Consider the following 44,020-nt stretch of genomic DNA (forward strand, 5'->3'; position numbering starts at 1 on the left):
GCCTCGAGGCGATCGGCGACCGCGACATCACCATCTCGACGCTCGGCATGTTCGGCAACCCGCTGGAAGAGGACGCAATCGACCTCGAAACGCTGCAGGGCTGGAAGGATTGCATCGATAATGCCCATCACTTCGGCGCCACCTGCGTCGCCGGCTTCACCGGCCGCGTCCGAGGCAAGCCACTGACCGACAGCCTGCCGCGCTATAAGCAGATCTGGAGCGAGCTCGCCAAACGGGCCGCCGACAAGGGCGTCAAGATCGCCTTCGAGAACTGCGCCATGGACGGCAATTGGGCGAGCGGCGACTGGAACATCGCTCACAACCCGGATGCCTGGGAATTGATCTTCAACGAGACGCCGGATGACCATATCGGGTTGGAATGGGAACCCTGCCATCAGATGGTCTATCTGATCGACCCCATGCCGCAGATCCGCAAATGGGCGCACAAGATCTTCCACGTCCACGGCAAGGACGCGACCATCCGCTGGGAGGTCATCAAGGAACACGGCATCTTCGGCAAGGAGAAATTCATCTTCATGCGCACGCCGGGCTTCGGCGACAGCAACTGGACCGACATCATTTCCGAACTGCGCCTTGCCGGCTGGTCGGGCTCGATCGACATCGAAGGCTGGCACGATCCGGTCTATCGCGACGAACTCGAAATGACTGGTCAGATTCACGGGCTCAACTATCTGAAGCAATGCCGGGGCGGAGATTTCGTTGTTGATCCCTGATCGACGCCTAAGGTGGGGCGCCGCCGGCTGGGAGGCCTGGCGGGGCACCACGACTGACTAACCTGGTCTTTTCGCGGCGCAGCCGCTTTTTTGGGAGGAAAGCATGAAAAGAATTGCAAGACTTGCGCTAGCACTCGGCACGGCGATGCTGATGACATCGATCGGCCATGCCGAACAGAAGACCTTCAAGATCTGGTGGTTCGAGGAGCCGACCACGGCTCAGGGCATTGTCTGGAAGAAAGCGCTCGAGGAGTTCAAGACGAAACATCCGGACATCACCGTCAGCTTCGAGCAGAAGACCTTTCAGCAGTTGCAGGCCTCAGGCGGCATGATCCTCAATTCCGATCAGGCCCCCGACGTGCTCGAGTACAACAAGGGCAATGCGACCGCTGGCCTGGTTGCAAGCCAGGGATTGCTGACCAATCTGGATGCCTATGTGAAGAAGGAAGGTTGGGACAAGATCCTTAACGAAGGCGATTTTGTCCTAAGCCGTTACGACGAAAAGGGCATCTATGGCTCCGGCCCTGTTTGGGGCGTCTCGGTCTTCGGCGAATATGTTTCGTGCTTCTACAATATCGACATGTTCGAAAAGGCAGGCCTTAAGCCACCGACGACGCTCGAAGAGTGGGTCGCTGCCTTGGAAGCCTTCAAGCAGAAGGGTCTCACACCTCTCGCGCTCGGCGCCATCGACACCAGTGGCCAGCACTTGCTTGCCTCTCTCGCCTACACCAAGGCCGATGACGCCTGGGTCCAGAATTATCAGGGTTTGAAGGCCCCCCTCGATGGCGCGCCCTACCTCTATGCGGCGCAGACATTGGTCGATTGGGTCGGCAAGGGCTACATCAACAAGGACTCTACGGGCATGAAGGACCCGGACGCGGCTCTACTCTTTACCTCCGGCAAAGCGCCGATGTATGTCTCGGGCACGTGGAATCTCGGCACCTTCGCCTCGACCATCAAGGACTTCAAGTGGGGTCAGTTCGTCATTCCGACGCCGAAATATTCGGTCGGCTCGACAGGCAATCTCTGGGTCGTTCCCAAGGCTAGCCAGAATCCCGATCTCGCCGCCGAATGGATCAGCCTGACCTTGTCGCCGAAGTACCAAGCTGAACTCGGCAATGCCGGCGGCGTGCCGATCGCCGCTGATCTTTCCGCCATCACCAACCCCATCGGCAAGAACGCCGCAGCGGTTTTCAAGCAGATCTCTGACAAAAACGGCCTCGGTTTCTATCCTGACTGGCCAGTCCCCGGCTACTACGACGTGCTCAATCAGAAAGACACCGGTCTCTTCCAGGGCAGTCTGACCGCGGAGCAGTTCGTCGAACAGATCAAGCAGGTTTACGACGACGCGCAGGAAAATCAGTAGCGCGACCTTGAACGCTGGGCTGCGCCTCCGGCGCAGCCCTTTATGGGCGGCTGAAGGAAGAATGATATGGCCATATCCAGCCAGCGATCGAGCGACGGTTCACCAAGCTATAGCCTCTACCTCATCCCGGGGGCGATCGGCTTCATCCTGATCGTGCTCATACCGCAGCTTGCTAATCTCGGGCTGAGCTTCACGGCATGGAAGGGCGTTGGCACGCCGCGACCGGTCGGCCTGCAGAACTATCATCGCCTGCTTACGGACGATCAATTCTGGGGATCGATGTATCACACGCTGCTGTTCATCATCTCGATGACCGTGATACCGGTGTGCATCGGCCTGGTGCTGGCCGCTTTGCTGTTCGACTATGTCAGGGATCAATTCGGGGAATGGGTCTCGAGCTTCTTCAGGGCCGGCTTTTACTTACCGCAGATTCTGCCCGTAACGGTCGCCGGCGTGCTCTGGGGCTGGATTCTCAATCCGGTCGGTGTCATCAACATCACGCTAAAGGCTGTCGGCCTCGACAATCTCGCCCAGAACTGGATCGGCGATGCGACATACGCGCTTGCTGCCGTCTCGCTCGTTATCGTCTGGATACAGGTCGGCTATTGTCTGGTGGTTTTCATGGCCGGTCTTTCGCGCATCGACCCTTCTCTCTACGAAGCCGCCGAGCTCGATGGGGCAAACTGGTGGAACCGGCTGGTGACGATCACCATTCCGCTTCTGGCGCCGGAGATTTTCGTCGTTGTGCTGACCACGCTGATCGCAGCGCTTAAAGTCTTTGCGCCGATCTTTGTCATCACCGCCGGCGGCCCCGACAATTCCACCCTCGTGCCATCCTATCTGACTTACTACCACTTCTTCACAACACAACGCGTCGGCTATGCCGCAGCCATCGCGGTCGTGCAAACGACTCTGACGATCGCTTTGGCTGTGATTTTCCTACGCTTCCAAAGCCGGCAGGAGTCGAAGGAGTAGATCATGGCTTACTCAGTTCTCAGCGACGGTACGACCAAGGCAAAGGCGACGGCGACAGCCGATCGCGCGCGACGCGATCCCATGCGGTGGGTGGTGCTGGCCATCCTTATTCTCCTCCTCGCCTTTACGCTCTTTCCGTTTTTCCTTGCTCTTCTCAACGCCGTCAAGGCGAGCGCCGAATACGCAGTCGGCGGACCGCTTTCGATTCCTCGGTCGATCGATCTCACGGCGCTCGAGAAATTCTGGACGGTGTCTGATTTCGGCCGCAAGCTCCTCAACAGCGTGGTGATCAGTCTCGCTGTGTCTATGTTGGGGGTACTGATAAGCCTGTTCAACGCCTATGCGATTGGGGTCGGCAGGGTGCCGGGTTCGCGCGTGATTTTGGTGGTTTTTCTTCTCGGCATCATGGTGCCGCAGGAGTCCATCATTTACCCGCTTTACTATATGGCGAAAGCGAGCGGCCTCTATGATACGCAGCTTTCCGTGATCATCATTTTCGCGGTCCTGCAAAGCGCTTTCGGGACTTACCTGCTCTCGACCGTGCTGCGTACCTTTCCCAAGGAAATCCTCGAAGCGGCGGAGATGGATGGCTCGACCCACTGGAAAACGCTGTGGTTCGTCGTCGTCCCGATGCTGAGGCCGACGCTCATGGTCCTGGGAACCTTCTTTTTCATCTGGACTTGGAACGAATTCTTGATCCCGCTCGTCATGCTGGTGTCCAACAACAACCAGACGGTCTCGGTCGCCATGGGCCTCACCCGCGGTCAGAACATGTCGGACCCGGTGCTGCAGGCCTCGGCGGCTTTCCTGGGTATCATACCGACCGTGATCTTCTTCTTGATCTTCCAGCGCACGCTAACGCGCGGCATCGCCGCTGGAGCAGTCAAATGATGACGTTTTTCACCCTTGACCATCCCATCGGTCCCGGTTGGGGACCAGCAAGGTTTTCAGTATGAGCCAGGACATCCAAATCGAACTCTTGGGCGTCGAGAAGCATTATGGCGCCTTTCACGCGCTTAAGAATGTCAACCTTTCAATTCCCAAGGGCACGTTCGTGGCACTGGTCGGTCCGTCCGGATGCGGCAAGTCCACGTTGCTCCGTTCGCTTGCCGGGCTGGAAAAAATTACCGGCGGCACGCTGAAGATTGCCGGCGAGGTGATGAACGACGTACCGCCGCGGGCACGCGATATCGCTATGGTTTTTCAGAGTTACGCCCTCTATCCACATATGACGGTGGAACAGAATCTGACCTATTCGCTGAAAATGCACGGCGTCCCCAAGGCTGAGGCAAAGCAGAAAGCCGAGGAAGTCGCTGTCATCACCGGTCTTTCCCGGTTGCTCGACCGCTATCCCCGCCAGCTTTCCGGGGGCCAACGGCAGCGCGTCGCCATGGGCCGCGCCATTATCCGCAACCCGCAGGCCTTCCTGTTCGACGAGCCGCTTTCCAACCTTGATGCCGCGCTGCGTGTCTCGATGCGCAAGGAAATCCGCGCCCTGCACGACCGGCTGGGCGCCACTTTCGTCTACGTCACCCACGACCAGGTCGAGGCGATGACGATGGCCGATCATGTGGTTGTCATGCGCGACGGCATCATTGAGCAGCAGGGCGCGCCGCTGGACCTTTACGACCGGCCGGCCAACCGCTTCGTCGCCGGTTTCATCGGCTCGCCGGCGATGAATTTCATTCCGGCGATCGCCGCCGAAGACGGCAAGAGCCTGGTCCTGGATTTTGGGGCGGTGAAGCAGCGGCTTGCAATCGCACGCGCCGTCGAAGCGGGGCGCCAACTCGTGGCCGGCATTCGGCCGGAGCACATCGAGGTGGTCGCGCCCGGGCAGGGCAGCTTCGATGTGCCGATCGCCTTCGTCGAATCGACGGGCTCCTCGACTTTCATCGTCGCGGCGACCCAGCCGGAACTGACGATCGTCGAGACCCGGCGCGACAAGGTCAGGCCGGGGGAGATGATCGGGCTTTCGGTCGATCCGGCCCAGGTCCATCTCTTTGACGCATCGACCGAGCGCCTGATATAATATCGGTTATTCAAGGGCGGGCAGCTTCATAAAATCATCATCGGTCTCTGCGAAGGGAGTGGCTCCGCACGATTCACTTCGTCATATCTGCAGCATCCGGATTTTCCACATGACATCCTCCCCGATATCAGCGCGCCTTTCCCCGAACGCGTCATCCCGTCTCATCGTTCTTGCCGAAACGGTGTTGAAGGCGGGTGAAACCGCCCGTAGCTCCCTGCGGCGGCGGACATCCGGGGAAATGCTTGCCAAGGCGCCGCGCGATTACCAGACCGAGATCGATGTCGCCGTCGAGCGGATTATCGTCGATGAGATGGTCAAGGCCTTCCCGGATTATGCCATCCAGGGCGAGGAAGCCGTCGGCAACCGCACGGCCGGGCCGGAAACGCCGATCATCTACATCGACCCGATCGACGGCACGACCAACTACGCCTGGGGCCTCCCGCATTTCGGCATGACGATCGCGATCGCCGAAGGCGGCAGGCTGGTCGCCGGCGTCGTCTATGACGCCATGCTGGACGAGTTGTTCAGCGCCGAACTCGGCGGCGGGGCTTATCTCAATGGCGAACGTATCCGCTGCGCCGATGTCGCCGAGATCGAAAACGTGCTGATCGGCGCCGGTCTGCCGATCCCGGGCCAGGTCAAGGCGGTTTCGGAAGGGACCTATTTCGATGCCATCAAACGCTTGATGGCCAATACGGCGGGCGTGCGCCGCCTGGGCTCGGCGGCACTGTCGATCGCCTATGTCGCCTGCGGCCGGCTGGACGGCTTCTTCGAGGACGGGCTGTCGATCCACGATTTCGGCGCTTCGGCGCTGATGGTCGAAGAGGCCGGCGGCATCGTCACCCGGTTTTCCGGTGCTGATGTCGACGGGCGCGGCGATATCCTTGCAGCCAGCAAGGCGCTGCATCCCTGGCTCAGGGAAGGCTTTCTCGTCAACGCGTGAACCGGCACAGTCGCCGGGCTCCACCTTATGGAAATCTGCGGCGCGAGACACTATCTCTCGGCAAACAAGGAGATATCCAATGACCGAAGAACGTGCAGTGCTCGCCGGTGGCTGCTTCTGGGGCATGCAGGACCTCATCCGCCGGTACAATGGCGTGATTTCCACCCGCGTCGGCTATACCGGCGGGGATGTGGCGAATGCGACCTACCGCAACCACGGAGCCCATGCCGAGGCGATCGAGATCCTCTTCGATCCCGCCAGGATCAGCTACCGCGAAATTCTCGAATTCTTCTTCCAGATCCATGACCCGAGCACGCGAAACCGCCAGGGCAACGACGTCGGCACGAGCTACCGCTCGGCGATCTTCACCGTCAGTCCCGAGCAGGAGCGCGTCGCCCGCGATACGATCGCCGATGTCGACGCCTCCGGCCTGTGGCCCGGCAAGGTCGTCACCGAAGTCGTGCCGGTCAGCGATTTCTGGGAGGCCGAGCCCGAGCACCAGGACTATCTCGAGCGGATTCCGAACGGCTATACCTGCCACTTCGTCCGGCCCGGCTGGAAACTGCCGGCCCGCCAGAAGATCGCCTGACGCAATCGCGCATGCATGCCGGAAACAAGGCCGGCGTGCATGGCGCGTACACCGCTCAGCAGGCGGGTCAGAACCCCGTGCGATCGGCGATGACGCGCACCATTTCGTCGATGTCCCGATCGTGAATTTCGTGCCCGCCGCCAACGATCCGGTGCAGTTGGGCGGTCGGCGCGACACGGATGAAGGCTTCTCCGTGTTCGATCGGGAATAGCGGGTCCGACGTGCCGTGAATGACGAGAACCGGGACTTCGATGCGGGACGCATGCAGCGTTTCCGCCTTGTCCTCGCTCAAAAGCATGAAATGGTTGGTCGCGCTGACAAAGGACGCGGCCCGGTCCATGTCGCGTGCGATGAGGGCACCCGCCGCCTCGGCATCGTGCGGATGCCTGGTGCCGGCCAGCATGGCTGAATCGCGACGCAGGAAATCGGCGATGGCCCCAAGATCCGACCAGTCGATGTTTTCGGCAGCAGCGGAATGTTCCTTGTAAGCTTTGGTCGAAGAAGGCAGCCCGTCGACTCCCAGCGGCGACGAGCTGATCACGGTGAGTGTCCGCACGCGCTTGGGCTGGCGCAATGCGGCCTCTTGCGCCAGGAAACCGCCCATCGACATGCCCACCAGATGCGCGGCTTCAATGCCATAACCGTCGAGAACGGCGATGGCGTCGTCGGCCAGATCGCCAAACGAATAGCCCGGCTCGCCCGGCGGGTAACACGTGGAAAGACCGGTGTCGCGCTGGTCGTAGCGGATGACGTAGCGTCCTTGGGCGGCGAGTTCCTCACAGAACCTTTCCGGCCACCACAGCATCGAAGACATCACCCCCATGATCAACAACACGGGCGGGTGGGCCGGATCGCCGAAGGCCTGGGTGTGCAGTTGGGTATATTCGAATGCGACGATCTTTTCTGCGACGAGAGTTGCTCCGGTCATTTCCATACCTCAATCTTTCCGATTGTAGTTGGCAATCAGTCTCCATCTTGCATAACTGATCCTAATATGCAATCAGTGTTGAGAGGCTTGGCATGCGAAACCCCTCCACGCGTCAGACTGAGGATTGATCCTCGAACAAGGCAGAGTGAGTGTCATGGCGTTGGATCGTGCCGACTTTTACGATGCGGAATTGGCGAGACACAATCGGCACCTCAGTGTTGCTGCCGGCGTTGCCCCCGGTGACCGGGTGCTCGATATCGGCTGCGGCGCGGGGCAGACGACGCGCGAGGCCGCGCGTGCCGCGACGCAAGGAGCAGTGGTCGGAGTGGATACATCAGCCGAGATGCTCGAAGTCGCAAGGCAACGGAGTGCTGGCGAGGGTTTGCGAAATGTGGTGTTCGAGCAGGCAGACGCGCAATTCCACGCCTTTCCGGCTGCCAGTTTCGATCTCTGCATCAGCCGGTTCGGCGTCATGTTTTTCGCCGATCCGGCGGCGGCCTTTGCCAATATCGGCCGGGCGATGCGTCCGGGCGCGCGCCTTGTGTGGATGGTATGGCAAAGCCGGGAGCGCAACGATTGGTCTGGCGCCATACGACAGGCGCTGGCGCCCGGAACTGCGGCTTCGGCAGGTGGTCCCAATCCGTTTTCGCTGGGCGATCCTCCCATTGCGAGGGACCTTTTGAGCGGCGCAGGTTTTACGTCGATCGACTTTGCCGAGGTGCGAGAGCCGGTCTTCTATGGAGCGGACGTCGATGCGGCGTCGGATGCGCTCGCCGGCCTTTATCTTGTGAAGGACGCGCTCGCGCGCACCGACGAACCGCCCGGCAAACCGCTGCGGCGTCTGCGTGATCTGCTGGCGGCGCATATGACGCCGGAGGGGGTGTTTTTCGACTCCCGCGCCTGGATCATCACTGCTCGCCGCGCGGCGGGATAACGCGCTGGCCGGCAGCCAAATTCATCCGATGGTCGGCGCCGCCTCTCAATAGCGCGGTGCGTAATCTAGGCCGCCGTCGATGCGGGCCGGGCGCCCATCCAGGAAAAGCTCGCCGATGCGCGGCGCCGAGCGGGCGACGACCCTGCCGCGGCGGATCACCGCCAGCCGGTTCGGCTTCAGCCGCAGCGCCTCCAACGGGTCGCGCGCCTGGAGGATGACGAGATCGGCATTACATCCTTTTTCGAGACCGTAACCTTCAAGGCCCATCGTCTTCGCCGAGTTGACGGTCAGGGCATCGAAGATCTTCTTCTTGTCTTCGATGCCGGCCATCTGCGCGACATGGATCGCCATATGGCCGACCTCCAGCATGTCGCCCGATCCCATCGAATACCACGGATCCATGACGCAATCGTGCCCGAAGGAAACGTTGAGCCCGGCATCCATCAACTCGCGCACACGGGTCATGCCGCGCCGCTTCGGATAGGTATCGTGCCGGCCCTGCAGCATGATATTGATCAGCGGATTGGGAATGACGTTGATCTCGGCTTCCGCCATCAGCGGAATGAGTTTCGAGACATAATAATTGTCCATCGAATGCATCGAGGTCAGATGCGAGCCGGCGACACGTCCCTGCAGGCCGAAGCGGATGGTCTCAGCCGCCAGCGTCTCGATATGGCGCGACAGCGGGTCGTCGGTTTCGTCGCAATGCATGTCGACCGGCAGGCCGCGATCGGCAGCGATGCGGCAGAGCGCCTCGACCGAGGCCGTGCCTTCGCCCATCGTCCGTTCGAAGTGCGGAATGCCGCCGACGATGTCGACGCCCATGTCGAGGGCGCGGTTGAGTGCGTCGATCGCGCCCGGCGAGCGGTAATAACCGTCTTGCGGGAAGGCGACTAGTTGCAGATCGATATAGGGCGCCACCTTCTCGCGGACCTCGATCATCGCCTCGACCGTCACCAGCCTGGGATCGCTGGTATCGACATGGCTGCGGATGAAGAGCAGGCCTTGCGTCACCGCCAGATCGCAATAGCGCAGCGCACGGTCGACCAGCTCTTCCCGCGTCACGATCGGGCGCAGCTCCCCCCAAAGCGCGATGCCTTCGAGCAGGGTGCCGGAGACGTTCATGCGCGGCAGGCCGAGCGACAGGGTGGCGTCCATATGAAAATGCGGATCGACGAAAGGCGGACTGACCAGCCTGCCGGTGGCGTCGATTTCTTCCCCGGCCTGCGCCTGCAGATTGCCCTCGACGGCGATGATCCGATCGCCCTCGATGCCGATATCGATGCCGGTGCGGCCATCGGGGAGATTTGCGTTTCTGACGATCAGATCGAACATCGGAGCCTCGTTGGATGTGGACGGTCTCAGCGCTCGCCGCGGCGATAGGGCTGCATCAGCGCCTGCGGGACGCGGGCACGGCGAGCCATGACGGCAAGCGCGGCGATGGAGAGAATATAGGGCGTCATCAGGAAGAGCTGATAGGGCACCAGCCCGCTCAGCACGGTTTGCAGCCGAAGCTGAAAGGCATCGAAGAAGGCGAAGAGCAGGGCGCCGAACAGCGCGCGGCCCGGACGCCAGGAGGCGAAGACGACGAGCGCGATGCAGATCCAGCCCCGCCCCTGCACCATGGTTGGAAAGAAGCTGTTGAACGCCGACAAGGTCAGGAAGGCGCCGCCCATTCCCATCAGCGCGCTGCCGGCGATGACCGCGCCGTAACGCACCTTCATCGGATTGACGCCCTGGGCTTCCGCCGCATGCGGGTTCTCGCCGGTCATGCGGATCGCAAGCCCCACCGGCGTGCGGAAGATGATGTAGGCCATCAACAGGGCGATCAGGATCGCAAGATAGGTCGGCGCGGTCTGCGTGAAGAAGGCCGGGCCGATGAAAGGCAGCGTCGAGAGGCCGGGAATGGCGATCGGCTGGAACGGCACGATGGTGGGCGGCGTATTGGCAAGCGGCACGATCAGCCGGAAGACATAGTAGCTGAAGCTCGACGCAAAGAGCGTGACGCCGAGACCGGCGACATGCTGCGAGAGGCCGAGCGTCACCGTCAGTCCCGCATGCAGCAGGCCGAAGACGCCGCCGGCCACTGCGGCAATCAGCAGGCCGATCCACAGATCGGCGCCGTGATAGACGGAAAGCCAGCCGATCATCGCTCCGAAGGTCATGATGCCTTCGATGCCGAGATTGAGCACGCCGGCCCGTTCGCAGAGCAGGGCACCGAGCGTGCCGAAGATCAGCGGTGTGGCGATCCGCAGGATTGCCGCCCAGAGCCCGGCGGAGGCGATGATATCGAACAGCTGCATCATCGCCGGATCCTGTATTGGGTGAAGAACAACGCGATCAGCATCGTCAGCAGCGACAGCGCCACGGTGACATCGGCGATATAGGTCGGGACGCCGAGGCCGCGGCTCATGCCGCCGGCCCCCACGAACATGGTGGCGGTGAAAATGGCGGCGAAGACGACGCCGAGCGGATTGAGGTTGGCGAGCATGGCGACGACGATGCCGGCATAGCCGAAACCGGGCGATAGGTCGGTCGTCACATAGCCCTTGACGCCCATCACCTCGATCGCGCCGGCGAGCCCCGCAAGCCCGCCCGAGAGGCAGGCGACTTTCACCAGCGTTCCACCGAGCGGCACTCCTGCGAAGACCGCACCGGCGGGATTGAGGCCCGCGGCGCGGGACTGCATGCCGAACACCGTGCGGGACTGAACGAAATGGGTGATGACGGCAAGAGCGATCGCGATCGCAAAGCCGATATGCAGGCGCGAGCGGGCGATCAGCTTCGGCAGCATGGCGTGATCGCTGACGGATTGCGACTGCGGCCAGCCGAAAGCGAGCGGATCCTTGAGAACCCCATCGATCAGCATCGAGACGAAAAGCACGGCGATGAAGTTCAGGAGCAGGCTGGTGACGACCTCGTCGACGGAAAAGCGCAGCCTGAGCCACAGCGGAACCAGGATCAGCACCATGCCGGCGATGGCGCCGATCAGCAGCAGGAGCGGGATGAGGATCGGCGCGGGAAGATTGCCCAGCAATTTCGAACTTGCCGCCGCAACGGCGATGGCGCCGAGATAGAACTGGCCCTCGGCACCGATATTCCAAAGCCGCGCCCGAAAGGCGACGGCAGCGGCAAGCCCCGTCAGCATCAGCGGCGTCGCCCGCGTCAGCGTTTCGGTCGCCGACAGCCGCGAGCCGAAGGCGCCGGTCAGGATGCGCCAATAGGCATCGAGAACAGGCGCGCCGGCGATCGAGATCAGGATGCCCGCCAGAGCCAGCGCCGCGATGACGGCGACGATAGGCGTAAGTATCAACAGGGAAAGCGGGCGATGCTCGCGGCGCTCAAATCGCATGGCCGGCCTCTGGGGTTTCCTGCCATTCGCCGGCCATCATCAGCCCCAGCCTGCGGGCGTCGGCGCCGTCGGCCTCGACGGGCGGCGACAGGCGACCGCCGACAATTGCCTGTATGCGATCGGCAAGCGCGATCACCTCGTCGAGATCCTCCGAGATCAGCAGCACGGCGGTCCCCTGCCGGCGGGCTTCGAGCAGGCGAGCGTGCACGGCGGCAACCGCACCTTCATCGAGGCCCCGGGCGGGCTGTGCGGCAATCAGGATGCGCGGCCGCCGATAGAGGCTGCGCCCGAGGATCAGCTTCTGCATATTGCCCCCGGAAAGCAGCCGGGTGCGAATGGCCGGGCCGCCGCCGCGAACATCGAACCCGTCGATGATCTCCCTCGCGAAGGCTATGCCGGCCTTGCGGTTGACGAGACCACGGCGAGAGAAGGCCGGCGAGGCAATACGTTCCAGTACGGCGTTTTCCCAGATCGCCATTTCCCCGATCACCCCTTCATGGTTGCGATCCTCGGGAATACGGCCGATGCCGGCTTCGACGACATCGGCGACGCTGAGATGGCCGACCGCTTCCCCGAACAGCTTGAGGTCGCCGCCGCTGCGGGCCAGCGTACCGGAAAGAAGATGCGCCAGCGCCGCCTGGCCATTGCCCGAAACGCCGATGATGCCGAGGATCTCTCCCTGATGCAGCCGGAAGCTGATCGATTTCAGCCGGTCGACGCCGCCGGTGCGCACCGTCACATCGTCCGCTTCGAGGGCGACGGCCCCGGGGGCCGACGGCTCGCGCACGGGCCGTGTCACGCGCCGCCCGACCATCAGTTCGGCGAGTTCCGCCTTGCTGGTGTCCGATGCCCTGCGCTCGGCGACCATCTTGCCGCCGCGCAACACGACGATGCGGTCGGCCGCCGCCATCACCTCGTCGAGCTTGTGCGAGATGAAGATCAGTGACAGGCCCTGACGGGCCATTTCTTTCAGTGTCGTGAACAACCGCTCGGCCTCGATATTGGTGAGCACCGCCGTCGGCTCGTCGAGGATCAGGATGCGGGCGTCGTTATAAAGCGCCTTGAGGATTTCCACCCGCTGCTGCTCGCCGACCGACAGATCGCCAAGCCGGGCATCCGGATCGACCGTGAGGCCGAAGCGCTCGGAAATGGCCAGGAGCTTCTTGCGCGCCGCCGATGTTGCCGAGCGCCAGGACCATAGTTTTTCGGTGCCGGTCATGACATTTTCAAGCACCGTCAGATTGGGCGCCAGCGAGAAATGCTGATGCACCATGCCGACGCCGGCGCGGATCGCCGCACGCGGTTTTCCCGGCGGCACCTCGGCGCCCTCGATCAGAATTCGGCCGGCATCCGGCATGTAGTGGCCGAAAAGAATGCTCATCAGCGTGGTCTTGCCGGCACCGTTCTCGCCGAGCAGGGCCACGATCTCGCCTCTGGCGAGCATCATGGAAATATCATCATTGGCGAGATTGGCGCCGAAGCGTTTGCTGACACCGATAATTTCCAGAACAGGCCCGGTCATGACGGCAATCCCGCCACCGGAAACCGGTGCTGCCATCGCCCCTCGGCCTCCAGGCGAGCGGCAAGCGACAGAAGGCGTGGCTCGCGGCCCATCGGTGCCAGGAGCTGCACCGGCAGCGGCATGGCCTGTTGATCCTGTCCGAAAGGGAGCGTCAAAGCAGGAAAACCCGAAATATTGGCCAGGCAGGCAAGCGGCGCGAATGCCGCCATTCGCTCGAGATGCAGATCCGTGTCGGCATGATCGGACGGAAAGGAGCCGATCGCAAGGGGCGCATAGGCAAGCATCGGCATCAGGATGCAATCGATCCTGTCGAACAGCGACCAGAGACGATGGCTGACCAGGACGGCATCGTTGAGCGTGCTCCAGAGCTTGGCGGCCGAAAGCGCCCCTCCTCGCGCCGCGAAAGCCTGCGTGAGAGGCTCGGCGCCGATCTTATCGAGAGCCGCTGCCTTGATGAGCGTTGCGAGGTTGACGGAGACGATATCGGCAAAGACACGCCCGCTCGCGGCAACGCTCCATTCGAACTCGGCCCAGGCCAGTGGAACGATCTCGTGTCCGTCACTCTCGAGCGCACGCGCCGCATCCTCGACGACGGCAAGCCGATCGCTCTCGGTCGGATAGGTCGGCCCGGTATCGGTCAACAGGCCGATCCGCAAGCGGCCGTTGTCGATATCGATGGGGGAGGGATCCGCAACAGGGCCGCGCGCATGACCGCTCAGCCGGCTGAAAATCAGGGCCGTATCCCGCACCGACCGGCACACCGCCAGTTCGCTTGCGATGCCGGCAAGGTGATTGCCGAAGGATGGCCCGCCGGGCATGGTGCCGCGCGTCGGCTTCAGTCCGACGAGGCCGCAACAGGCGGCCGGCACACGGATCGAACCGCCGGCGTCGGTGGCATGGGCGATCGCAACGATCCCGGCCGCAACCGCCGCCGCCGCACCGCCGGAGGAGCCGCCGGCGGTGCGGGCCGGATCGAGCGGATTGCGGCAGATGGGGCCGGTGGCCGGTTCGCTGGCAAGCGACAGGCCGAATTCCGGGCTCGTCGTCAGGCCGAACAGGCAGAAGCCGGCATCGCGGAACCGGGAAGCGAGATCGGAATCGGCTTCGCCGCCCTTTCTTTCGAAAAGGCGAGAACCAGCCGTGACCGGCAGCCCGGCAAAGGGACCGCCAAGATCTTTCGCCAAGGTCGGCACGCCGGCAAAGGGCCGGGCGACAAAATCGCCGGGCGCGCTCTGCCGTTCCCGGTCGCGGTCGTGTGCAGCGGCGAGGCCCATGGCGGCATCGAGATAGGCGATCGCGCCGAGCGACTCATGCCGTGCAGCTCTCTTGAGAGAGATCTGCATCGCTTCTGCAGCGCTCAGGCTGCCATGCCTGATCGCTGCCGCCAGTTCCGTCGCGTCGCCCTGCATGAGCCGAACTACTTCGGCTCGTCCATCATCTTCGGAACTTCGAAGGTGCCGGCCTTGATCTCGGCGCGCTTGGCTTCCATCGCGGCCTCCGCTTCGGCGGGCGCGACACCCTTGACGAAGACGATATCGCTGCCGCCTTCCTTCATCAGGCCGTAAGACGTGTAGTTCCGGCCGACCGGTTTTCCGGCGGCGACATCGGCGATCGCGGCATTCAGAATCGGGCGGAAATACCACATGGCGTTGGCGAACACCGTATCCGGATAACGCGGCGTGTAATCGATCAGCGAGCCGACCGATCTGATGCCGCGCTCCTTGGCGGCATCGGCCGTGCCGATGCGTTCGCCGAACAGGATGTCGGCGCCGGCGTCGATCTGGGCAAGACCGGCTTCACGGGCCTTCGGCGGATCGAAGAAGGTTCCGATGAACGAGACGAGATGTTTGGCATCCGGGTTGACCGCCTTGACGCCCGCGGCAAAGGCGTTGATCAGCATATTGACCTCGGGGATCGGAATGGCGCCGACCGAACCGACGACGTTCGACTTGGTCATCTTGCCCGCCAGCATGCCGGCAAGATAAGCGCCGTCGTGGTTCCAGGTGCCGAAGACGCCGAAATTGTCGCCGGCCTGCTCGCCGCTCGAACCCAACACGAAAGCGGTATCGGGATAGTCGGCCGCGACCTGCCGGGCCTCCTTCTCCACCGCATAGGCCTCGCCGATGATCAGCTTGTTGCCCTGTTCGGCATATTCGCGCATGGCGCGGGGATAATCGGTGCCGGAGACCCCTTCGGAGAACACATATTCGATGACGCCGTCCTTGGCCGCGTCCTGAAGGGCCTTGTGAAGACAGGAGTTCCAGGCATTTTCAACCGGCGACGCATGAATGCCGGCAACCTTCAGCGGCGCAGCCGCCCTTGCGAGCGGGGCGAAGCTGCTGACGCCAAACGCGATGCCCGACGCGATCACTGCCCGGCGTGAAATCAGGATGTCTTTGGTCATGACTGCTCCCTTTTTTTACCATCTGGTTCAAAAATCATAGTAGCGCCTAAAAATGTGTCAAGCAGCGAACAGGCTTAAAAATCAGGCTAATCGGCCGCCGCAACCTGGCTGAAAGAACGAGACGCCGCAGGTCTGCACGCCCAGTGCCGCCGTGCTTCTCAGGCCGGATCTGCGGGGCTTGGCGCGACGACTCCGGCAGGTTATGCATAGAACTATTGGGTTGGGGAAATTGAAATGGGTGAAGAAGAAGACGCCTCGCGGCGGCCGATCGCGAGCCGGTCGTCGTCCTGGGCGATCGCGCTCATCCGTCGCCTTCTCGTGCTGTTCGTCCGGATCATGGTCGGCGCCCGAAGCGAGTGGCGAGGCTGTACGCCCGACCCTCGCCGCCGCATCTATTTCGCCAATCACAACAGCCATGTCGATACCGTTGCCGTCATGGCTGCCCTGCCGTGGCCGGTGCGGCGGCTGACCCACCCGGTCGCGGCGCGCGATTACTGGGGAACGAGCGCTTTTCGGCGTTTCATTGCCGAAAAAGGCCTGCGCGCCGTCCTGATAGATCGCAAGCCTCTGCCCGACAGCAATCCGCTGGAGCCGGTCGAGCGTCTGCTCGAGGAGGGGCGCTCGGTCCTGATCTTTCCGGAAGGCACGAGAAGCGCCAGCGAGGAGATCGCCCCTTTCCGCAGCGGCATCTATCGCCTTGCCTGCCGTTTCCCCGATGTCGATCTCGTGCCGATCCATCTCGACAATCTTCAGCGCATCCTGCCGAAGGGAAGCATATTGATCGTGCCGATCACCTGTACGGCACGCTTCGGCAAGCCGCTGCGCGTCGAACCGGGCGAAGGAAAGGACGCATTCCTGGCGCGCGCCCGTGCAGCAGTCATCGAGTTAGCGGACGGAAAGCACAGCGCATGACCAGCTTTTTCTCCATCGTGCTTGCCGCAATCCTCGGCCTGCTGGCGGTCGCCTCGGCCATCGGCTTCATCCTTCAGCAGCGCGCGACAGAGCCCGGCTCCGTTGCCACCGTCCACAATCTCAATGCCCGAATCCGCTCCTGGTGGATTATGGTCGCGATATTCGGCGGCGCGATCCTGCTCGGCGATACCGCGGTGGTCGCCCTGTTCGCATTCCTGTCCTTCATGGCGCTTCGCGAATTCTGGACGCTGACGCCGTCGCGGCGCGGCGATCACCTAGCGCTGTTCCTGTCCTTCTTCGTCGTCCTGCCGGTGCACTATGTGCTGCTCGGGACACTCTGGTACGGCCTCTTCGCGATCTTCATCCCGGTCTATGCCTTCCTGATCCTGCCGGCGGTGGCGACCTTGACGGGCGACGTCAACGAATTCCTGGCGCGCACCGCCAGGGTGCAATGGGGGTTGATGCTGACGGTCTATTCGATCAGCCATGCTCCCGCACTTCTGATGCTGCAGACCGGCACACCCTCGGCCCTTCTCCTCGTCTATCTCGTCATCGTCGTGCAGCTTAGCGATGTCTTCCAGTATGTCTGGGGCAAGCTCTTTGGAAAGCACCGCTTCTCGCCCAACATCAGCCCGTCGAAGACGCTCGAAGGCCTCTTTGGCGGCGGCGCCTCCGCCATCCTGGTGGGCACGCTGCTCTATCGCCTGACGCCGTTCTCACCCCTGCAGGCGGCGGCCGTCAGCACGGTCATCGTCGTCGCGGGCTTCTTCGGCGGCTTCGTGCTGTCGGCCATCAAGCGCGACCTCAACGCCAAGGACTGGGGCTATGTCATCGAGGGTCACGGCGGCGTGCTCGACCGCCTGGATTCCATCACCTTCGCCGCGCCGCTGTTCTTCCACATCGTCCGCTACTGGTACACCGTCTGAGAATTTATCCGCGAAAGACTATCTCGCAGTCTCCACGGACGAGGCATGGGCCCTCGCCATGGCCTCCTGAAGGTCGTCGATAGGCGTCGCATTCACCATCTTCCTGCCCTCGAGCTCCTTCGGCATTTTCCAGCCGGGATCGATGCCTTCCATGTTCGGCAGCTCATGGGCGATACCCTTGTGGCAGTCGATGCAGGTCGCCTGACCGGTAAGCAGATATCGGGTGTGGATCTCGGCAGCGCGTTGTGTCTGCTTCTGCAGATCCATCGCCACCGACGAATGACAGTTGCGGCATTCCAGGCTGTCATTGGCCTTCATGCGCGCCCATTCATGCTGGGCAAGCTCCAGCCGCTTTTCCAGAAACTTCGGGCGAGTGTTGATCGTGCCGAATATCTTGCCCCAGACCTCCTTGGAGGCCTGCATCTTGCGGGCGATCTTGTCGGTCCACTGATGCGGCACGTGGCAGTCCGGGCAGGTCGCCCGCACGCCCGATCGGTTGGAAAAATGGATGGTGCGTGAAAGCTCCTGATAGACGTTGTCGTGCATCTCATGACAGGAGGTGCAGAATTTTTCGGTATTGGTCAGTTCCAGTGCGGTATTGAACGCACCCCAAAAGAGGACGCCGCCGACGAAGCCGCCGAGCGTCAGGACGCCGAGCCCGATCGTCGCCGCCGGCGTCGTCAGGATCGACCACGCCCAGAGAACCACTTTCCTGACAAATGCGATCATGACGGTCACTCGCTCCCGGCCGGTCTGAAACCGAGCTCGCTCATATCCTTGAACGCATTGGGGACGAGCGCAGGGGTGTCCGCCTGCGGCACATGGCACGCCGTACAGAAGTAGCGGCGAGGGGAGACGTCGGCGAGCATCTGGCCGTCGCGCGTCATATAGTGGGTGACACTGATCATCGGCGCGCCGCTATCTTGGGTGAATTCCCGCTTGTGGCAGGAAAGGCAGCGGTTGGCGTTGACCGACAGTTCGTAACCTTCGATCGAATGCGGAATGATCGGCGGCTGGTCCGGATAGGCGCGCATCCTGCGCTTGTCGTCGACGATCCACTTCGGCAGCGGCTTGGCATCCCCTGTGTCCATCGAGGGCGTCGGGCCTTCCAACTGGGGGACGGTTTGCTGCACCACCTGGCCGAAGGCGGCCGTCGCCAGGAAAACGACGATGCCGGCTGCGATTGCCTGCCATTCCGGTCGCCTTAAACGGCGGGAAGAATCTTGACCGCGCATTTTTTGAAATCCGTCTGCTTGGAGATGGGATCGGTGGCGTCGAGCGTGACCTTGTTGATCAACTGGCTGGCATCGAACCAGGGGACGAAGATGACGCCTGACGGCATTCGATTCCGGCCCCTGATATCGATACGCGAGCGGATCTCGCCGCGGCGGGAAACGATCCGCACCTCCGCTCCCTGGTTGATGCCACGCTTGCGGGCATCCTCGGCATTCATGAAACATCGCGCCCCGGGAAAGGCCCGGTAAAGCTCCGGAACCCTCATCGTCATCGATCCCGAGTGCCAGTGTTCGAGCACACGGCCGGTCACCAGCCAAAAGTCGAATTCATCGTCGGGAGATTCGGCCGGCGGCTCGTAGGGCACGGCCAGGATGACGGCCCTGCCGTCCTTCTGGCCGTAGAACTTCACGCCCTCACCGGGCTTCACATAGGGGTCGTAGCCTTCCCGGTATCGCCAGCGCGTCTCCTGGCCGTTGACCACCGGCCAGCGCAACCCGCGTACCTCATGATAGAGGTCATAGGGCGCCAGGTCGTGTCCGTGGCCACGCCCGAAGGAGGCATACTCCTCGAACAGGCCCTTCTGGATATAAAATCCGAACGCCTTGGCCTCGGCATTGTCGTATTCGGCGCTGATCTCACCGAGCGGAAATCGATCCACCTCGCCATTGCGGAAGAGCACGTCGAAGAGCGTTTTCCCCCGATACTCCGCATTGGCATCGAGGATGTCCTTCGACCAGACCTCGTCGGTGGTAAACCGCTTGGAGAATTCGACGATCTGCCAGAGGTCGGATCGCGCCTCTCCCTTGGCCTGAACGAGCTGATGCCAGACATGGGTGCGCCGTTCGGCATTTCCATAGGCGCCTTCCTTCTCGACCCACATCGCCGCGGGAAGGATCAGGTCGGCGCTCATCGCCGTTATGGTCGGATAGGCATCCGAAACCACGACGAAATTCTCCGGATTGCGATAACCCTGCCAGGTCTCGTTGCTGGTGTTCGGTCCGGCCTGGACGTTGTTGTTGACCTGCACCCAATAGAAATTCAGCTTGCCGTCCTTCAGCATGCGGTCCTGCTGGACGGCATGATATCCAGGCTGCTCCGGGATGATCCCGTGCGGGACACGCCAGATTTCTTCGGCATGCTTGCGGTGCTCGGGATTCACCACCGTCATGTCGGCGGGAAGACGATGGGCGAAGGTCCCCACTTCACGGGCCGTCCCGCAGGCTGAGGGCTGGCCGGTCAGCGAGAACGGGCTGTTGCCCGGCTCGGAGATCTTGCCCGTCAGCAAATGCAGATTGTAGACCATCTGGTTCGCCCAGACGCCGCGGACATGCTGGTTGAAGCCCATCGTCCAAAGCGACGTGACCTTGCGGCCGGGATCGGCATAGAGTTCGGCAAGCTGCTCCAGGAATTCCGGATCGACGCCGGTGAGTTCGGACGTCTTCTTCAGCGTGTATTCGCTAACGAATTCCTTGAAGGCGTCGAAATCCATCGGCTCGGTTTTGCCGGGATTCTTGGCGTTGGCCGCGGCGACTTCAACCGGATTGTCCGGGCGCAGGCCGTATCCGATATCGGTGACGCCTTTTGCAAACTTCGTGTGGTCGCGGACGAAGTCCTCGTTCACGCGTCCCGTCTGAATGATGTGGTTGGCAATGAAGTTCAGGATCGCCAGATCGGTTCCCGGCTTGAAGACGATGGGAATGTCGGCAAGATCCATGCTCCTGTGGGTAAAAGTCGAAAGCACCGCAACGCGGACATGCGGTTGCCCCAGCCGGCGGTCGGCGACGCGCGTCCACAGGATCGGATGCATCTCCGCCATATTAGAACCCCAGAGCACGAAGGCGTCGGCGTTCTCGAAATCGTCGTAACAGCCCATCGGCTCGTCCATGCCGAAGGTGCGCATGAACCCGTAAGCGGCAGACGCCATGCAATGCCTGGCATTGGGGTCCAGATTGTTGGAACGAAAACCGGCCCGCATCAGCTTTGTGGCGGCATATCCTTCAAAGATCGTCCACTGGCCCGAGCCGAACATGCCGACGGCCGTCGGCCCCTTGTCCTTGAGCACTTTCTTGCATTGCTCGGCCATCACGTCGAAGGCCTCGTCCCAGCTCACCGGTTCGAACTCGCCGTCTTTGGCATAGCGGCCGTCGCGCTTGCGCAGCAGGGGGGTCTGAAGCCTATCCTCGCCATACATGATCTTGGAGAGGAAATAGCCCTTGATACAGTTCAGGCCGCGATTGACCTCCGCCTGCATGTCTCCATGCGTTGCAACGACCTGGCCTTGCTTGACGCCTACCATGACGCCGCAACCGGTGCCGCAGAAGCGGCAGGGAGCCTTCGACCATTTGATCTCCAATGCACCGACGCCGCCGGGCACCGGCTGAGCGGCAGCCGGCATCGCTATTCCGGCAGCGGCCGCGGCGATGGCGGCGGCCTGGGCCTTCAGAATGTCACGCCTGTTCAATTCTCCCGTCATGGCCTTGCATCTCCTCCTCGACATGCTCGAACACCATGTTCGCCGCAATCACCCCATCCAGGAGCGAGATTTGCGACAGACGATCGCCAAGCATGCCCGTGCTCGTTCCCTCAATGACGATGACGATCTTGCCGTTGGCATGACCGTGAACCTCCACATTCCGCATTTCGGCGAGCGCCGCGAGCACAGCCCCGGTGCGGGCCGGCATGGTCGCAACCACGGCGCTCGATATGTGATAGCGCAGAGGCCGCTCAGGCATCGGCCGCCTCCATCCCGTAAGGCTGCAATGTGATGGCGTTAACCGGACAGCCGGCGATGCATCCCCCGCATCCGTTGCAAATCTCGGTGCGAAGCTCCGGAACAAACGGGCCGCCGATGCGGGGCCGAAAACGGATTGCCTGCTGGGGACAAGCTTCTCCACACGACTGGCAGGTGATGCCGCGCTTCGCCAGGCAGGTATCGCCGACCACCGCGACATGGGCAAAGCGATCGATCCGTTCCACGGTGAAGACCGGTTCCGGGCACGATGCCGCGCATTCACCGCAGAACGTGCATTCGCCTCGCATGAAGTCGAGCGACGGCAGTCCGTCCACGAGACGGATTATCTGGGTTGGACATCGCTCCTCACATTGTCCGCATCCGGTGCATGCCGCGGCAAGGCTTCGCATCGATGCTCCCGGCGGGCAAATCCTGTGATCGGTCGTTGCCGGCCGGGCTGAGAGGAATTGACGTCTCGACATCGGCGCTTGGGACATGGCTCAATGCCCCGGCGGCGGCCCCGGAGGACCGAAGACAATCTGAAACATCCATACGAGGAAACCATAACCGCCGACGACGCCCACAGCGACCAGAGGCCATATTCCGAATGCAAGGATAAGGAAAACCAGCACTTCCGCCCGGCGTTTTGCGCGCGGATCACTCTGCCCCGATGCTTTTTGAAGCAATTCAGACATGACGGGCCCCCAGCCACAGACGATAGCATGCCCAGTCACCCATGACCAGATGACTGGCATTCCACCAGGCTACAACTGCCTCCTTATAGGCAGCAGGCTCGCATTGTCGCCGCCGTGCGCGCAAGAAAACGCCTGCGCAAGGAGCGTCTAAACCCGGCCGATGTCCTCCAGGCTCTCGAACAGCCGGCGTTGAACATCCCGCTCCTGCCTGCCGATGGCGGTCATCAACTGGCCCATCGTTCCCCGCAGGCCGTGCAACTCGTCCACCAGCTCCATGACGATATCGACGCCGGCTTCGTTGACGCCCATGTTTCCCATGAGGTCCAGGATCAGCCGGGCACGCGCGACGTCGGCGTCGCGAAATTGCCGTTGCCCGCCCGATGTCTCGGGGATCAGCCAACCCTGTTCGATCCAGAGGTCGAGCTGGACAACATCGATTTTCAAGTAAAGACGGAATTCGAGATCATTCATGATCAGGTCTCCATGTTCTTCCTCGGATCGTATGGATTTGCCGTCGCCCATTCCTTCACCAGCAACGTCAGCCGTTCGTCGGGATTGTCGGGCAGCACGATCTTCAAAGTGACATAAACGTCGCCGTGCCCGCCGCCGCGTTTGGCAGCACCTTTGCCCTTGAGACGCAGGACCTTGCCCGTATTCGAGTGCGGGGGCAATGTCAGGTTGACCGGTCCCGAAGGTGTCGGCGCCCGGACCTTGCCGCCGAGCACGGCTTCTTCGAGCGAAATCGGCAATTCCAAGCGGATATCGTCGCCGTCGCGGGTGAAGAAGCGGTGAGGACTGACGCGGATTTCGATGAGCGCATCGCCCGGCGGCCCGCCGCCAATGCCCGGCTCGCCCTTGCCGCGCAGCCGCAAGGTCTGGCCGTCGCGGGTGCCGGGCGGGATCTGCACGTCGAGCTGCGGCCCGCCCGGCAGCTTGACCCCGGTCCTGCTGCCGTTGACCGCCTCGAGAAAGTCGACCTCCAACGAGAAACGCCGGTCCTGGCCGTGGCTGCGCATCCTGCCGCTGCCGGAACGGCGCGAAAAGAAATTGGCAAAGGAATCGCTGACATCGCCGAAATCGGCAAAGCCGGAACTGTTGTGATAGGGATTGTCGGCGCCGCTCGCCGAGGCATAGTCGCGGTAATAGCTGCGCTGCGCCCGCTCGGCACCCGTCATGTCGATCTCGCCGCGGTCGAAGCGGCCACGTTTTTCCTCATCGCTCAAGATCTCGTAGGCGGTCGAAATTTCCTTGAACCGCTCCTCGGCGTGTCTGTCGCCGGGGTTGAGGTCGGGGTGCAGTTTCTTGGCGAGCTTGCGGAAGGCGCTTTGAATATCTTTTTGCGTCGCATCCCGCTTCACGCCCAGAAGCTCGTAGGGATCCTGGCTCATGCATATCTCCGGTCAAGGCAGTCGATACTGCCGGTTGGCTTGGGGAAGATATAGGTTCTCAGACCGCCGCCGGGGAGGGGAGGCGGCGAAGGTCAGAGCGGCGCCGTGTCTTCGGCTTGGGGTGCTGCGCCTTTATCGGCGTGATCGGGCCGCCGGTCGATGAGAACCGAGCACCCGGCGTGACGCACGACCTTCTCGACGATCGAGGAAAAGACGTAGTCGGTGATATCGCTGACATGCGATGACAGCAGGATGAGATCGGCCGACATCTCCCCGGCGACTGTGACGAGCGCGGAGGCGGCAACGCCGATACGGACCTCGATCCTCGCCGGGATCCCGAGCTCCTTGCAGAGGGCCGCCAGTTTCCTTTCGGCGTCGACGATGGCGGTCGTTTCGAAGACCTCGGGAAGCTCCGTCAGGTGACGATGCGGGATATTCTCGATGATGTGCGTGACGACGATGCTTCCACCCTCGTCCACAAGGGATGCAGCCCGGCGCAGAAGACGGTTGGCCGTTTGCCGGGAACCCATGCCTATGGCGCAGATGATCGTGCGATACATTGAATTTAATACCCCCGAATGCGACAGTTCGTATCGATTATACTGCCGTCGACCGTCCCCGCTTTGACCGATATCAAGCAGAAATGCCGTCACATCGCAACGCCGGCGCAGGAAGTGGCATCTGTTCAGGAGAACCTCGGGCGGATCGTCGCAGTTGACGGCATGGCCATCGGCAATAGCTTTGATGGGAGGTCGTCAATCATCGAGGTTCACATGCCGAATATTGCAATTATCGGGTCTGGCGCGATGGGAAGCGCTGTCGCCAAACGGCTGATCGACCATGGCGCCACGGTGCTGACCAATCTTGACGGCAGAAGCGAGCGGACGATTGCGCGGGCAAAGGCGGCCGGTATCGTGCCGGTCAGCCGCCAGGAGTTGGCGAAGGCCGAGCTGATCCTGTCGATCGTTCCGCCGGCGGAAGCGATCAACGTCGCCGAACTCGTCGCGGACATATCGTCGATGATGCCGGCGCCGGCGCCCTTCATCGACCTCAACGCGATTGCGCCGAAAACCATGCAGGCCTTGGCGGCACGCTTCGAAGGCAGCGGCGTGGAAGTGCTGGATGGCGCCATCATCGGCGGGCCGCCGGTTCCCGGCAAATCCGGTCCGACCATTTATATCAGTGGCGATAGCGCGGAGCGGAGCAGGCTGCTCGAAAATTACGGCTTGCGGGTCCGCCGGCTCGATGGGCCGCTAGGCGCCGCGTCGGCGCTGAAAATGTGTTATGCCGGCATCAACAAGGGGTTTATCGGCCTCGGCACCGCCATGCTGCTTGCGGCCTCGCGGTCCGGTGCGGCCGAAAGCCTGAAGGCCGAGCTCTCCGAAAGCCTTCCCGACTTCGACCGCAAACTGTCGAAATCCATTCCCGACATGTATCCGAAAGCCTATCGCTGGGTCGCCGAAATGCAGGAGATTGCCGATTTTCTGGGAGAAGATGATCCGGCTGCGACCATCTTCCGCGGCATGGCGGGCCTCTTCTCCAAGATGGCTGATGACGTCGAGGACAGCCGCGTGCTCGTCGGGCAGTTGGACGAGATCCTCGCGGAAACCGGCGGCTGACTCACTGCTCTTTGCCGCCGGCGCCCCGCATCGGAGGCGCCGGCGGCTGGCGCACGGCCGGTCCAAGCGGCACCTATATCTTCGCGAAGTCCTCGACCTGCGCCCTGATCGCCACCTCGGTCGGCAACCGCTCCATCGAACTTGCGCCGTAGAAGCCGTTGCAGCCCTTGCAGTGGGCGAGCACATAGGCGGCATCCGCGGGCATGGCGATCGGCCCGCCATGGCAGAGCACGATGACGTCGTCGCGCACCGACCTCGCAGCATCCGACCATGCATTGATCTTCTCGACGCAGCCGTCGAGCGTCAGCGCCGTTTCGGCGCCGATCGCGCCGCCCGTGGTCAGGCCGAGGTGGCAGACGACGATATCGGCGCCGGCCTTGGTCATCGCAACCGCGTCCTCGGCGCTGAAAACATAGGGTGTGGTGAGCATATCCTTGGCATTGGCGCGGGCGATGATATCGATTTCCAGATCGAAACCCATGCCGGTTTCTTCGAGATTGGCCCGGAAGGTGCCGTCGATCAGCCCGACGGTCGGGAAGTTCTGGATACCGGCAAACCCCATCGCCTTCAATTCGTCGAGGAAGTGATCGGGCAGCATGAACGGATCGGTGCCGTTGACGCCGGCAAGCACCGGCGTGTGACGCACGACCGGCAGCACCTCGCGGCCCATCTCCTTGACGATCTCGTTGGCATTGCCATAGGCGAGCAGGCCGGCCAGCGAGCCGCGCCCGGCCATGCGGTAGCGGCCGGAATTATAGATAACGATCAGGTCGATGCCGCCTGCCTCCTCGCTCTTGGCGGAAAGGCCGGTGCCGGCGCCGCCGCCGATGATCGGCCGGCCTGCGGCGATCTTGCGGCGAAGCTTGTTCAGAATGTCGTTTCTGTCGATGCGGGTCAAAGCTCTCTCCTCAGGCATGAATCTCATGGAAGCTGGCAACGAGTGCCGCGGCAAATTCCGGACTGTTGATATGGGCGTCTATCTCGATGAGACGTCTGTTCGGCGCATCGCGCCAGCCGACGCGGATGGCGGAAAACAGCGCGTCGTCGGCTTGAGGGTCATGGAATGGCTGACCGGCAGCGTCGATCGCCGACACGCCCTGAAGCGGCAGCAGGAAACGGACCGGACCCTGCATCCGGTTGAGCCGTTCGACGATGAAGGCGCCGATCCGGCGATTTTCCTCCGGCGTGGTGCGCATCAGGGTCACCTGCGCATTGTGGACGTGAAGCCTGCGGTGGCGGAACGGCGCCGGCACCGTGTCCCGCGCGCCGAAATTCACCATGTCGACGGCGCCGACCGAGCCGACATAGGGCAGGCCAGTGCGGATGATGGCGCCGAAGCGATCCTCGGTCGCGGGAAAGACACCGCCGACAAGGAGATCGGGAACCTCCGTCGTCGTCACATCGATCACGCCCTGCAGCAGACCGGAATCGGCAAGCTTCTCCATCGACTGGCCGCCGACGCCGGTCGCATGGAAGACGTAGATTTCATGCGTCTTGCCGAGCATCTCCCGAACCTGCGTGACGCAAGGCGTGGTGACGCCGAACATGCTCATGCCGATCCCCGGCCGATCATCCGTGGAAGCGGGAACGGGGTTGCGGGCCATGCCGGCCGCGGCATTGGCCGCATTGCCGATCACCCTGCGCGAGATCGCATTCAGGCCGGCGATGTCGACGACCGAATACATCATGGTCAGATCGTTCGGGCCGACATAGGGCGCCACATTGCCTGAGGCCACCGTCGAGACCATCAGTTTCGGCAGGCCGATCGGAAGCGCCCGCATCGCCTCGGTGACCAGCGCGGTATTGCCTGTTCCGCCGAGGCCGAGCACGGAGCCGATGTCATCACGCGATTTCAGGAACGCCGTCAGCGCCTTGGCCATGGCCGAGACCGCCGTCCCCCGGTCCGTCTGTCCGAGCACGGCCGCGGCACCATCCGGATGAAACACGGCGACGTCGCGCGCCGGGATATCGGCACCGGCACCCTCGCCAAGCGTGCCGACATCGACCAGCACGGCCTCGGTTCCAGCCGCAAGAACCACCTCCCTGGCATAGTTCAGCTCAACGCCCTTGGTGTCGCAAGTGCCGACGATATAGACCTTTCCCATTGGTTTTCCTCCCCTTTTTATCCAGCTTCCGCTGGTTTCAACAAAATTCCTCGTTTTGTATTTTCCATATTGTATATTCTTTCGCATATTGCATACTTAAATTACGAAAGCCAGACGGAAATGGAGACCATGAACGCACCGCGCCACCTCACCCTTCGCGAGCGGATCTACGAGGAAATCGTTCGCCTGATCGTCTCCGGCGAACTGCCGAGCGGCGTCTCGATCGACGAAAAAGAACTGACAGAACGCCTGCAGGTCAGCCGCACGCCGTTCCGCGAGGCGATCGGCACGCTAGCCAAGGAAGGGCTGATCGAGATCAAGCCCTATCGCGGCTTCTTCGTGCGCAGCTTCACGCCGAAGGAGATCGACGACCTCTACGAGCTTCGCAAGACGCTCGAATGCTTCGCCGTCGAACTCGCCGTCCCGCAGATGAGCGACCGGCATATCGCCGGCTTCGAACGTATTCTGGATGAGGCAGTGGCGGCGCTGCGCCGTGGCGACATGGCGACCTACGGCATTCGCGACAAGGAGTTTCACGAAACCATCGCCGAGCTTTCGGGAAGCGCACCGCTGATCGAAACCCTGGCGCGGCTCGCGCTGCAGATCCAGATCTGCCGTTCGATCGCCAATGAGAGCCGCGACCTGGCCGAAAGGGCGGCCGAAGAACGCGATCAGATCCTGCAGGCTTTCCGGGCGCGTGACATAACCCGCGCCAAGGCGCTGATGCACGCGCATATCAGCGACGTCCAGCAGGCCGTTATGGCACGGTTTCAGAAGGAAAATCCGGCGCGCTAGCCGGATGGAATGCCAGGGGAATGAAGGAGAGGGAGGTCTCCTTTTCGACAAACGAAAACGTGGCCGTGGAGCGGCCCGGAGGAGGGAACAATGCTGAAATTTCTTGCCCGTGGTACGGCGCTGGCGGCGATGATCGCCGCAAGTTCGCTGGCGCATGCTGAGACCCTGAAAATGTGGGGTCCCGAACAGATCACCGAACCGCTGGTCGCGCAGCTGTGGAACGGCATCAAGGCCGATTTCGAAAAGGCCAATCCCGGTGTAACAGTCGAATTCATGCCGCCGACCGGGACGATCAGCAACGGCGCGGTGCAGGCGGCGATCCAGTCGGATGCCGGTCCCGACGTGATCCTCACCAACTCCGGCATCGGCCGCATCAGCGTCGTCAGAAATGCCAAGCAGGTGATGCCGCTGACCGAGCAATATGAAAAGCGCGGCTGGAAGGACGAGATCTATCCCTGGCTCTACACCGAGCTGAAGGGCCAGTTCGGCGGTGAGATCTATGAGGTTCCCGATGGCCTTGATGCGCTTGGCATCTGGTATCACAAGGACCTTTTCGCGCAGGCGGGCTGGAAGATCCCGGCGACCTGGAGCGAATTCGAAACGCTGATGAAATCGATCGAGGCAGCCGGCCTGCAGCCGATCGCCATCGGTCCGCGCACGACCGGCAGCGCCGGCCATCTTTTCGGCAACCTGCTGCAATCGGCAAGCGGCAAGGAGGTGATCGGCAAGGCACTGCGCCGCGAAATCGCCTGGGACGATCCGTCGGTCGCCGCCGGCGCCATCCGGCTGCAGAAGCTGGTCGAGGCAGGCGACATCAAGAAGGAGATGGCCGGCCTCGATCTCGACGCCGCCTCGCGCCTCTGGTTCAACAAGCGCGCGGCGATGTTCGTTGCCGGCCCGTGGTTCACCGCCAATGCCCGCAAGGCCGGCTACGACCTCGCCAACGCCGGCTACGCGCCCATGCCGTCCGACATCAAGGGTGCTGATATCCCGACCGGCGGCGTCGGCTGGAGCTGGCTCGTGCCGGTCAATTCCAAGCAGCCGGAACTGGCGATGAAGTGGATCGACTTCATGCTGTCGGATGCGGTGATGAAAAAACGCGCGCAGGATCCGGCAAGCACGATGATCTATCCGCGCGAAATCCCCGGCGTCGAACCGCCGACCCCTGTGCTGAAGGATATCTTCGCGGCAGCCGCCGGCGGCGTCGGCTACAATCCGAGCGTCTATCTGCCAGGCCCCGTGCTCGACACCTATTTCCAGGTCATCCAGGGCCTGATCTCCGGCCAGATCGGCGGCGAGGACGGCATGAAGCAGCTCCAGGCGAAGATGGCAGAGGCGAAATAGTGGCCGTCCCAGAAACGCCGGGAAGCAAGGTCATGGCTCCTCTCAGCACTGCACCTGCCGTGGCGGGACATACGGGCGGCAACCCCGCCCGTATGTCCAAACGCCGGATAGCAGGCTCCGCTTCGCCCGATGGCGATGCCCGCACCGCATTCTGGCTGATGGCGCCGGCGCTTGCGCTCTATGCCGTCTTCACGCTGCTGCCGATCGCCGCCACCTTCTGGCTGAGCTTCAACAGTTCCGCCGGCTTCAACACCTCCGCGAGCTTCGTCGGCATCGGCAACTACACCAAGGCGGCGCAGGATCCGATCGTCTGGAAGAGCCTAGCCCATACCTTCCTCTGGCTGGCCTACCATGTGGTGATGGCGGGCGGGCTCGGCCTTCTCTTGGCGCTTGCCGTCAGCAGGCTCAAGGTCACCCAGGTGTTCTTCCGCACCGCTTTCTTCCTGCCGCATCTCGTGTCGCTGGCCGTCGTCGGCGTCATCTGGGCCAATATCTACGATCCGTTCTTCGGCCTGCTGAACACGGCGCTGACGCGGATCGGGCTCGGCGCCTTCACGCAGGGTTGGCTTTCCGATCCCGCTTTGGTGCTGTTTTCCGTCAATGTCGCAAGCTCGTGGCAGGGCTTCGGCCTCTACATGCTGCTCTTCATCGCCGGCCTGCAGAATATCGACCACTCGCTTTACGACGCGGCCGAGGTGGACGGCGCCAATGCCTTCCAGAAGCTGATCTACGTGACGCTGCCGGGACTGCGCGAAGTGACGACCTTCGTCGTCTCGCTGGCGATGATCAACGGCCTGAAGGGTTTCGCTACCGTGTTCGTCATGACCAATGGCGGGCCGTTCTACCAGAGCGAGCTGATCACGACCTATATCTATCGGCTTGCCTTCCAGTCCCAGGATCACGGGCTTGCGGCGGTGCTCTGCATCCTGCTCAGCCTGCTGGCGATCGCCATCACCATCGTCTTCAACCGATGGCGCGCGAGGCTTTCCCGATGAGTGTGCGCAATCGCGAATGGCCGGTGGCACTGGCGCTGACGCCGGTCTTGATCCTGATCCTCGCCCCTTTCGTCTGGCTCTTGATTTCGAGCTTCAAGACCGAGGCCGAGATCGGCCGGGCGGATCCCTTTACCTGGCCCGCCGATCTGATGTGGCGGAATTATCTTGACGCCTGGCAGATCGGCGGCTTCGGCGACCTCGTCGGCAACAGCCTCATCAATCTCGTCGGCGTCGTCGCCCTGTCGCTCATCACCTGTGCGCCGGCCGGCTATGCGCTTGCCAAGATCCGCTTTCCCGGCCGGGAGTGGCTGTTCTATGCCTTCATTCTCGGCCTCACCGTGCCGGTCCAGGCGATCGTCATCCCGCTTTACCAAGTGCTCTTCAAGATGAATCTCGTCAACACGCTGACGGGTATCGTGCTGGTGCAAGTCAGCAACGGCATTCCCTTCGGCATCTTCCTGATGCGCAGCTTCTTCATCGGCGTGCCGGACGATCTGATCGAAGCCGCCAAGATCGACGGCGCCTCGCATTTCCAGATCCTCACCAAGGTCTTTCTGCCGATCTCAACGCCGGCGGTCCAAGCGCTCGTCATCATCAGCGCGCTCTCCACCTGGAACGACTTCTTCCTGCCGCTGATCGTGCTGATCAGCCCGGAGGTGCAGACGCTGCCGCTCGGGCTCGTGCGTTTCGCCAGCACCTATGCGTCCGATTACCGCTTGGTCTTCTCAGGCACCGTCATTTCGTTCCTGCCGATCATTCTTCTCTACATCCTGATGCAGCGCCGCTTCACCGAGGGGCTGACGCAGGGAGCAATCAAGGGCTGACCATGTCGCATCATGTCCAGCGGGACATCCGCTACAATTTCGAATTCGACCACCGCATCAAGGCCTGCTTCATCGGCGCCGGCGGCCATGCCTACCGCAATGTCTACCCGGCGCTGCGCTATGTGCCGGTCGAACTTGCCGGCATCTGCGATCTCGATCTCGGCCGCGCCGAGAAATTCGCCAAGCTTTTCGGCGGCGGCAAAGCCTATACCGACCATCGCGAGATGCTGGAACGGGAAAAGCCGGAGCTGGTCTTTCTCGTCACCGCCTATCATCCCGACGGCCGGGTGCAGGCGACCGACCTGGCGCTCGATGCGCTGGCAGCAGGTGCGCACGTCTGGATGGAAAAGCCGACGGCGGCGAGTATCGACGATATCGAAAGGCTGCAGGTGGCAAGGGCCGCAGCCGGCCGCATGGTGATGACCGGTCTCAAGAAGACCTTTTTCCCGACAATCGAGAAGCTCAAAGACCTGATCGGCTCGCCCGGCTTCGGCAGGCTGACCTCGATCAATGTCCGCTATCCCCAGAGCCTGCCGAGACCGGAAGACCGCGCCGATCTCGTCAAGATGCAGAGCTTCCTCGACCACATCTACCATCCGGGCGCGATCCTCAATTTCCTCGGCGGCGAGATCGAACGGGCCGGATATGAATGGGAAGCGTTGACGGGCGCGACCGTCACCAGCATGCGCTTCCGCTCCGGCGCGATCGGCACGCTGCACCTTGCCGCCGGCCAGTCCGGCGGCAGCATCTTCGAGCGGGTCGAGATCATCGGCGAAGGCGCCAACGCCATCGTCGAAAACGGCAGCCGGCTGACCTACTTCCGCAAGGCCGACCTGCCGTCCTATGGCCGCGCCGCGAGCTTCATCCAGCCGGACGAGAGTGCGGCGCTCTTCTATGAGCCGGAGCATTCGCTCGGCCAGCTCTATAACAACAACCTCTTCTATCTCGGCTATGTGCCCGAAATCCTGCATCTGACGGATGCGATCCTTGCCGGCGCCCCAATCACCAGGGGCACGCTCGAAATCGCCCGCGAGATCATGAAGCTCTTCGAATTCTACAGACGCACGGATGCCGGCGTCACCAGCAATCTCTGACAGGGAGGGACAGCCTTGACCGATACCGATGTCATTTTCCGGAAAGCCGGCGGCGAATTCATGCCGACCTCCTGGGGCGAGCTCAACTGGAAGATCACCGGCGACGGCACATCAGGCGCCGAGATGACCTTCGGCACCTGCCGCATCAATCCCGGCGAGCGCAACCAGCTGCATTCTCATCCCGATTGCGAAGAGATCCTTTACGTCGTCTCCGGCCATTGCGAGCACAAGCTCGGCGACGCGCTTTACCGGCTTGAAGCCGGCGATGCGATCCGCATTCCCCGTAATATCAGGCACTGGGCACGCGCGCTCGGTACTGAACCGCTCTTTGCCCTGATCATCTTCTCCTCCGGCACCCGGACGGCGGTCAATCATGAAGGCGAAGGCGCGGCCTGACACGACGGTCACTGGTGGGATGGTCGTTTTCTTCAGCTTTGCCAAGACTCTGACGATTGCGTGAAACCGCGCCGACACCTGTGACAAAAGCTCATCGCCTCTGCTATGTCAGGAAAAATGCGGCAACCCCACCTGCGCCGCACTCTGTCTGACCAATCCCAGGAGTTTGAAAGATGAGCGGTTCTCCCGAATATACACCCCCGAAGGTCTGGACCTGGAACAAGGCGAATGGCGGCCAGTTCGCCAGCATCAACCGCCCGATCGCCGGGCCGACGCATGACAAGGAGCTTCCGATCGGCCGTCATCCGCTGCAGCTCTATTCGCTCGGCACGCCGAACGGCCAGAAGGTCACGATCATGCTGGAGGAACTGCTGGCGCTCGGCCATAGCGGTGCCGAATACGACGCCTGGCTGATCAGGATCGGCGATGGCGACCAGTTCGGCAGCGGCTTCGTCGCCGTCAATCCCAACTCGAAAATCCCGGCGCTGATGGACCGCAGCGGTCCGAAGCCGATCCGTGTCTTCGAATCCGGCGCCATCCTGACCTATCTCGCCGAAAAGTTCGGCGCCTTCCTGCCGACCGAGCCGGCCGCCCGCGCCGAATGCCTGTCCTGGCTGTTCTGGCAGATGGGAAGCGCGCCCTATCTCGGCGGCGGCTTCGGCCATTTCTACGCCTATGCGCCAACGAAGATCGAATATGCGATCGACCGCTTCGCCATGGAGGTGAAGCGTCAGCTCGACGTACTCGATCGTCGCCTTGCCGAAAGCGAGTATCTGGCAGGCAGCGACTATACGATCGCCGATATTGCCGTCTGGCCCTGGTATGGCGGGTTGGTGAAGGGCTGGACATACGGTGCGGCCGAGTTCCTGCAGGTCGAGGACTATAAGAACGTTCGGCGCTGGGCCGACGCCATTCACAACAGGCCGGCCGTGCAACGCGGCCGGATGGTCAACCGCCTCTCCGGCGAACCGTCGAGCCAGCTGCACGAGCGCCATGACGCCAGCGACTTCGACACCCGGACGCAGGACAAGCTGGCGGCCGCCGAGTAGGCAAGCGGCCTCAGCCACTTGCCGCAGCCATCAATAGGCTCCGCCGCCGTGAAGGCGGCGGCGCCTTTGCATACTGCCCGAACTCAGTTCTTGACCGTGTCTTCGAGGAAGAAACGGCCGAGCGGGTTCTGGTAGAAATTCTCGATATTCTTGCGTGAGACGTTGATATAGGGGCTGTAATAGAGGTCGATCCAGTTGACGTCGTCCTTGGCCATCTTCTGCAGATCGACATACATCTGTTCGCGCTTCTTCGGGTCGAGCTCGAGACGCGCCTTGGCCACCAGTTCCTTCACCGCCTCGTTCTTGTAATTGGTCGAGTAGTTGTTGTTGGAATCGTGGCCGAGCACGAAGGTGGTCTTCTGGTCCGGATCGAGAATGTCGTTGGTCCAGTAGTTGACCGAGACGTCGTAGTCGCCGGCAACGATCATGTCCCATTCCTGGCTCGGATCGACCTTCTGCAGATTGGCGGTGATGCCGGCCTTCTGCAACTGCTGCTGGACCAGTACGGCCGTCTGTTCGTCGACTTCGTCGCCGGCGCGCACCAGGTAATTCAGCGTCAGGTCGGAGGCGCCGGCCGCCGCCAGCAACTCCTTTGCCTTCGCCGGATCATAAGGCCGCTGCAGATTGTCGGCGTAATAATAGAGCGCGCCCTTCGGAATGTAGGAATTGGCGACCGTACCCTGGCCGAAGGTGACGGTATCGACGATCGCCTTCTTGTCGATCGCCAGATCCAGCGCCTGGCGGACTTCCTTCTTGCCGAGTGCACCATGCGCATGGTTGATCAGCAGATGATCCTCGCGGGTCGAGGCGTCGATATCGACATTGAGGTTCGCATCCTTCTTCAGCTCCTCGACGCGGGAGAAGGGCACGAAGAGCGCCGCATCCAGTTCGCCCGCCTGGACGTTCAGCATGCGGGTATTGTCGTCGGGCACCGAGATCCACTCGACCCCATCGAGCTTGACGCGGTCGGCCTGCCAGAAGTTCGGGTTCTTCTTGAGGATGACGCGGTCGCCGCGCCGCCATTCGTCGATCACGAAGGCGCCGGATGCGATCGGCTTCTCGCCATAGGCATCGGCGCCCAGCGTCTCCATGCCCTTCTTGGAGATAACAGAGGCATTGGGCAGCGCCAGCGTCGAGAGGAACGGCGCCGACTGGTTTTTGAGCTTGATCGTCAGCGTGCGCGCGTCGGTCGCCACCGCCGTGTCGATCACCTTGTAGGAATCGCTCCAGAGCGAGGCGGGGTCGTCACGGATACGCAGCAGGCTGTAGGCGGCATCCTCAGCCGTCAGCGGCGAACCATCGGAGAATTTCGCATCGCGAATCTTGAAGGTGTAGGTCAGACCGTCATCCGATGTGGTCCAGCTTTCGGCAAGGCCCGGCTCCAGTTTCGTGCCGGTCTTGTCGACGCGGATCAGCACGTCGTAGACGTTGGAGAACACCCAGTTGTCGATGTTCTGCGCTGTCTTGATCGGATCGAATGTCGTCGAATCCTCGCGGCGGCCGATGGTGAGCACGCCAGCCGCCTCGGCATAGCTTGCGCTGAGCGTCAGGCCGGCGAGCAGGGCTGCGAGCCCGATTGATTTCCACCTGTTTGTCATGAATTCGTTCCCTTCGTTGTTATGGCATGCGTTTGATGGGCTGGATCGGCATTGATTGCAGTTCGTCCTTGCGCTCGGCACCTTGCAGCAGCGGCTTGTCAGGATCGATGTCGGGAATGGCTGCGATCAGCGCCGCCGTATAAGGATGCCTCGGCCGCGCGAAAACCTCTTCGGAGCGGCCTTCTTCGACGATCTCGCCGCGATACATCACGACGACGCGTTCGCAGAGATTGCGGACGATCGCCAGATCATGAGCGATGAACAGCAGCGTTAGGTTCATCTTCGCCGTGAGCTCGCGAAAAAGTTCGATGATCTGCGCCTGAATGGTGACGTCGAGGGCGGCTACGCATTCGTCGGCGATAACAAGCTTCGGATCGACGGCGAGCGCGCGGGCGATGCCGGCGCGCTGGCACTGGCCGCCGCTCATGCTGCGCGGCTTGCGGCAGGAAAATTCGCGTTCGAGCCCGACGAGATCGAGCAGCGTGTCGATCCGCGCCGGGATATCTGATTTGGCGACCTTGCCCTGCACCTTCAGCACCTCGGCCAGCATCTGCCCGATCGTCAGCCGCGGATTGAGCGCATTGTAGGGGTCCTGGAACACCATCGCCGTCTCGCGCCTGAGCTTTGCCAGGCCCGCACTCTTCTGCAGCGTCAGATCGACGCCGTCGAAGGTGACGTGGCCTTGGGAAAGCGGCGTGAGGCCGAGCACGGCGCGGGCAAGCGTGCTCTTGCCGCTGCCGGATTCGCCGACGATGCCGACCGTCTCGCCCGGCATGATCTGCAGGCTGACGCCGGCAACGGCGCTGACCGTCTTGGCGCCACCCTTGAGCAGGCTGCCGCCGGCCCTGAAACGCACATGCAGATCGTCGATTTCGAGCAACGGCTTCGCCGGCCGGCCGGCTTCGGCAATGTCGACCAGCGGCGGCGCTGTCTCGCCCGGCAGGGAAGGGTGGCTGTCGATCAGGTTGATCGTATAGGGATGCTGCGGCCGCGCCAGGATCGTCCGCTTCGGCCCCTCTTCGATCAGCTTGCCGCCGCGCAGCACGGCGATGCGGTCGCAGGTCTGGGCGACGATGCCGAGATCATGGGTGATCAGAATGATCGACAGGCCGCGCCGGTCGCGAATGTCGATCAACAGCCGCAGGATCTGTGCCTGGATGGTCACGTCGAGCGCCGTGGTCGGCTCGTCGGCGATCAGGATTTTCGGATTGCAGGACAGCGCCACGCCGATTATCGCCCGTTGCCGCATACCGCCGGAAAATTCGTGCGGATAGCTGTCGTACTGGCGGGCGGGATCGGGAAAGCCGACCTGGGCGAGAATATCCGTCGCCGCGGCGCGGGCCTCGCGGGCGCCGAGGCCCTGATGATAGCGGATGCCCTCGGCGATCTGGTCGCCGATCCGCATCACCGGATCGAGATGGCTGGTCGGGTTCTGGAAGATCATGCCGATCTCGCCGCCGCGTACCTTCAGCATCTCGCCATCGTCGACCCGCATGAGATCGCGCCCTTCGAGCAGCACGCTCCCGCTTTCGATCTTCAGCAGCGAGGAGGGCAGCAGGCGCACCAGCGAACGGCAGAACAGGCTCTTGCCGGAGCCGCTTTCGCCGACGAGGCCGAGGATCTCGCCCTTGCCGAGATCGAGCGAGACGGCATCGAGAAGCGTGCGCGGGCCGGAATCGACATGCGCCCTGACAGTGAGATCGCGGACGGAGAGTACGGAGCCGCTCATTCATGCACCCCCAGCAGCTCGCCCAGCGCATCGCCCAGCATGCTGAAGCCGAAGGCCAGGCAGACGATGGAGAGGCCGGGAAACAGCGTGATCCACCAGGCGGTGGTGATGAAGCTCTGCCCTTCGGCGACCATGACGCCCCATTCGGCGATCGGCGGCTGGACGCCGAGGCCAAGATAGCTGACGGCGGCACCGCTGAGCAGCACCAGCGTCGCATCCGACATCGAAAAGACGATCGAACCGGCGATTGCGTTCGGCAGCAGGTGGCGGAACATGATGCGCCGGCGGCTGAAGCCGAGGCTGACGGCGGCAACGGCATAGTCGCTACCCTTCAGCACCAGCATCTGCGCCCGGATCAGCCTGGCATAGGAGACCCAGCCGACCAGCGCCATGGCGATATAGAAGCTGCCGAGGCCCGGGCCGAGGATTGCGATGATCGACAGCATCAGCACCAGGAAGGGGAAGGCGAGAATGATATCGACGAGGCGCATGAACAGCGCATCGACGATGCCGCCGAAGAAGCCGGCGATCGTGCCCACGGTGGTGCCGATCAGGAAGGGGAAGATGACGCCGATCAGCGCCATCTGCAGGTCGAGGCGCGCCCCCCAGATGACGCGGGAGAGAATATCGCGGCCGAAATTGTCGGTGCCGAAGGGATGCAGCAGCGAAGGCGCCTGCAGCCGCACCTCGGCATTCTGCAGGATCGGGTCGTATGGCGCGATCACGGGCGCGCCAAGCGCCAGCAGGACGAAGAACAGCAGCAGGCCGGCACCGACGGCAAGCATCGGCCGCCGGCCGAAGAACCGGCGCCAACCGAGGGATGTGGGAACAGTCGCCTCGATGCTCATAGCCTCACCCTCGGATCGACGGCGACGGTGACGATGTCGGCGATGAAGTTGATGAGCACGGTGGCGCAGGCAAAGACCATGGCGACACCCTGTACGACCATGTAATCGCGCGAGAAGATCGCCCGGACGAGCAGCTGCCCCATGCCGGGCAGCGCAAAGACGGTCTCGACCACCACCGTGCCGCCGATCAGCCAGCCGATGTTGACGGCAAGCAGGTTGATCGTCGGCACCAGCGAATTCGGCAGCACGTGCCGCCAGAAGACGATGCCTTCGGGCATGCCGCGGGCGCGCGCCGCGGTCGCGACGTCCGATTTCAGCTGCTCGATCATCGCCGCCCGCAGGCTGCGCGTCAGCACGGTCGAGAGCGACAGCGCCACCGTCAGGCTCGGCAGCACGAGATGCGACAGCTTTTCGCCGATCGTCTCGCCGTAGCCCGAAACCGGCAGCATACCGAGTTCGACGCTGAAGAGGATGATCAGCATCAGCCCCAGCCAGAAGGGCGGAAAGCCGATGCCGAAGGTCGAGACGATGCGCACCGCGTGGTCCGGCGCCCGGCCGGCATTGCGGGCGGCGATCGCCGCCATCGGCACCGCGATCAGCACCGACAGCACGACGCTCGCGGCAACGAGCGCGAGCGTCGGCTCGATGCGTGTCGCGATCAGCTTCAGCACGTCGATCTTGTAAAGGATCGACTTGCCCATCTCGCCATTGGCGAGGTTCTTCAGGAAATAGACATATTGCAGCCACATCGGCTGATCGAGGCCGTATTGGGCGCGGATGCTGGCGAGCGCCGCCGGCGTGGCGCGCGTGCCGAGGATGTTGCGCGCGGGATCACCGGGGATCAGCCGGACCAGAATGAAGGTGATGACGCTGATGCCGAAAATCACGGGCAAGAACTGCAGCGGTCGCGTCAGAACGAATTTATAGCGATGCATGACGGCGGCCGCCCCTCTGTCTTCGTCCGATTTGAGCCGCTTTTGCTTGCATCAGGCTGCCCTGTGCCGGTCGAGAAAATCGACGAGTGCCGGATAATAGTCCTGCGGGTTCTCATAGAAGGGCATGTGGCTGGCATTGGCAAATAGCTTCAGCTCGGCATTCGGCAACGCAAGCTTCATCCTCAGCGCACAGGCCGGTGTCAGCTCGTCATGCTCTCCCACGGTGATGAGCACCGGCAGCGTCAGCCGCGGCAGATCGGGGATACGGTTCCAGTCCTTGAGGTTGCCGATATAGAGAAACTCGTTCGGCCCCTGCATCGTCGCGTAGGGCGCCATGTTCCAGTCGTCGAGCGAGCGGCGCACCGGCGCCGGCCATTCCGGCAGACGACAGACATGGCGGTAGTTGAGGATGGTGACGGCGGCGAGATATTCCGGGTGATTGTAGGTGCCCTGCGCCTCGTGCTTCTGCATCATCGAGACGGTTTCCGGACCAAGCGCCGCGCGCAGCCGTTCCAGTTCCGAAATCAGATGCGGCATGTCGGCGACGGTATCCTCGAGGATCAGCGTCTTCAGGTTTTCGGGATAGGTCAGCGCATATTCGATCGCCAGCCACCCGCCCCAGGAGTGGCCGAGCATGTGGACCCTGCCGAGCCCCAGCGCCTTGCGCACCGTCTCGGTCTCCTCGACATAGCGGCCGATCGTCCAGAGCGAGAGATCGTCCGGCCGGTCGGAGGCACCGGTGCCGAGCTGGTCGAAGGCGACGACGCGGTAGCCCTTGTCGACGAGACAGGAATGCGCCTCGCGCAGGTAATCGCAAGGAAGGCCCGGCCCGCCGTTCAGGCAGAAAACCGTCTCGCTGCCGGCGCCGAAGCTGTAGGCGACGACGCGATAGCCATCGACATCGATCTCGAATCGCGCGTCCGGCTGCATTTCACGCCACATTGATCACTCCGGCAGAAGGTTTCACTTGCTCAATATTTGGGCGTGGTTAATTTTTAGCGTAAATCGCGTTCCGTGCCAGCTATAAGAAGTGATAGGGTGGGACGCCACGCCGAAACCGGAGCCGCCCATGCTTGACGACATCGGAACGATCAGACGCCAGTTCACGGCGCATGAAACGCTGGACGGCCGGATCGACCAGGCCTTCGAGGCGATGAAGCAGATCGGCTTCGAGGCGCTGATCTACGATTATACGCCGGTACCCTACGACCTCGACGGCGCGATCATGATCCCGTCGCTGCTGAAGCTCAGGAATATCTCCGACGATATGCACGACTATTGGTTCGACCGCGGCTATTTCCGTATCGATCCGGTGCAGCAGGTGGCGCTGCGCAGCACGGCGCCGTTCTTCTGGAACTACGACGCCGATGCCGACACGCTGATCAAGCGCTTCATGAGCGACGACACGGCGCCGGTGGCGCGCTACCTCAACGAACGCGACATGTCGACCGGCGTCACCGTGCCGGTCCATATGCCGCGCGGCGACTATGCGACCGTCACCGGCATCCGCTTCGGCCGGAACGACGATTTCGAGCGGCATGCGCTGCGTTATATCGCCGACTTCAACCTGCTCGCCCATGTCTTCCACGAAACCGCTTATTCGCTTTTCGACACGACGGCGAAGAGTGTCGGCACGGTCCGCCTGACCGAACGCGAACGCGAGTGCCTGCGCCATTCCGCCGAAGGTTATTCGGCCAAGGAAATCTCCCGCATCATCGGCCGTTCGGTGCCGACCGTGGTGATGCATCTGAACGCCGCTTCAAAGAAACTCGGCGCCCGCAACCGCACCCAGGCCGTCGTGCGCGCCACGCATTACCGCCTGCTCGAAGACCGGCCGAGCCATGCCTGGCCACCCTATAACTTGTGATAGCTGCCTTCGCCGCTGCCGCCGCGTTATTGGTTTTCGACATGCCGAGAGATGGAGACGCCGGTGGCCGAAATCGTGACCAACGAAGCCTATTTGCCCTTTCGCGACTATCGCACCTGGTATCGCATCACCGGTTCGCTGGACAGCGACAGGCTGCCGCTCGTCGTCGCCCATGGCGGGCCGGGCTGCACGCATGACTATGTCGATTCCTTCAAGGATATCGCCGCCCTCGACGGCCGCCCTGTCATCCATTACGACCAGCTCGGCAACGGCAATTCCACCCGACTTCCGGAAAAGGGCCCGGATTTCTGGACGGTCGGCCTGTTTCTCGAAGAGCTGGACGCGCTGCTTGCCCATCTCGGCATCCAGCAACGCTATGCCTTCCTCGGCCAGTCATGGGGCGGCATGCTCGGCGCCGAACATGCGGTGCGCCGGCCGCCGGGCCTGAAGGCGCTTGTCATCGCCAACTCGCCGGCCAACATGCACACCTGGGTTTCGGAGGCGAACCGGCTGCGGCAGGAACTGCCGAAGGAGGTGCAGGGCACGCTGCTGAAGCACGAGCTGGCGGGAAGCCTGACCGACCCGGACTATATCGCCGCCTCACGCGTCTTTTATGACCGCCATGTCTGCCGGGTGGCGCCATGGCCGGCTGAAGTGGCGCGGACCTTCGCGATCATGGACGAGGACAACACCGTGTACCGCAACATGAACGGCCCGACCGAATTTCACGTCATCGGCACGATGAAGGACTGGACGATCGAGAACAGGCTCGACCGCATCGAAGCCCCGACGCTGCTGATCTCGGGAAAATACGACGAGGCGACCCCGCTGGTGGTCAGGCCCTACCTCGAACGGGTTCCCGGCTGCGAATGGGTGCTGTTCGAAAATTCCAGCCACATGCCGCATGTCGAGGAAAAGCAGCTTTGCCTGGCGACCGTTTCCACGTTCCTGTCACGGCACGATTGAGAAGGCGCAGACGATGACCTATCGGCGAACCAGCCATTTCTTGGCGACGCGGCAAGCCATCGTATAGGCCGGGTCAAAGACGTTGCCGACGTCGTAACGCACGACCTGACCGAGCAGATGGCTGGCCGCCGTCCTGTCCAGGCCGTAATCCGACGCCAGCCAGGTCAGCATTTCGCTGGTGGCATGCTGGAGCGCCTGATCGAGGGGTCTTGCATTGCCGATGGTGAAGATGTCTTCGGCGGTTTCCCCGCGCGGCCAGACCAGCCCGGCCTGCTTTTCCACCGTCAGCCGCACCGTGACCTCGAACGTCGTCTCGACGCCCGTTCCGACGATCTCGCCATCCCCCTGCACGGCATGGCAGTCGCCGAGAAAGAACAGGGCGCCGGGAGCCGAGACCGGAAAGCGAACCGTGGTGCCGGGACCGAACAGCCGATAATCCATGTTGCCGCCATATTCACCACTGGTCGCAGTCGAGATCGCCTGGCCGAGGCTCGGCGCCACGCCGAAACAGCCGATCATCGGGGCAAGCGGCAGAACGAAATCTTCAAGGCCGGCAACCGGCTCGGACAGCCGGACGGTCAAGGCTTCACGGTCGATCGCCCAGATGGCGATATCACGCGGCGGCAGGTCGCGGACAGCTTCGGGATCGACGACACTGGCGGCGACGACGCTGCGGGTGAACCCCGTATCCCTGGTCGGGATCATGCTGATGATCTCGACCTTCAGCGCATCTCCCGGTTCGGCCCCTTCCACGAAAATCGGGCCGTTCATCGGGTTGCCGCGGGGTGCTCGCTTGACGCCGTCCTTGTCATGGCCGGCAGCATCGAGCGTCTCGGTGACGACGGTATCGCCGTCGGCGATGCGCAAGGCCGGCGGAAGAGAGCCGATGACATTGTGAAAGCTCGTGGGAATGAAGCGGTGAGTGGTCATGAGATGCGGCTCTCGCTCGTTTCGAATGTCATGAGCCTGCGGCTGAACTGCCCGGCGGAGAGAGTTCGAAACTAGAGCAGAGATGAGATTGCCTGCAATGCCAATATCCGCAGATCGCCCGAAATTCCGTTCGGCCACAGCGGCTGCCGATGGGCAGACTGTCAAATCAACTCATCTTGGCGCAACAGGCTTCGGGCGCAATTCCTGTCCTCAGGAGATGATCACGCCTCGATCGACGTCGAGGCGTGATCGGATCGACGGTCAGAATTTGAAGCTGGTGCCGACCGTTACCTTTTGCTGATTGACTTCGAAATCGCCGAGCGCCGCGCCTAAATCCTTGCGTCCGAAGTCGTCATAGCGATATTCGGCGCGCATGATGATATTGTCGGTTAAGGCATGCTCCACACCGCCACCGGCCGTCCAGCCGATCAGGATGTCGTCCTTCTTGCCAACTCCCGGCACGTCGACTTCTCCACCGGCCGCGGCCAGACCGCCGGTTCCGTAGATCAGCGTGCGGTCCAAGGCATATCCCACGCGGCCGCGCGCCGAGCCGTCCCATTTCAGGGCAACGTCGTTCCCATCCTTCCAGTTGTAGTTGAAGTCGTTCTCGATGCCGAAGACGAAAGGGCCATGCTGGAAATTATATCCGCCGTAAATGCCCGTGGCCCCGCCATCAAGATCCCGCTCGGAACCGTTGAGGTAGGTCGCATGGGTGGCGGCATATCCGCCCTGAAGTCCGAGATAAAATCCCGACCAGTCGAAGGCCGACTGGGTCTGTCCCTGTTGAACGTAAGCGGGATCTTGAACCACCACATCGGCGGCAAAGGCCGGCACCGCCGAGAAAGCCATGGCGGCCAGCGCAATTGTCTTTGTGTACATTAAAGTGCCTCGTCATTTCGATGATCGGAGAAGGCTTCAGCAAATCGGCAGTCAGCCGGGACCGATGCATTATGCTGCGGCTCGGCGTTGCTGTTTGCGTTTTAATGTTGAGATATGTTGCGGCCTTGGACGGCCTCGATACACCAGTGAAAGGTCGCGCGGGTCGGCTTCACGGCGGGTCGGCGGAAATAATATCGACCGATGGCGGTCGCATGATTATACGCCGTCGCCGAGCTTGCTCCCATGCTGCGTCCTTCGTCATTCGACGAGGGGATGACAGTCGAACTTTCCCGAGAGGATATTTCAGCTTTGCAGCCACGCCGAGAGACAGTCCAAGTCGTTATAATTTCATATGTTTTTTTGTTCCATAACATGCATTATGC

Annotated in this window: 45 protein-coding genes (1 of these 45 running past the window's edge); 20 read left to right on the forward strand and 25 right to left on the reverse strand. The window is 62.3% G+C overall.

Translation table 11 applies throughout. The annotated features are described in order from the left end of the window. The 7 genes from CO666_RS25985 to msrA all read left to right on the forward strand — a co-directional run. Positions 1-734, forward strand: the 3' portion of a protein-coding gene (locus tag CO666_RS25985) for a sugar phosphate isomerase/epimerase family protein (protein ID WP_097614917.1). It extends 166 nt beyond the left edge of the window; 734 of the gene's 900 nt are visible here — the last part of the coding sequence; its start codon lies off the left edge, out of view; the stop codon is at positions 732-734. Between the two features lie 103 nt (positions 735-837). Continuing rightward, positions 838-2,100 carry an ABC transporter substrate-binding protein gene (locus CO666_RS25990; RefSeq protein WP_097614918.1) on the forward strand — a complete coding sequence of 421 codons (1,263 nt, stop codon included), beginning with the start codon at positions 838-840 and terminating at the stop codon, positions 2,098-2,100. Positions 2,101-2,166: 66 nt separating this feature from the next. Continuing rightward, positions 2,167-3,075 (forward strand): carbohydrate ABC transporter permease, encoded by a 909-nt coding sequence (locus tag CO666_RS25995; RefSeq protein WP_097614919.1) that lies wholly within the window; start codon positions 2,167-2,169, stop codon positions 3,073-3,075. A 3-nt stretch (positions 3,076-3,078) separates the two neighbouring features. Beyond that, positions 3,079-3,966 (forward strand): carbohydrate ABC transporter permease, encoded by an 888-nt coding sequence (locus CO666_RS26000; RefSeq protein WP_097614920.1) that lies wholly within the window; start codon positions 3,079-3,081, stop codon positions 3,964-3,966. Between the two features lie 61 nt (positions 3,967-4,027). Continuing rightward, complete coding sequence (locus CO666_RS26005; protein ID WP_097614921.1) at positions 4,028-5,104, forward strand: ABC transporter ATP-binding protein; 1,077 nt, start codon at positions 4,028-4,030, stop codon at positions 5,102-5,104. Positions 5,105-5,213: 109 nt separating this feature from the next. Continuing rightward, on the forward strand, positions 5,214-6,047 hold the full coding sequence (locus CO666_RS26010) for an inositol monophosphatase family protein (protein ID WP_097614956.1): 834 nt from the start codon (positions 5,214-5,216) through the stop codon (positions 6,045-6,047). Positions 6,048-6,126: 79 nt separating this feature from the next. Continuing rightward, positions 6,127-6,636, forward strand: a complete 510-nt coding sequence (gene msrA, locus CO666_RS26015; RefSeq protein ID WP_097614922.1) for a peptide-methionine (S)-S-oxide reductase MsrA — start codon at positions 6,127-6,129, stop codon at positions 6,634-6,636. 67 nt (positions 6,637-6,703) lie between these two features. Here the strand turns inward: msrA and CO666_RS26020 are convergent, their stop codons facing one another. Then, positions 6,704-7,570: an alpha/beta fold hydrolase gene (locus CO666_RS26020; protein WP_097614923.1), complete on the reverse strand. Its 867-nt coding sequence runs from the start codon at positions 7,568-7,570 to the stop codon at positions 6,704-6,706. Between the two features lie 148 nt (positions 7,571-7,718). Between CO666_RS26020 and CO666_RS26025 the strand changes: the two genes are divergently transcribed. Then, entirely contained in the window at positions 7,719-8,498 is a 780-nt protein-coding gene (locus CO666_RS26025) for a class I SAM-dependent methyltransferase (RefSeq protein WP_097614924.1), read from the forward strand. Positions 8,499-8,543: 45 nt separating this feature from the next. Here the strand turns inward: CO666_RS26025 and CO666_RS26030 are convergent, their stop codons facing one another. Genes CO666_RS26030 through CO666_RS26055 form a run of 6 tightly spaced genes read right to left on the reverse strand, consistent with a single transcriptional unit; the run spans position 8,544 to position 15,776 of the window. Continuing rightward, on the reverse strand, positions 8,544-9,833 hold the full coding sequence (locus CO666_RS26030; RefSeq protein ID WP_097614925.1) for an amidohydrolase family protein: 1,290 nt from the start codon (positions 9,831-9,833) through the stop codon (positions 8,544-8,546). A gap of 26 nt (positions 9,834-9,859) precedes the next feature. Then, positions 9,860-10,804, reverse strand: a complete 945-nt coding sequence (locus CO666_RS26035; RefSeq protein ID WP_097614926.1) for an ABC transporter permease — start codon at positions 10,802-10,804, stop codon at positions 9,860-9,862. Then, positions 10,801-11,850 carry an ABC transporter permease gene (locus CO666_RS26040; RefSeq protein ID WP_097614927.1) on the reverse strand — a complete coding sequence of 350 codons (1,050 nt, stop codon included), beginning with the start codon at positions 11,848-11,850 and terminating at the stop codon, positions 10,801-10,803. The genes CO666_RS26035 and CO666_RS26040 overlap by 4 nt, the downstream gene beginning before the upstream one ends. Continuing rightward, complete coding sequence (locus CO666_RS26045; protein WP_097614957.1) at positions 11,840-13,372, reverse strand: ABC transporter ATP-binding protein; 1,533 nt, start codon at positions 13,370-13,372, stop codon at positions 11,840-11,842. Before CO666_RS26045 ends, CO666_RS26040 begins: the two co-directional genes overlap by 11 nt. After that, positions 13,369-14,781, reverse strand: a complete 1,413-nt coding sequence (locus CO666_RS26050; RefSeq protein ID WP_097614928.1) for an amidase — start codon at positions 14,779-14,781, stop codon at positions 13,369-13,371. The genes CO666_RS26045 and CO666_RS26050 overlap by 4 nt, the downstream gene beginning before the upstream one ends. A gap of 8 nt (positions 14,782-14,789) precedes the next feature. Then, the gene (locus CO666_RS26055) at positions 14,790-15,776 is read right to left on the reverse strand and encodes a BMP family protein (RefSeq protein WP_097614929.1); all 987 of its coding nucleotides are present in this window, start codon (positions 15,774-15,776) and stop codon (positions 14,790-14,792) included. A gap of 234 nt (positions 15,777-16,010) precedes the next feature. Here CO666_RS26055 and CO666_RS26060 point away from each other — a divergent pair, with 234 nt between their 5' ends. Together CO666_RS26060 and CO666_RS26065 are read left to right on the forward strand one after the other, a co-directional pair. Continuing rightward, on the forward strand, positions 16,011-16,688 hold the full coding sequence (locus tag CO666_RS26060; protein ID WP_245436868.1) for a lysophospholipid acyltransferase family protein: 678 nt from the start codon (positions 16,011-16,013) through the stop codon (positions 16,686-16,688). Beyond that, positions 16,685-17,614, forward strand: a complete 930-nt coding sequence (locus tag CO666_RS26065; RefSeq protein WP_097614930.1) for a phosphatidate cytidylyltransferase — start codon at positions 16,685-16,687, stop codon at positions 17,612-17,614. Before CO666_RS26060 ends, CO666_RS26065 begins: the two co-directional genes overlap by 4 nt. Before the next feature lie 18 nt (positions 17,615-17,632). On the opposite strand, the gene CO666_RS26070 is transcribed toward CO666_RS26065, so the two are convergent. From CO666_RS26070 to CO666_RS26110, 9 genes are all read right to left on the reverse strand, one after another. Beyond that, a complete protein-coding gene (locus CO666_RS26070) occupies positions 17,633-18,343 on the reverse strand; it encodes a NapC/NirT family cytochrome c (protein WP_179869767.1) in 711 nt (236 codons plus the stop codon). Between the two features lie 5 nt (positions 18,344-18,348). Then, a complete protein-coding gene (locus CO666_RS26075; protein WP_097614931.1) occupies positions 18,349-18,849 on the reverse strand; it encodes a nitrate reductase cytochrome c-type subunit in 501 nt (166 codons plus the stop codon). Then, entirely contained in the window at positions 18,819-21,323 is a 2,505-nt protein-coding gene (gene napA / locus CO666_RS26080; RefSeq protein ID WP_097614932.1) for a periplasmic nitrate reductase subunit alpha, read from the reverse strand. The genes CO666_RS26075 and napA overlap by 31 nt, the downstream gene beginning before the upstream one ends. Then, positions 21,298-21,582: a chaperone NapD gene (locus CO666_RS26085; RefSeq protein ID WP_097614933.1), complete on the reverse strand. Its 285-nt coding sequence runs from the start codon at positions 21,580-21,582 to the stop codon at positions 21,298-21,300. The genes napA and CO666_RS26085 overlap by 26 nt, the downstream gene beginning before the upstream one ends. Next, positions 21,575-22,078, reverse strand: coding sequence for a ferredoxin-type protein NapF (napF, locus tag CO666_RS26090; RefSeq protein ID WP_097614934.1), 504 nt, complete (start codon positions 22,076-22,078; stop codon positions 21,575-21,577). The genes CO666_RS26085 and napF overlap by 8 nt, the downstream gene beginning before the upstream one ends. A 3-nt stretch (positions 22,079-22,081) precedes the next feature. Continuing rightward, the gene (napE, locus tag CO666_RS26095; protein WP_097614960.1) at positions 22,082-22,276 is read right to left on the reverse strand and encodes a periplasmic nitrate reductase, NapE protein; all 195 of its coding nucleotides are present in this window, start codon (positions 22,274-22,276) and stop codon (positions 22,082-22,084) included. Between the two features lie 147 nt (positions 22,277-22,423). Next, the gene (locus CO666_RS26100) at positions 22,424-22,747 is read right to left on the reverse strand and encodes a chaperone modulator CbpM (RefSeq protein ID WP_097614935.1); all 324 of its coding nucleotides are present in this window, start codon (positions 22,745-22,747) and stop codon (positions 22,424-22,426) included. A 2-nt stretch (positions 22,748-22,749) separates the two neighbouring features. Beyond that, positions 22,750-23,664, reverse strand: a complete 915-nt coding sequence (locus CO666_RS26105; RefSeq protein ID WP_097614936.1) for a DnaJ C-terminal domain-containing protein — start codon at positions 23,662-23,664, stop codon at positions 22,750-22,752. 92 nt (positions 23,665-23,756) lie between these two features. Beyond that, entirely contained in the window at positions 23,757-24,224 is a 468-nt protein-coding gene (locus CO666_RS26110) for a universal stress protein (protein WP_097614937.1), read from the reverse strand. Positions 24,225-24,386: 162 nt separating this feature from the next. On the opposite strand from CO666_RS26110, the gene CO666_RS26115 reads away from it, so the two are divergent. Continuing rightward, positions 24,387-25,283 carry an NAD(P)-dependent oxidoreductase gene (locus CO666_RS26115; RefSeq protein ID WP_097614961.1) on the forward strand — a complete coding sequence of 299 codons (897 nt, stop codon included), beginning with the start codon at positions 24,387-24,389 and terminating at the stop codon, positions 25,281-25,283. Between the two features lie 73 nt (positions 25,284-25,356). On the opposite strand, the gene CO666_RS26120 is transcribed toward CO666_RS26115, so the two are convergent. Further along, complete coding sequence (locus CO666_RS26120) at positions 25,357-26,199, reverse strand: phosphoenolpyruvate hydrolase family protein (protein ID WP_097614938.1); 843 nt, start codon at positions 26,197-26,199, stop codon at positions 25,357-25,359. Then, positions 26,192-27,388 (reverse strand): Tm-1-like ATP-binding domain-containing protein, encoded by a 1,197-nt coding sequence (locus CO666_RS26125; protein WP_097614939.1) that lies wholly within the window; start codon positions 27,386-27,388, stop codon positions 26,192-26,194. Before CO666_RS26125 ends, CO666_RS26120 begins: the two co-directional genes overlap by 8 nt. 129 nt (positions 27,389-27,517) lie before the next feature. Between CO666_RS26125 and CO666_RS26130 the strand changes: the two genes are divergently transcribed. From CO666_RS26130 to yghU, 7 genes are all read left to right on the forward strand, one after another. Then, positions 27,518-28,183 carry a GntR family transcriptional regulator gene (locus CO666_RS26130; protein ID WP_097614940.1) on the forward strand — a complete coding sequence of 222 codons (666 nt, stop codon included), beginning with the start codon at positions 27,518-27,520 and terminating at the stop codon, positions 28,181-28,183. A 90-nt stretch (positions 28,184-28,273) separates the two neighbouring features. After that, on the forward strand, positions 28,274-29,527 hold the full coding sequence (locus tag CO666_RS26135; RefSeq protein ID WP_097614941.1) for an ABC transporter substrate-binding protein: 1,254 nt from the start codon (positions 28,274-28,276) through the stop codon (positions 29,525-29,527). Between the two features lie 32 nt (positions 29,528-29,559). Continuing rightward, on the forward strand, positions 29,560-30,522 hold the full coding sequence (locus tag CO666_RS26140) for a carbohydrate ABC transporter permease (protein ID WP_245436869.1): 963 nt from the start codon (positions 29,560-29,562) through the stop codon (positions 30,520-30,522). Continuing rightward, entirely contained in the window at positions 30,519-31,346 is an 828-nt protein-coding gene (locus CO666_RS26145) for a carbohydrate ABC transporter permease (protein ID WP_097614962.1), read from the forward strand. The genes CO666_RS26140 and CO666_RS26145 overlap by 4 nt, the downstream gene beginning before the upstream one ends. 2 nt (positions 31,347-31,348) lie before the next feature. Continuing rightward, the gene (locus CO666_RS26150) at positions 31,349-32,440 is read left to right on the forward strand and encodes a Gfo/Idh/MocA family protein (protein WP_097614943.1); all 1,092 of its coding nucleotides are present in this window, start codon (positions 31,349-31,351) and stop codon (positions 32,438-32,440) included. A gap of 15 nt (positions 32,441-32,455) precedes the next feature. Further along, positions 32,456-32,836, forward strand: coding sequence for a cupin domain-containing protein (locus CO666_RS26155; protein WP_097614944.1), 381 nt, complete (start codon positions 32,456-32,458; stop codon positions 32,834-32,836). A 173-nt stretch (positions 32,837-33,009) separates the two neighbouring features. Next, positions 33,010-33,885, forward strand: a complete 876-nt coding sequence (gene yghU / locus CO666_RS26160; RefSeq protein WP_097614945.1) for a glutathione-dependent disulfide-bond oxidoreductase — start codon at positions 33,010-33,012, stop codon at positions 33,883-33,885. 83 nt (positions 33,886-33,968) lie between these two features. Here yghU and CO666_RS26165 read toward each other — a convergent pair whose 3' ends face one another. From CO666_RS26165 to CO666_RS26185, 5 genes are read right to left on the reverse strand one after another with little or no spacing between them, the layout of a single operon-like run. Then, positions 33,969-35,483, reverse strand: a complete 1,515-nt coding sequence (locus CO666_RS26165) for an ABC transporter substrate-binding protein (RefSeq protein WP_097614946.1) — start codon at positions 35,481-35,483, stop codon at positions 33,969-33,971. A 19-nt stretch (positions 35,484-35,502) separates the two neighbouring features. Further along, complete coding sequence (locus tag CO666_RS26170) at positions 35,503-37,212, reverse strand: dipeptide ABC transporter ATP-binding protein (RefSeq protein ID WP_097614947.1); 1,710 nt, start codon at positions 37,210-37,212, stop codon at positions 35,503-35,505. Further along, entirely contained in the window at positions 37,209-38,060 is an 852-nt protein-coding gene (locus CO666_RS26175) for an ABC transporter permease (RefSeq protein ID WP_097614948.1), read from the reverse strand. Before CO666_RS26175 ends, CO666_RS26170 begins: the two co-directional genes overlap by 4 nt. Beyond that, the gene (locus CO666_RS26180) at positions 38,057-38,995 is read right to left on the reverse strand and encodes an ABC transporter permease (RefSeq protein WP_097614949.1); all 939 of its coding nucleotides are present in this window, start codon (positions 38,993-38,995) and stop codon (positions 38,057-38,059) included. Before CO666_RS26180 ends, CO666_RS26175 begins: the two co-directional genes overlap by 4 nt. A 51-nt stretch (positions 38,996-39,046) precedes the next feature. Beyond that, positions 39,047-39,937: a proline iminopeptidase-family hydrolase gene (locus CO666_RS26185; RefSeq protein WP_097614950.1), complete on the reverse strand. Its 891-nt coding sequence runs from the start codon at positions 39,935-39,937 to the stop codon at positions 39,047-39,049. 127 nt (positions 39,938-40,064) lie between these two features. Here CO666_RS26185 and CO666_RS26190 point away from each other — a divergent pair, with 127 nt between their 5' ends. Together CO666_RS26190 and CO666_RS26195 are read left to right on the forward strand one after the other, a co-directional pair. Then, positions 40,065-40,862 (forward strand): helix-turn-helix transcriptional regulator, encoded by a 798-nt coding sequence (locus tag CO666_RS26190; RefSeq protein WP_097614951.1) that lies wholly within the window; start codon positions 40,065-40,067, stop codon positions 40,860-40,862. A 63-nt stretch (positions 40,863-40,925) separates the two neighbouring features. Next, on the forward strand, positions 40,926-41,828 hold the full coding sequence (locus tag CO666_RS26195; RefSeq protein ID WP_097614963.1) for a proline iminopeptidase-family hydrolase: 903 nt from the start codon (positions 40,926-40,928) through the stop codon (positions 41,826-41,828). An 18-nt stretch (positions 41,829-41,846) separates the two neighbouring features. Here CO666_RS26195 and CO666_RS26200 read toward each other — a convergent pair whose 3' ends face one another. Both CO666_RS26200 and CO666_RS26205 read right to left on the reverse strand, forming a co-directional pair. Beyond that, positions 41,847-42,758 carry an acetamidase/formamidase family protein gene (locus CO666_RS26200; RefSeq protein ID WP_097614952.1) on the reverse strand — a complete coding sequence of 304 codons (912 nt, stop codon included), beginning with the start codon at positions 42,756-42,758 and terminating at the stop codon, positions 41,847-41,849. Positions 42,759-43,019: 261 nt separating this feature from the next. Then, the gene (locus CO666_RS26205) at positions 43,020-43,637 is read right to left on the reverse strand and encodes an outer membrane protein (protein ID WP_097614953.1); all 618 of its coding nucleotides are present in this window, start codon (positions 43,635-43,637) and stop codon (positions 43,020-43,022) included. Positions 43,638-44,020 lie beyond the last annotated feature (383 nt).

Source organism: Rhizobium chutanense, assembly GCF_002531935.1.
GTDB classification, from domain to species: Bacteria; Pseudomonadota; Alphaproteobacteria; order Rhizobiales; family Rhizobiaceae; genus Rhizobium; species Rhizobium chutanense.

Coding starts and splice junctions, on each gene's coding strand:
- CO666_RS26205 (WP_097614953.1), bottom strand. CDS start 43,637: ATGTACACAAAGACAATTGCGCTGGCCGCCATGGCTTTCTCGGCGGTG.
- CO666_RS26055 (WP_097614929.1), bottom strand. CDS start 15,776: ATGACCAAAGACATCCTGATTTCACGCCGGGCAGTGATCGCGTCGGGC.
- CO666_RS26185 (WP_097614950.1), bottom strand. CDS start 39,937: ATGTGGCGTGAAATGCAGCCGGACGCGCGATTCGAGATCGATGTCGAT.
- CO666_RS26180 (WP_097614949.1), bottom strand. CDS start 38,995: ATGCATCGCTATAAATTCGTTCTGACGCGACCGCTGCAGTTCTTGCCC.
- CO666_RS26130 (WP_097614940.1), top strand. CDS start 27,518: ATGAACGCACCGCGCCACCTCACCCTTCGCGAGCGGATCTACGAGGAA.
- CO666_RS26030 (WP_097614925.1), bottom strand. CDS start 9,833: ATGTTCGATCTGATCGTCAGAAACGCAAATCTCCCCGATGGCCGCACC.
- CO666_RS26190 (WP_097614951.1), top strand. CDS start 40,065: ATGCTTGACGACATCGGAACGATCAGACGCCAGTTCACGGCGCATGAA.
- CO666_RS26075 (WP_097614931.1), bottom strand. CDS start 18,849: ATGCGCGGTCAAGATTCTTCCCGCCGTTTAAGGCGACCGGAATGGCAG.
- CO666_RS26060 (WP_245436868.1), top strand. CDS start 16,011: ATGGGTGAAGAAGAAGACGCCTCGCGGCGGCCGATCGCGAGCCGGTCG.
- CO666_RS26105 (WP_097614936.1), bottom strand. CDS start 23,664: ATGAGCCAGGATCCCTACGAGCTTCTGGGCGTGAAGCGGGATGCGACG.
- CO666_RS26020 (WP_097614923.1), bottom strand. CDS start 7,570: ATGGAAATGACCGGAGCAACTCTCGTCGCAGAAAAGATCGTCGCATTC.
- CO666_RS26100 (WP_097614935.1), bottom strand. CDS start 22,747: ATGAATGATCTCGAATTCCGTCTTTACTTGAAAATCGATGTTGTCCAG.
- CO666_RS26110 (WP_097614937.1), bottom strand. CDS start 24,224: ATGTATCGCACGATCATCTGCGCCATAGGCATGGGTTCCCGGCAAACG.
- CO666_RS25995 (WP_097614919.1), top strand. CDS start 2,167: ATGGCCATATCCAGCCAGCGATCGAGCGACGGTTCACCAAGCTATAGC.
- CO666_RS26175 (WP_097614948.1), bottom strand. CDS start 38,060: ATGAGCATCGAGGCGACTGTTCCCACATCCCTCGGTTGGCGCCGGTTC.
- CO666_RS26035 (WP_097614926.1), bottom strand. CDS start 10,804: ATGATGCAGCTGTTCGATATCATCGCCTCCGCCGGGCTCTGGGCGGCA.
- CO666_RS26135 (WP_097614941.1), top strand. CDS start 28,274: ATGCTGAAATTTCTTGCCCGTGGTACGGCGCTGGCGGCGATGATCGCC.
- CO666_RS25990 (WP_097614918.1), top strand. CDS start 838: ATGAAAAGAATTGCAAGACTTGCGCTAGCACTCGGCACGGCGATGCTG.
- CO666_RS26140 (WP_245436869.1), top strand. CDS start 29,560: ATGGCTCCTCTCAGCACTGCACCTGCCGTGGCGGGACATACGGGCGGC.
- CO666_RS26040 (WP_097614927.1), bottom strand. CDS start 11,850: ATGCGATTTGAGCGCCGCGAGCATCGCCCGCTTTCCCTGTTGATACTT.
- CO666_RS26000 (WP_097614920.1), top strand. CDS start 3,079: ATGGCTTACTCAGTTCTCAGCGACGGTACGACCAAGGCAAAGGCGACG.
- CO666_RS26045 (WP_097614957.1), bottom strand. CDS start 13,372: ATGACCGGGCCTGTTCTGGAAATTATCGGTGTCAGCAAACGCTTCGGC.
- CO666_RS26125 (WP_097614939.1), bottom strand. CDS start 27,388: ATGGGAAAGGTCTATATCGTCGGCACTTGCGACACCAAGGGCGTTGAG.
- CO666_RS26050 (WP_097614928.1), bottom strand. CDS start 14,781: ATGCAGGGCGACGCGACGGAACTGGCGGCAGCGATCAGGCATGGCAGC.
- CO666_RS26115 (WP_097614961.1), top strand. CDS start 24,387: ATGGCCATCGGCAATAGCTTTGATGGGAGGTCGTCAATCATCGAGGTT.
- CO666_RS26025 (WP_097614924.1), top strand. CDS start 7,719: ATGGCGTTGGATCGTGCCGACTTTTACGATGCGGAATTGGCGAGACAC.
- CO666_RS26170 (WP_097614947.1), bottom strand. CDS start 37,212: ATGAGCGGCTCCGTACTCTCCGTCCGCGATCTCACTGTCAGGGCGCAT.
- CO666_RS26070 (WP_179869767.1), bottom strand. CDS start 18,343: ATGATCGCATTTGTCAGGAAAGTGGTTCTCTGGGCGTGGTCGATCCTG.
- napA (WP_097614932.1), bottom strand. CDS start 21,323: ATGACGGGAGAATTGAACAGGCGTGACATTCTGAAGGCCCAGGCCGCC.
- msrA (WP_097614922.1), top strand. CDS start 6,127: ATGACCGAAGAACGTGCAGTGCTCGCCGGTGGCTGCTTCTGGGGCATG.
- CO666_RS26005 (WP_097614921.1), top strand. CDS start 4,028: ATGAGCCAGGACATCCAAATCGAACTCTTGGGCGTCGAGAAGCATTAT.
- CO666_RS26200 (WP_097614952.1), bottom strand. CDS start 42,758: ATGACCACTCACCGCTTCATTCCCACGAGCTTTCACAATGTCATCGGC.
- CO666_RS26145 (WP_097614962.1), top strand. CDS start 30,519: ATGAGTGTGCGCAATCGCGAATGGCCGGTGGCACTGGCGCTGACGCCG.
- CO666_RS26065 (WP_097614930.1), top strand. CDS start 16,685: ATGACCAGCTTTTTCTCCATCGTGCTTGCCGCAATCCTCGGCCTGCTG.
- yghU (WP_097614945.1), top strand. CDS start 33,010: ATGAGCGGTTCTCCCGAATATACACCCCCGAAGGTCTGGACCTGGAAC.
- CO666_RS26085 (WP_097614933.1), bottom strand. CDS start 21,582: ATGCCTGAGCGGCCTCTGCGCTATCACATATCGAGCGCCGTGGTTGCG.
- napF (WP_097614934.1), bottom strand. CDS start 22,078: ATGTCCCAAGCGCCGATGTCGAGACGTCAATTCCTCTCAGCCCGGCCG.
- CO666_RS26010 (WP_097614956.1), top strand. CDS start 5,214: ATGACATCCTCCCCGATATCAGCGCGCCTTTCCCCGAACGCGTCATCC.
- CO666_RS26150 (WP_097614943.1), top strand. CDS start 31,349: ATGTCGCATCATGTCCAGCGGGACATCCGCTACAATTTCGAATTCGAC.
- CO666_RS26120 (WP_097614938.1), bottom strand. CDS start 26,199: ATGCCTGAGGAGAGAGCTTTGACCCGCATCGACAGAAACGACATTCTG.
- napE (WP_097614960.1), bottom strand. CDS start 22,276: ATGTCTGAATTGCTTCAAAAAGCATCGGGGCAGAGTGATCCGCGCGCA.
- CO666_RS26165 (WP_097614946.1), bottom strand. CDS start 35,483: ATGACAAACAGGTGGAAATCAATCGGGCTCGCAGCCCTGCTCGCCGGC.